The 40,469-nt window shown below is 75.1% G+C and carries 15 protein-coding genes; 13 read left to right on the top strand and 2 right to left on the bottom strand.

Annotated features, from left to right (window positions below; all coding sequences use genetic code 11):
• Positions 1–120: 120 nt before the first annotated feature.
• Complete coding sequence (locus tag ABZ805_RS22380) at positions 121–1,488, bottom strand: helix-turn-helix transcriptional regulator (protein WP_358443516.1); 1,368 nt, start codon at positions 1,486–1,488, stop codon at positions 121–123.
• Between the two features lie 217 nt (positions 1,489–1,705).
• Here ABZ805_RS22380 and ABZ805_RS22375 point away from each other — a divergent pair, with 217 nt between their 5' ends.
• The 11 genes from ABZ805_RS22375 (at position 1,706) to ABZ805_RS22325 (ending at position 19,302) form a co-directional block, all read left to right on the top strand.
• On the top strand, positions 1,706–2,467 hold the full coding sequence (locus ABZ805_RS22375) for a DeoR/GlpR family DNA-binding transcription regulator (RefSeq protein WP_358443513.1): 762 nt from the start codon (positions 1,706–1,708) through the stop codon (positions 2,465–2,467).
• Between the two features lie 87 nt (positions 2,468–2,554).
• A complete protein-coding gene (locus tag ABZ805_RS22370) occupies positions 2,555–5,368 on the top strand; it encodes an AAA family ATPase (protein ID WP_358443510.1) in 2,814 nt (937 codons plus the stop codon).
• A 320-nt stretch (positions 5,369–5,688) separates the two neighbouring features.
• Positions 5,689–8,364: an AAA family ATPase gene (locus ABZ805_RS22365; RefSeq protein ID WP_358443507.1), complete on the top strand. Its 2,676-nt coding sequence runs from the start codon at positions 5,689–5,691 to the stop codon at positions 8,362–8,364.
• 10 nt (positions 8,365–8,374) lie between these two features.
• Positions 8,375–11,203, top strand: a complete 2,829-nt coding sequence (locus ABZ805_RS22360; RefSeq protein ID WP_358443505.1) for an AAA family ATPase — start codon at positions 8,375–8,377, stop codon at positions 11,201–11,203.
• 423 nt (positions 11,204–11,626) lie between these two features.
• A complete protein-coding gene (locus tag ABZ805_RS22355) occupies positions 11,627–12,313 on the top strand; it encodes a helix-turn-helix transcriptional regulator (protein ID WP_358443503.1) in 687 nt (228 codons plus the stop codon).
• Positions 12,314–12,529: 216 nt separating this feature from the next.
• Positions 12,530–13,471: a 1-phosphofructokinase family hexose kinase gene (locus ABZ805_RS22350; RefSeq protein WP_358443500.1), complete on the top strand. Its 942-nt coding sequence runs from the start codon at positions 12,530–12,532 to the stop codon at positions 13,469–13,471.
• Positions 13,472–13,533: 62 nt separating this feature from the next.
• Complete coding sequence (locus tag ABZ805_RS22345) at positions 13,534–14,619, top strand: PTS transporter subunit EIIC (protein ID WP_358443497.1); 1,086 nt, start codon at positions 13,534–13,536, stop codon at positions 14,617–14,619.
• Complete coding sequence (locus ABZ805_RS22340; protein ID WP_358443494.1) at positions 14,616–15,074, top strand: hypothetical protein; 459 nt, start codon at positions 14,616–14,618, stop codon at positions 15,072–15,074. Before ABZ805_RS22345 ends, ABZ805_RS22340 begins: the two co-directional genes overlap by 4 nt.
• Entirely contained in the window at positions 15,067–15,549 is a 483-nt protein-coding gene (locus ABZ805_RS22335) for a PTS sugar transporter subunit IIA (RefSeq protein ID WP_358443518.1), read from the top strand. The genes ABZ805_RS22340 and ABZ805_RS22335 overlap by 8 nt, the downstream gene beginning before the upstream one ends.
• Positions 15,546–16,586, top strand: a complete 1,041-nt coding sequence (locus tag ABZ805_RS22330; protein ID WP_358443491.1) for a zinc-dependent dehydrogenase — start codon at positions 15,546–15,548, stop codon at positions 16,584–16,586. The genes ABZ805_RS22335 and ABZ805_RS22330 overlap by 4 nt, the downstream gene beginning before the upstream one ends.
• 55 nt (positions 16,587–16,641) lie before the next feature.
• On the top strand, positions 16,642–19,302 hold the full coding sequence (locus ABZ805_RS22325; RefSeq protein ID WP_358443489.1) for a LuxR C-terminal-related transcriptional regulator: 2,661 nt from the start codon (positions 16,642–16,644) through the stop codon (positions 19,300–19,302).
• 200 nt (positions 19,303–19,502) lie between these two features.
• Here ABZ805_RS22325 and ABZ805_RS22320 read toward each other — a convergent pair whose 3' ends face one another.
• Positions 19,503–20,246, bottom strand: a complete 744-nt coding sequence (locus ABZ805_RS22320; RefSeq protein WP_358443486.1) for an alpha/beta fold hydrolase — start codon at positions 20,244–20,246, stop codon at positions 19,503–19,505.
• 315 nt (positions 20,247–20,561) lie between these two features.
• Between ABZ805_RS22320 and ABZ805_RS22315 the strand changes: the two genes are divergently transcribed.
• Together ABZ805_RS22315 and ABZ805_RS22310 are read left to right on the top strand one after the other, a co-directional pair.
• Positions 20,562–21,593: a GDP-mannose 4,6-dehydratase gene (locus tag ABZ805_RS22315; protein ID WP_358443484.1), complete on the top strand. Its 1,032-nt coding sequence runs from the start codon at positions 20,562–20,564 to the stop codon at positions 21,591–21,593.
• A gap of 105 nt (positions 21,594–21,698) precedes the next feature.
• A partial coding sequence (locus tag ABZ805_RS22310; RefSeq protein ID WP_358443481.1) for a type I polyketide synthase occupies positions 21,699–40,469 on the top strand: 18,771 nt, incomplete at its 3' end.

The following is a 40,469-nucleotide window of genomic DNA, read 5'->3' as shown; positions in this document are numbered from 1 at the left end:
AGCGGCTCCCTCGCGAGGACAGCGTTTTCGCATGTGGCGGAGCCACCTGTGAAAACGATCCCGCAGCGAGGGAACCGCTGAGGTTCCGCCACCCGACCACGACGCAACGGGCGTGGGGATTCACCGAGGAACCGGTCTAGGGGCTATTACTCCGTCTATGCCCAGTGCCAGCTCCTCCGCGCTGTCCCGCCACGAATTGCGCGACACCGCCAGCTCCCCGCAGCGGCGTCGCAGGCCCGCGAGCCTGCCGCGCAGCCGAGCGCTGCGCACCCCGCCCGCGAGCAGCACCGCGCGCCGCCCGTGCCGCACCGCCGACGCGTGGTCGCCGAGCGCGAGCTTCGCCTCCGCCAGGCTCGCCAGCTCGAACAACGCGGACCGCACCTCGCCGGGCGCGCGGGCCGCCACCGCGCGGGACAGGTGCAGCGCCGCGGATTCGTGCTCACCCATCGCCAGCTGCACCGAGCCGGTCATGCCCAGCACGTCCGCCTCCCCGAACCACCGGAACATCGGGTAGTCGGCCTCGATCTCGGCGGCCGCGTGCAGCGCGCGCCCCTGGTCGAGCATCCGGCGCACCGAACCGGGGCGTTCGGCGTGCGCCGCGGCCCACGCGGAGTTCAGCTGCAGCACCGAACTCACCAGCGGTGAGGACTCGGCGCGGATCGATCCCAGCTGGAACAGCTTCAACGCCGAGTTCGGGTCGCCGAAGTCCAGTTCGGCGCGGCCCGCCGCGTACAGCGTCCGCGCGATCGCCAGCGGATCCGCTCCGTCCCGCCCGAAGTCGAGCGCGCGACCGTAGTGCGCATTCCCGCTGGCGAGCAGCCCGTTCTCCACCGCGGTCCAGCCGGCGGTGGCGTGCAGCTTGCACAGCGCGCCCAGCAGGTCGGTGCGCACCGCCTCGCTCATCGAGGCCTCCAGCATCCGCTCCGCGCGCCGTGCGGCGGCCGCGACCGTGCCGTACTGGCCGACGCCGCCGTAGCGCTGGTCTATCTGCCGCAGCGAGCTCATCAGCACGTCGAGCGCCGCGACGTCGGAGCTGCCGACCCGGCCGGGCGGGGTGGGGGGCAGGTCGGCGAACCGGCTCAGCTCTGCGGCGAACAGGTCGGCGGAACCGGCGATGTCGGTCTCCGCGCCGAGCACCAGGGAACCCGCGTAGGACAGGAAGCGGCGGCGCTTCGCCTTCTCGTCCTCTTCGACGGGCTGACCGGCGCCGTCGGTGGCCGGGTCCGGTTCCCCGGCCATGCCCATCCAGCCGCGCGGTATCCCGAGACCGGTGGCGATCCGGGCGAGCAGTTCGTAGCTGCGCACGGCCCGGCCGTTGAGCACGTCGCTGACCTCGCTCTGCGCCTGCCCGGTGAGCTGGGCGATGCGGCTCTGCGAGACGCCGTGCTCGCGCAGCACCCGGTAGACCGTGCCGATGTCGCGCACCGCCAGGGCGTCGCGGACCTCCGCGCTCCGCCAGACCGCCGGCGGAATGTCCTCTGTTGACACCTCGCCACCGTATACTGAAAGTGATCAATTGAGTGCGGAGAGTGAAAAGATCACCGGATCGGAGCGGCGCCGGGCGACAACCGGCCGCCATTGCGCCGAATGCCAATCGAAGCCACACGAAACGTCAAGAAACAACATTGCGCCATTGTGCCGCCGTGATCGTCGCCGGTAGCCTCGCCGAACAGGGGGACTTCACGGGGCGGGAAGTGAGACGCGGATGTACGCCGAAGAACGGCACTGGGCGATCCTGGAACTGGCCAGGCAAGAAGGCCGGGTCGACGTGGCGGCACTCGCATCCCGCTTCGACATGACCACGGAGACGGTGCGCCGCGACCTGACCGTCCTGGAACGCCGCGGCGTGCTGCGCCGGGTGCACGGCGGCGCCATCCCGGTGGAACGGCTGGGCTTCGAACCGAACGTGCCCGCCAGGGACTCGGTCATGACCGCCGAGAAGAACCGCATCGCGAAAGCGGCGCTGGAACTGGTGCCGGAGGAGGGCGCGATCCTGCTCGACGCCGGCACCACGGTCGCGCGGATGGCGAACATCCTGCCCGTGGACCGAGAACTGACCGTGGTCACGCACTCGCCGACGACGGCGCTCACCCTGTCCGGCCGCGGCAACATCACCCTGATGCTGGTCGGCGGCAGGCTGCGCGGCCGCACGCTGGCGGCGGTGGACGGCTGGGCGCTGCACGCGCTCGGCGACATCTACGTGGACGTGGCGTTCATGGCGACCAACGGCTTGTCCCTGGAACGCGGCCTCACCACGCCGGATTCGGCGGAGTCGATGGTGAAGCGGGCGGCGATCTCGGCGGCCCGGCGCACCATCGTGCTCGCCGACCACACCAAGATCGGCAACGACCACTTCGCCCGGTTCGGCGAGCTGGCGGACGTGGACACGCTGATCACCGACGACGGCATCGACGAGCAAGTGGCGGAGGAGATCCGGCGCGCGGGACCCCGCGTCGAGGCGGTCTGATCCACCGGCCGCGCGACCCCGGCGGGGCCGCGGCAGCACAGCATTCCCGCATTCCGTCCGCCTGGGGGCAGACCGGAAGGAGCCCGCATGCCGGTTGACCGAGGCGTGCAGACCAGACCACCGGAGCGGCTGGTCGGCCGCGAGGCCGAACTCGCGCGGATCGCCGACGCGGCCCGCGCCGCGGCGGGCGGCTCGGGCCGCGCCGTCGTGCTGCGCGGGCCCGCCGGGATCGGCAAGACCGAGGTGCTGCGCACCGCGCTCGCCGAGCTCGACGGCCGCGCCACCCGCACCTTGTTCGCGCACTGCCCGGAAACCGGCAGCGGTGCCTACGCCGCGGTGCGCGCGCTGCTGGCGCCGGTGCCCGATCCCGAGCCGACCGGCAGCGCCCGCCTCGCGCTGCCCGCGCTGTCCCCGGAGCACGACGGGAACGGCGCGGCGAGCGATACCTACGCGGTGCTGCACGGGCTGCACTGGCTGGTCGCCGACCTCACCGCCGACGGGCTGCTGGTGCTGGCCGTCGACGACGTGCAGTGGTGCGACGAGAACTCGTTGCGGTTCCTGGCCTTCCTGCTGCGCCGCGCGGAGGAGCTGCCGCTGCTGGTGCTGCTGACCCAGCGCGTCGACGGGACCGCGCCGGGCGAGGCGCTCGGCGAGATCGCGGCGATGCCGTGGTGCGAGACCGCGGATCTGCCCGCGCTGGACGAGGACTCGGTGGCCGAGCTCCTCGACACCGCCCTGCCCGCGCCGCGCGCCGCCGAGTTCGCCGCCCGCTGCACGCAGGTCACCGGCGGCAACCCGTTCCTGCTCGGCCGGGTGCTGCGCCGGTTGCGGGAGGCGCCCGCCGCGGACGACGGGGCGGAACGGCTCGACGAGCTGCACCGCACCGTGGTGCTGCGCTCGCTGCTGGACCGGTTGTCCGACCGCGCGGTGGCGGTGGCCCGCGCGGTCGCGGCGCTGCCCGGTGAACGGCTGGAGCTGATCGCGGCGCTGGCGGGCATCCACCAGCGGATGGCCGCGGGCGCGCTGCGCGAGCTGCGCGACCACGACCTGGTGCTGACCGGTGGCGGCACCCGGTTCGTGCACGACTTCGTCCGGCAGGCGGTGCTGGACCGGACCCCGCCCGCCGAGCTGGAACGGCTCCGGGAGCGGGCCGCGATGCTGCTCAACGACGCGGGCCGGCCCGCGGAACAGGTCGCGGTGCTGCTGCTGCAGCTGCCCGGGGCGCCGAAGTCGTGGATGGCGGGGGTGCTGCGCGACGCCGCGCACCGGGCCGAGCAGCGCGGGGCGCCCGGCATGGCCGCGCGCTGCCTGGAACGGGTGCTGGTGGTGCAGGGCTCCGACGTGTCCGTGCTGGTGCACGCCGCGCGGGTGGCGGCCCCGGCGGCCGGGCTGCGGTACCTGGAGCGGGCGTTGGAACTCGTCGACGATCCGCGGGCGCGCATCCCGATCGCGGTGCAGTACGGGGTGGCGTCGCTGTCGGCGCAGAACTCGACGCGCGCGTTCGAGGTGATCTCGGCGGCGCTGGACGAGCTGGACGCCGCGCTGGGGCCGGAGCCCGGCGACGCCGACCGGACGTTGCGCACGCTGGCCGAGTCGGTGCTGCTGGTCTCCGGCTTGGACGAGAAGTCGACGCTGCCGCGGGTCGGAGCCCGGTTCCGCGACGTGCGGCCGCCCGCGGGCGACACCGCGGAGGAGCGCCAGCTGCTGGGGATGCTGGCCTCGCTGGGCACGTTGCTGAACCGGCCCGCCGCGGAGGTCGCGGCGCAGGCCCGGCTGGTGCTGCGGATGAACGACGTGGAGGGCAGCGGTTTCGCGCTGCTGGGCGCGGCGTTGCCGCTGTACCTGGCCGACGACAACGAATCCGCGTTGGCGGCGCTGGACATGCTGGTCGAGCACACCCAGCGGGCGGGGCGGGCGTGGCCGTACTGCCTGGCCACCAGCACCCGCGCGCTGGTGCGCCACTGGACGGGAGATCTGGTGGAGGCGCAGGCGGACGCGCAGAGCTGCTACGAGGTGCTGGAGCAGGAGTCCTGGACCGGTTCGATGACGATGCCGCAGATCGCGCTGGCCACTTCGCTGACCAGCCAGGGCGAACCGGAGCGGGCCGAAGCGGTGCTGGCGGAGATCGCCCGCGAGCGCTTCGAGGACTTCGTGCTGGAGTACCACCAGTTCCTGATGGCGCGCGCCCGCGCGCTGGAGGCCGCGGGCGACTCGGACGGCGCGCTGGAGCAGCTGTTCCGCTGCGCGCAGAGCCTGCGGGAGGCAGGCATCGCGAACCCGGTGTTCGCGCCGTGGTGGTTCGACGCGGCCTGCCTGCTCGGCGACCTGGGCCGGACCGAGGAAGGCCTGCGCGCCGCCGAGCACGGTGCGGTGCTGGGCCGGAAGTGGGGAACGCGGCGGGCGCAGGGCATGGCGCTGGCGGCCCGTGGCGCGGTGACGGCGGGCCGCGCGGCGGTGCCGGTGCTGGCGGAGTCGGTGCGGGTGCTGTCGGCGTCGCCCGCGAAGCGGGAGCAGGCGAAGGCGGAGCACCTGCTGGGGCGCGCCCTGCTGCGGGCGGGCGAGCCGGAGGGCGCGCGCGAGCACCTGCGGTCGGCGCTGGACCTGTCCGTGCTGCACCGCGACCACCGGCAGGTGTCGGCGTCCTCGGCGGCGCTGCTGGAGGCGGGCGGCCGGTTGCGGCACGGCACGGATTCCCCGGTGCACGCGCTGACCGGCAGCGAGCGGCGGGTGGTGGTGCGGGCCGCAGCGGGGGCGACGAACCGGGAGATCGCGGAGTCGTTGTTCCTCACGGTCCGGACGGTGGAGCTGCACTTGACCAGCGCCTACCGGAAGCTCGGCGTGCGGGGGCGCGCGGAGCTGCCGGACGCGCTCGCGGTGGACCCGGAACGTCCGGTTCCCTGATATTCCGATCCCGCTCCGCGGGAAGGTCGGCAGTGCCCTTTTCCTGAATCGATTGCTGCCGGGACGATCAGCCCGATCGTGTCGGCTCGTGTGGGAATGATTTGCTTTGCTTGCGAGAGAATACGGATTCTCACCCCATTGGGTGATACGCTGAGTGTTGATTCGGCCCTGCTTCAACTTTTCGAGTCATGGGAGGTTCGTGTGGGCGATCTCCCTCCTGCCGTGGTGAATGCGGTATCGCGCGGCGGTGCTGCGCGGATTCGAGAAGGGGCGGCGCCACCAGCGGCGATGACGGTGCGTGACGCCTCGTGGGCCGGTCGATGCCTGCGCTTTGCTCCGAATGCTTTTCATGTTCGTCCGATTCAGGTCCCGCCCCTTCCGCGACTCGGAATCGGTGCGGCCGAACCGTTCGGAGCGTGCTGATGGTCGCCGTCCACGACGCCCCCGGTCGAAGTTCCGCCGTACTGCGAAAGCACGAGCTCGTCGGACGCGATGCGGAGTTGCGCGTGCTCGGCGGACTCGTCGCCGATCTCGCCCGCGGCCGTTCCGGACTGCTCACCATCAGCGGCGCCCCCGGGGCCGGGCGCAGCGCCCTGCTGGAGGCGATGCTCGCCGACGCGCGGGCCGCCGGGCTCAACACCGCCACCGCGCAGAGCTCACCGCTGGAGACCGACGTCCCCTACAGCACCGCAGCCCAGCAGATGGCCCTGCTCTGCCCGCCCGAGCAGCTCACCCGGATCAGCTCCGCGTGGGCCGAGGGTGCCGCCACCAACGCGCCCATCCCGTTCCTGCGCAAGAAGGTCCTGGACGTGGCGGCGCAGCGGCCGCTGCTGCTCGCCGTCGACGACCACCAGTGGATCGACCCGTGGTCGCTGGCCTGGTCCCACGCCGTGGTCCGGCACCTGGACCGGGCGCCCGTCCTCATGGTGCGGACCGTGCGCGACACCGCCCCCGAGACCGACGGCGGCGCCCGCTGGGACGAGACGGTGCCCGTGCCGCCGCAGCGGGTTCGGCTCGGCCCGTTGGCCACCCCGGACGTCGCCGAGCTGCTGTCCCGGTACGGGCCCGCCGACCGGGACTTCGCCGAGGCCGCCACCACCGCGACCGCGGGCAACCCCGCGGTGCTGCGGCTCGTGCTGGAGGAGTTCCGCCGCACCGGGTTCGGCTTCGAATCCCGCCACGTCCCCCGGCTGCGGGCGCACGCCGCCGATGCCGTCGCGCACCTGGTGGCGCGCACGCTGCGCGGATTGCCCGCCGACCGGGTGGAGCTGCTGCGCGCGATCACCTTCTGCGGCGGGGAATTCGACTTCGAACTGGCCTGCGCGCTCGCCGGGCTGCACGGCCACGCGGCGGCCCGGGCGCGCACCGAGCTGCGGCACCTCGGGCTCATCTGCGAGTCCACCGCGGACGGAGTGCCACGGGTCTCCAGCCCCGCCGTGGCCACCGGGGTGCTCGCCGAGATGGAACCGGCCGACCGCGAAGAACTGCACGGCCGCGCCGCCGAGATCGGCCACCGCGCCGCCGTCGAACCCTGCGCCGTCGCCGACGTGCTGCTCGACGCCCCGCAGATGCGCCGCCGCTGGGTGGTGGAAACGCTCGTCGAAGCCGCCGAGCAGCACCGCAAGGAAGGCAGGCACGAGCGGGCCGCTGAACTGTTGCACCGCGCCCTGCGCGAACCCGTGCCCGGCGACTGCAGGCAACGACTGCTGACCCGGCTCGCCGCGATCGAAGTGGTGCACGCCCCCGCCGCCAGCGACGGCAGGCTGCGCCAGGTGCTCACCGACGCGGTCGGCACCGGTGACATCGCACTGCTCGTCCGGGCCGCCGACCTGCTGATCTCCCGCGGTGACGCGGAATCCACCCGCCGCGAGCTGGCCGCCGTCTGCGCCCGGGTGCGCAGCACGGCGCTGGACGCGCTCGGCCTGCTGTCCGACGAACTCTGCGCGCCCTCCCCGGAACCACCGGCCGTCCGGTTGCCGTCGCCGCCGGAGGAGGCCGCCGATCCGGCGCAGGCGGGCGTGCTGGCCTGGCGCTACGCCCGGCTCGGCCGCCGCCCGGACCTGGTGCGCACCCTCGCCCGGGAGGCGCTCGCCGATCGCGACCAGGACCTGCCGCTGGTCACCCGGATCTCGGCCTGCCATGCGCTGGCCTGCCGGGACGACGCCGCCGAAGCCGCGGGCGGGCTCACCGCGGTGATCTTCGACGCGGAGCGCCGCGGGTCGCGCGCGGCCGCCGCGTACGCGCTGGTGCAGCGAGCGGTGCTCGCCGCCAAGGACGACCGCTGCCCCGCCGCGGGCGCCGACCTGGCCGCGGCGGTGCGGACGCTGCCGCTGCACTGCTGGCATCCGGCGCTGCTGCCGCACTACCTGGCCGCGCGGATCGGCGCGCTGCTGCGGCTGGAGGACGTCGACGGCGCCGAGCAGGTCGCCGCGACCGAGCTGCCGATGGGCGCGGAACGCGGCATGGGCTTCGCCTACCTGCTGCACGCCCGCGGTGAACTGCGCCTGGCGACGGGAGATCCGGCGACCGCGCTCGGCTACTTCCAGGAGTGCGGCCGGATGCTGCGCGCCAAGGAATGGCTGAACCCGGCGGTGCTGTCCTGGCGGATGCCGGCCGCCATCGCACAAGGCCGCCTCGGGGAGGCCCGGGCCGCGACCCGCCTGATCGGCGAGGAGCTCGAACTGGCCGAGCGCTGGGGGATGCCCGGGCTGCTGGAACCGGTGCACCGCAAGGCGTTGTCCGCGCTCGCGCTGGCCGGTTCGGGTCCGGCCGGGCCCGGCGCCGCAGGCATCCCGCGGATGGGGGCGGTGCTGCCCGCCGCGCTGTCGGTGCCGGAGCGGAGGGCAGCGAGCCTCGCCGCCCGCGGACTGTCCAACAAGGACATCGCGCAGGAATTGGGAGTCACGGTGCGGACCGTGGAACTCCGGCTCACCAAGTCCTACCGCAAGCTCGGCATCGACGGCCGCGCGCAACTGCCTGCCGACCTGGCCGAGTGAGGCCCGCCGGATGCTCGTCGAACGCGAGTGGGAACTCGCCGTGCTGGAGTCCGCCGTCCGCCAGGTCGGCCGCGGGACCGGATCGCTCGTGCTCATCAGCGGGGTACCGGGCAGCGGCCGCAGCGCACTGCTGAGCCGGCTTCGGGCGCTGGCCGCCGCGAGCGGTGCCCGGGTGCTCGGCGCGGGCGGGGCGGCCAGCGAGCGCTCGTTCCGGTTCGGGCTGGTGCGGCGGCTGCTGGACGACCTCACCGCCCCGGCCGACGGCAGGCCGCCCGCCGAGGCGCTGCCGCCCGCGGACGAGGTGGGACCGGATGATCCGGGCGCGGTGCCGGTCGGCGTGCTGCACGCCCTGCACGCGCTGCTGGTGGGGGCGAGCGCGCGGTGCCCGCTGGTGCTCGCCGTGGACGACCTCCGCTGGGCCGACGAGGCCTCGCTGCGCTGCCTCGCCTACCTCATCGGGCGGGTGCGGGGGATGCGGGTGCTGGTCGCGGTGGTGCTGGACCCGGATTCCGGGCGGGACCGCGGCGCGCTCGTCCGCGAGATCACCGCGGCCGCCGGGCACCGGGTGCGCCCCGGCCGGTTGTCGGTGGCGGGCACCACCGAGCTGGTCCGGGAGCGGATGTGCGCCGAACCCGGGGCGGACGCCGACCCGGACGGGTTCGCCGCGGTGTGCCACGAGCTGACCGGCGGGCACCCGGGCGACCTGGTGAGCCTGCTGGACCAGGCCGTCGCGCAGGAGCTGCGGCCGGTGCCCGCGTCGGTGCCGATGCTGCGCGCGCTGGCCGAGGGCGATCGCAGGCGGCGGCTGGTGCGGGCCCTGTCCGGCGCGGAGTTCGCCGCCGACGTCGCCCGCGCCGTCGTCGTCCTCGGCGAGCACGCGGACCCGACGCTGGTGCGGCGGCTGTCCGGGCTCACGCCGAGCCGCTACGAGCGGGCGCTGCGCGCGCTGGAACCGTGGTTCCAGGTCCGCCCGGACCGGATCGAGGTGGCGGTGCCCGGCGAACGCGGCGACCTCGCCGCGGAACTGCTGGTGGACGACGTGATCGCCGCGGTCGAGGAGTCCACCGCCGAGCAGGACAGCACCCGGCTGCACCTGCGGGCGGCGGCCCTGCTGCACGGCCACGGCTATCCGCCGGAACCGGTGGGGGACCAGCTGCTGCTGGTGAACTCGACGCTGTCCAGCTGGGGCGTGCAGCGGTTGCGGGAAGCCGCGCACGCCGTGCAGCCGCGCTCCCCGGAGGTCGCGGCCCGCTACCTGCGGCGCGCCCTGCTGGACCTGGAGTCCGGCGGCATGGGCCGGGCGCGGCTGCTCGCCGAACTCGGCTCGGTGGAGCTGGCCTTCGACCTGCCCGCCGCGGTGCGCCACATCGGCCAGTCGGTGCCGCAGCTGCGCGAGCCGCGCGACCGCGCCCGCGTGCTGGGGCGGCTGCCGCTGACCGTGACCGGAGCGGACCCGCAGGTCGCCGAGCTGATCCGCACCGTCGCCGTCGAGCACGGTCCGCCGGACGAGCAGGACGGCACCGACCGGGAACTGGCGCTGCGCCTGGAGGCGCGGACCCGCTACCTGGCGCTGGAGGACCCGTCCGCGCACGCCGAGGTGCCGGGCCGGATGGCCGAGCTCGACGCCCGCAGGCACGCTCCCGGGCCCGCCGAGCGGGAACTGCGGGTGGTGCTGCTGGCCTCGATGGCGCTGACCGGATCACCACGGGCGTCCGAAGTGGCGGCGATGGCGCGGGAACTGCTGGCGCAGGAACCGGCGAACGTCACCTCGGAGACGCACTCGGTGCTGCGCTACCTGCCGTCGATCCTGCTGGCCGCGGGCGCCGCGGAAGGGCTGGACTCGTGGCTGGCGCTGGCCGCCGACCACGCCCGCAGGCAGCGCGCCACCGCGGCGGAGGCGCTGGTCGCCGCCCAGCACAGCCTGGTGCACCTGGACTGCGGCCAGCTCGGGCAGGCCCGGCGCAGCGCGCTGACCGCTCTGGACCTGGTGGACCCGGACACGCCGGAATCGATGGCCGCGCCGGTGTTCGCGATGGGCGCGGTGGCCCGGAGGCTGCGGGACCGGGAGCTGGGGGAGCGGGTGCTGCTGCTGCCGCACTCCCCGGACGATCTGCAGGTGGTGGCGCTGCGGCGGCTGGTGCAGAGCAGCCTCGCGCTGGAGGACGGCGATCCGGTGGCGGCACTGACGCACCTGCTGGACTGCGGCAGGCGCCTGGAGCAGGCCGGCTGGTTCGGCCCGGCGGCCTGCTCGTGGCGGCCCACGGCGGCGCTGCTGCGGCACCGGCTGGGCGACGTCCGCGGCGCCGTGGAACTCGCCGAGGAGGAGCACCAGCGCGCCCGCGACTGGGGTGCGCCGACCCCGCTGGGCCGGGCGCTGCGGGTGCGGGCGGTGGTGACCGGCGGTGGCCGCCGGGTGGAGCTGCTGCGCGAGGCCGTGCAGGTGCTGCGGTCGGCGGCGGACCGGCTGGAGCTGGCGGGCGCGCTGGCGGCGCTCGGCGAAGCGCTGCGCGACCGGGACCGGGCGGAGTCGGAACTGGTGCTCGCCGAGAGCGCCCGGCTCGCCGCCCGCAGCGGCGCCCCGGCGACCGCGACCGCCGCGGGCGGTGCGGGCGCACTGCGCGGGAACAACGCCCCGGAATCGGGAGCGGCGTTGACGCGCGCCGAAGAAGCGGTCGCCGAATCGGCGGCGCTGGGCCGCACGAATCAGGAGATCGCGGACGAGCTCCGGGTGAGCAGGAGAGCCGTCGAAAAGCACCTCACCGCCGCCTACCGGAAATTGGGGATCGACGGCAGAGCGGCTCTCGCGGATTCCATTCTGCCGCGCGGCGCGGGTGGCTGAACCCATCGGACTCAGCCCGGGCCCGACCTGAGTTCGCTCTGGGTGATCACGGCGGTCACCCATGGTCGCGGACCGCGACCTGCGGAAGCGCGGAATGTGGTGGGGGATTCACGCGATGTTGGTTCGTGTCCGTCCCTGTGGCGGCCGTTGGGGGTTCGGGCCGTACCCGAACCCACCCCCGCGATGTGGTTCGGTGCGGTCGTGCGGGTGCATCGTGCCTGGTGGGGGCGCACCGAACCGAATTGGGCCGAACCGAACCGAACCAGCGGGCGGCTTGACCGCAGGCTTAAGGACGGCCTTGCCCCGCTGTTGACTTGCTTGGTTTTGAATCCATAGCCTTGTGGTGCAGTTGAATTCCGGTAACAGCTCCTTCCGATGACGGATCTGCGTTTCTCGTGAGCCAGAGAGGAATGGTCGATTTCGATGACATCCAGCGGCACCATGCGAGCGCGGCCCACGCCTGCCGGAGCGGTCGAAGAATCCGGTGAAGATTATCGGGACATCTACAGATCGCTGTTCGAACAATCCGGCATGTGCATGGCGAACCTCGATTCGAGCATGCGGGTGCTGGAGGCGAACAAGTACTTCTTCAAGCAGTTCGGGCGGGGCGCCGCCGACGTGCGGGGACGCAGCTTCTACGACTTCCTGCACCCCAGCGTGCGCGGGAAGTTCCAGTACCAGTTCGCGCGCCTCACCGAGGGCCGCAACCCGCGGTTCGTGGAGCACGCGGTCGCCGTCGGCGCGAAGGATGCGCTGTTCGGCGGGGAGCTGACCGGCATCGCGGTGCCCGGCCGCTCCGGTCGGGTGGAAGGCGTCATGGTCGTGCTGCAGCCGGACGAGGGGCAGCGGGCCGCGATGGTCGGCGGCAAGGAGAAGCTGCTCAGCGAGGTCGACGCCCGCATCCTCGAAGGTGTCGCGGCCGGGGAGTCCACCGTGCAGCTGGCCGCGAAGCTCTACCTCAGCCGGGGCGGCGTCGAATACCACGTGACGACGCTGCTGCGGAAGCTCAAGGTCACCAACCGTCCCGCCCTGGTCTCGAAGGGCTACTCGATGGGCATCCTCGGCGTGGGCCAGTGGCCGCCGCGAGTGCTGCCCGAGTACGTGAAGTGAGCGGCGGCCCTCCGCCGGGGTGATCACCCGGTGGCGGTCCTCGCCCGTTCCGGCCGATCGGCCCACGTGGCGGAGATCTTCCGGGAAAACCTTGAATTCGCCGTGCGATGGTTGCCAGCGGGGCAACCCCCGTGCAAGATCGATTTTCCTCCGGTGCCCGGCTCCGAGCGGAGCCGCCGCCCCGGTGACCGCCAGGACCAGGGGAGGGCTGTGCGCGTGATCGTCACCGTCACGGCGAACCCCAGCCTCGACCGCACCGTGCAGGTGCGCAAGCTGGTGCGCGGCGGCCTGAACCGCGCCTCCTCGATCCGGGTCGACCCGGGCGGCAAGGGCATCAACGTGGCCCGCGCGCTCGCCCTGCACGGCGCCGACGTCCGCGCGGTCGTCGCGGCGGGCGGCATCGAAGGCCAGCAGCTCGTGGCGCTCCTGTCCGGTCTGAGCATCGACGTGGTGCGGGTGCCCGCGGTGGGCCCGGTCCGCATCAACATGAGCGTCGTCGAACCCGACGCCACCGTCACCAAGTTCAACGAGCCCGGCGCGCTGCTCGACGCGGGCGACGCCCGCGCCCTGTGCGAAGCGGTGCTGCGCAACGCCGACGGCGCGAACTGGGTCGTGATCGCGGGCAGCCTGCCGCCGGGCGTGAGCAGCGCCTACTACGCGAGCCTGATCCGGATGATCGGCTCGCTGGGCGTGCCGGTGGTGGTCGACACGAGCGGGCCCGCGCTGCGCGAGGCGGTGCAGGCCCGGCCGGCGTTGGTGAAGCCCAATCTCCGGGAACTGGAGGAGACGGTAGGTCACTCGATTACAACGATCGGTGGCGTCGCGGAGGCCGCCGACGAGCTGCTCGAACTCGGAGCGGACACCGTGCTGGCCAGCCTCGGAGCCGACGGAGCCCTGCTGCGCGGGCACGATGGCTGCGGCTACGCCGAGGCGCCGGTGACGGCGCAGAACGCCGTCGGCGCGGGCGACGCTTTACTCGCCGGATATCTTTCCGAAGGCTGCGGAGGTCTGCCCGCCCTGGTCACCGCGGTGGCCTGGGGTGCGGCAGCGGCCTCGCTGCCGGGTAGCGCCATGCCACAACCGCACGACCTGCGCCCGGACCTGGTGCGCGTCGAGTCCCGGGTGCCCTGGGACCGGCGGCTGCACCGGGACCCCTGACGCGGGGAGGCGGTCGGCGAGGCAGAGGGACAACGGCGTCGGCGAGGTACGGAGTGACAACCATGTCAGGGACGGCCACGGAGGATTCGAGAGCTCAGGCGCAGCGCGCCCGCGTCGTGGTGCAGCGGTTCGGCGGGCAGCTGGCCGGCATGGTCATGCCCAACATCGGCGCGTTCATCGCCTGGGGCCTGATCAGCGCGCTGTTCATCCCGGAGGGCTGGTGGCCCAACGCCCAGCTGGCGCAGCTGAAAGAACCGATGATCACGCTGCTGCTGCCGGTGCTGATCGGCTACACCGGCGGCAGGCAGGTGCACGGGCAGCGGGGCGCGGTCGTCGGCGCGGTCGCCACCATCGGCATCGCGATCGGCGCCGAGGTGCCGATGTTCCTGGGCGCGATGATCGTGGGTCCGCTCGCGGGCTGGGTGCTGAGACGCTTCGACCGCTCGGTGGGCAAACGGGTACCTCCGGCGTTCAAGATGCTGGTGGACAACTTCGCGGCCGGCATCATCGGCGGGATCTTCGCGGTGGCCGGGTTGCTGGCCATCGGCCCGGCCATCGAGAGCGTGACCATCGCCCTCGGGCACGGCGTGCAGGCGCTGCTGGACCTGCACCTGCTGCCGCTGGTGGCGATCATCGTGGAACCGGCGAAGGTGCTGTTCCTCAACAACGCCGTGAACCACGGGGTGCTCGGGCCGCTGGGCGTGTCCGAGGCGCTGGACCACGGCAAGGCCATCGAGTTCCTGGTCGAGCCGAACCCGGGGCCGGGCTTCGGGGTGCTGCTGGCGATCAGCGTGTTCGGCCCGCCCGCGATGCGCGCGACCGCGCCCGGTGCGCTGGTCATCCAGTTCCTCGGCGGCATCCACGAGATCTACTTCCCGTACGTGCTGGCGGCGCCGCGGCTGCTGCTGGCCACGATCTCCGGCAGCGCGGCGGGGCTGTTCGTCTTCAGCATCACCGGTGCGGGCCTGGTCGCGACGCCGTCGCCGGGCAGCGTGGTCGCGCTGCTGGCGGTGACCCCGAAGGGCGGGTACTTCGGCGTGGTCGCCGGGATCGCCGCGTCGGCGGTGGTGGCGTTCGTGGTCGCCTCGCTGGTGCTGAAGCTGTGGCGACGACCCGACGAGGTCGCGACCGGTGGAGCGGTCCGATGAGCCGGGGGTCGGCTGCCTCCCGCTGGTGGCGCGCGATCGGGTTCGCCCAGCGCCGGGTGCTCGGGTCGCACGACGAACTTCGGGAGGAACCGGTGCCGCCGAGCGAGGTGGAGAGCGCGCGGCAGGTCGGAGAGGAGCGCTCGATGGGCACGATCAACGGGTCGGCGGTGCGCAAGGTCGTCATCGCCTGCGACGCGGGCATGGGCAGCAGCGCCATGGTCGCCGCTCAGCTGGCGGGCAGGCTCAAGCCCTACGACGTGAAGGTCTCGCACGCCTCGGTCACCGAGATCCCGGCGGACGCGGATCTGGTGCTGTGCCAGGAAACGCTGCTGGAGCGGGCGCGCCGGGAGGACACCGGTTCCGCGGTGATCCTCGGCTTCCGCAGCTTCCTCGGCGACCCGGTGTTCGACGAGGTGGAGCAGGCGATCCGGGAAGGTGAACCCCTTGGTGGTTGAGGCGGGCCCGCCCAGACCGCTGGCGGTGCGGCTCGGCCGCGCCGCCGCGGGGTTCGCGGACGCCATCGACCAGTGCGGCCGCCTGCTGGTGGAGACCGGCGCGGTCGAGGAGCCCTACATCGCCGCCATGCACGAGCGGGAGCGGTCGCTGACCACCCACCTCGGCGAGGGCGTCGCGATCCCGCACGGCACCACCGAGTCCCGCCGCTTCGTGCGGCGCAGCGCGCTGGTGGTGGTGCAGTTCCCCGACGGGGTGCGGTGGAGCGACGGCGGTGCGGTGAGCCTGTGCGTGGCGATCGCCGCCGGTGCGCGGCGCGCCGACGGCTCGCCGGATGCGGCGGGCGCGCAGCACCTGGGCGTGCTGTCGGCCCTGGCCACGGTCCTGATGGATCCGGCGCGCGCGCGGGAGCTGCGCGAAGCACCGGACGAGGCGACGGTCGATCGGCTGTTGCGGTCCGTTGAGGAGGACAGGTGAAGGTCGCACGTTTCTACGCGCCAGGTGACATCCGCATCGAGCAAGCCCCGGAACCGGAACCAGGTCCGGGCGAGTTGAAGCTGCGGGTCCGCAACTGCTCCACCTGCGGAACCGACCTGAAGATCATGCGGCACGGGCACCACCACATCGACCCGCCGCGGGTCATCGGCCACGAGATCGCCGGGGAGGTGGTGGGGATCGGCGACGGCGCCCGCGGTTTCGCCGAGGGCGACCGGGTGCAGGTGATCGCGGCGATCCCCTGCGGCGAGTGCGGTTACTGCAAGCGCGGCAGGCAGACGGTGTGCCCGAACCAGCGCTCGATGGGCTACCACTTCGACGGTGGATTCGCCGAGTTCCTCACCGTCCCGGAGCAGGTGCTGCGGGTGGACGGCGTGAACCGGCTGCCCGGTGAGGTCGACTTCGCGGCCGCCTCCGTCGCCGAACCGCTCGCCTGCGTCCTCAACGGCCAGGAGCTCGCCGGAGTCGGCCCGGGCGACGTGGTGGTGGTCGTCGGGTCCGGGCCGATCGGCTGCCTGCACACCCGGCTGGCGCGGGCGCGCGGCGCGGCCGCGGTGTACCTGGTGGAGCTCAACGCCGCCCGGCTGGAGCAGGCGGCGGAGCTGGTGCACCCGGACGCCGCGATCCTCGCCTCCGCCACCGATCCGGTCGCCGAGGTGCTGCGGCTCACCGGGGGCGTCGGAGCCGACGTGGTGATCACCGCGGCCGCGTCCGGCGAAGCGCAGGAACAGGCGCTGCGGATGGCCGCGCGCGGCGGCCGGATCAGTTTTTTCGGTGGTTTGCCCAAGGATTCGCCGATCATCGACTGCGATTCGAACGCGGTGCACTACCGTGAGTTGACCATCGTCGGTGCCAACGGCTCCACCCCGGAGCACAACCGGCGGGCGCTGCGGCTGATCGCCTCCGGCGAGGTTCCGGTGCACGACCTGATCACCCACCGGTTGCCGCTGGACGGAGTGCTGGAAGCGATCCGCACGGTCAGCACGGGCACCGCGATCAAGGTGACCATCGAGCAGTGACGGTGCCGGGTCCCGCAGCGCTGCGCGGACCCGGGGCGAAGTGGAGGAATACCGCGTGGTGCTGCGGGAACGGGAGAACGAGACCGAGCTGCTGAGCGCCGCGCTGGACCGGGCGAGCGGGGGGCGCGGCGCGCTGCTCGCGTTCTCCGGCCCGTTCGGCATCGGCCGCTCCGCGATGCTGGCGGCGGCCGCCGCCGCGGCCAGGAGCCGAGGCGCCCGGGTGCTGCGGGCGCTGGCGACCACCGCGGAGCGCGACATCCCGTTCGGCGTGCTGAGCCAGTTCTCCTGCTGCGCCACCGATTCCGAGACCGGACCCGACTTCGGCACGATGCGCGGCGGGCTGCTCGCCGCGCCCGGTCCGGTTCTGCTGGCGGTGGACGACCTGCAGCGCGCCGACGTGGAATCGCTGCGCTGGCTGGACCGGTTGTGCGCCGCCGTCGCCGATTCCGGAGTGCTGGTGGTCGTCGCGCACCGGGAGGGCGAGCAGGCCGCCGATCCGGAGACGTTCCAGCGGTTGCTGGGGCGGGCGGCGCAGCGCCGCGAGCTCCGGCCGCTCAGCGAGGACGGGGTGGCCGCCGTGGTGCGCGACGTGTTCGGCGTGCCGGGGGAGGCGCGGTTCGCCGTCGCCTGCCACCGCATGTCGCACGGCAGGCCGTTCCTGCTCAACGCGATCGCGCACGGATTGCGCGACAGCGGACGGCATCCCGACGAGTCCACTGTGGATTCCGTCCGGTCGCTGCGGCCCTCGGTGGTCGCCGAACGGGCCGGGGCGGTGCTGCGCCCGCAGCCCGAACCGGTGCTGGCCGCGGCGCGCGCGGTGGCGCTGCTGGACGCGGCTGAACCGGAGCAGCTCGCCGACCTGGCCGGGCTCGCACCCGCCGAGTGCACCGGGGCGCTCGCCGGGCTCACCTCGCTCGGCGTCCTCGTCGAACCGGACCGGCCACGCTTCGCGCACCCGGTGATCCGCGAAGTCGTGGAGAACACCCTGGAACCGGCGGAACTCGCCGAATGGCACCGCCGCGCGGCCCGGCTGCTGCAGCAGGGCGATCGGCCCGCCGAAGCGGTCGCCGAACACCTGCTGGCCTCCGACGCCACCCAGGGCGAGTGGACCACCGGCGTGCTGCACGCCGCGGGCCGGCGCGCCCTGGACCGCGGCGACGTCGCCACCGCCATCCGGTGCCTGCGCCGCGCCCTGCTCGCCTGCCCCACCGCGGGCGCCGAGCGGTCCGTGCTGCTCGCCGACCTGGCCGAAGCGGAGCGCTCCGGCGCGCCCGTCGCCTCGATGCGGCACCTGTCGCAGGCGCTGCCCAAGTTCGACTCGGACCGGCGGCGGGCCGCGGCGCTCGCCGAGGTGCCGCTGATGCTGCTGCCGGTGGCACCGCTGTCGCTGGTCGCCGAGCTGGAGGACTTCCGGGCGCGCGACGAGCTGGAACCCGCGGTGCTGCGGGCCATCGACACCCGCATCCGCCTCGCGCGGCTCTGCGACGCGGCCTGGTGCGCCGACACCCGCGCCCTGTTCGACGCGCTGGTCCCCGGCGAGCGGGTCGAACCCGAGCGGATCTCGGTGCTGCTGTACTCGGCGGCGCTCACCGGCGGCGACGTCGAATCGGTGCTGCCGTGGGCGAAGCTGGCCGTGGCCGGGGAGCACGGGCCGGAGGCCGCGCTCGGTTCGGTGTCGCTGGCGGCGCGGACCCTGGCGGCCTGCGACGAGGTGCGGGACGCGGAGCAGTGGCTGGCCGCGGTGACCGCCTCGCTCGGCGCGCGCGGCGACCGGACCGCGGAACGCCTCATCGTCGACGCGGAACGCGCGGTCACCCTCGTCCGCGCCTGCCGCTACCCGGACGCGGTGGCGCTGGCGGAGAGCGTGCTGCGCCGGTGCGAACTCGGGTTGATCCCGGTGGTGGAGCGCTGCTTCGAGGCGCTGTCGATCGCCGTGCTCGACTCGGCGGACACCGGTGCGGCGGCGCGGGCGCTGGAGCGCTACCGGGAGTGGGACCACGCGGTGCTGCCGTGGGTGCGGGAGCTGCGCGACGCGGCCCTCGCCGTCAGCGAGCGGGACACCGTCCGCGCCCTCGAACACCTGCTGGAGTGCGGGCGGGAACGGGACCGGCTCGGCTGGGCCAACCCGTGCCTGCTGCCGTGGCGCGGCTGGGCGGCGCTGCTGTACCACCGGGTGCAGCGCCCGGACCCCGCCGCGCGGCTGATCGCCGACGAGTACCGGCGGGCGGTGGCCTGGGGCGCATCCAGCGGAGTCGGCCGCGCGCTGCGGGTGTGGGGCGCGATCACCGACGGCGACCCGGGCGTGGACCTGCTCCGCCGGGCGGTGGAGGCGCTGGACGGGCGCGGACCGGCGGGCACCCTGGAACTGGCCAAGGCGCACCTGATGCTGGGGCGCAGGCTGCTCGGCACCGATCGGGCCGAGGCCGCGGCCCGGCTGAACGAGGGCGACGAACTCGCCGCCGCCTGCGGGGTGCCGCGGTTGCGCGCGGCGGAGGAGATCGCCGCCGAAGGCGGTGGGGCGCAGGCGGAATTGACCCGCGCCGAACTGCGCATCGCCCGGCTGGTGGCGGGTGGGCTCGGCAACCAGCAGGTCGCCACCGAACTCGGGGTCAGCTCGCGGGCCGTCGAGAAGCACCTCACCAAGGTCTACCGCAAGCTCGGCGTCACCGGCAGAGCAGGACTCACCGACCTCGCCGACTCCCTGGACCCGGCATAGATCATGCCGTCTTCCTGTCAGCGGCGAAGCCGCTGAGCCGCCGACCACGCACGCCACCGGCACCGCCGCGGGTTCTCAGCTGGTTCCTCGCGAGGACAGCGATTTCGCATGTGGCGGAGCCACCTGTGAAATCGATCCCGCAGCGAGGAACCAGCTGAGGTTCCGCCACCTGCTCCGCCCCGCGACAAGTGCCGAGAGGTTCAACGGGTGAGTTCGTCGGCGAGTTCGGCGTTGACGCGGGTGGCGTGTTCGACGAGGTAGAAGTGGCCGCCGCGGAAGCTGCGGAGGCGGAACGCGCCGGAGGTGTGCTCCTTCCAGCGCAGCGATTCATCCACAGTGGACTTCGGATCGGCATCGCCGATGAGCACCGAGATCGGGCAGGACACCACCACGTCCGGCCGCGCCGGGTAGGTCTCCACCGCCCGGTAGTCGTTGCGGATCGCGGGCAGCGACATGCGCACCACGTCCTCGTCGTCCAGCGCGGACTCCGCCCCGTTCAACCCGCGCACGTCCGCCAGCAGGCCCTCGTCGTCCAGCAGGTGCACCCGCTCGTCCCGCACCGTGCCCGGGGCGCGCCGACCCGAGACGACCAGCGAGCGCGGCGGCCGGCCCGCGCCGCGCTCCAGCCGGTGCGCCACCTCGAAGCCGAGCAGCGCGCCCATGCTGTGCCCGAAGAACACCGTCGGCAGCTCCGGTTCGGCCGCCAGCACCGCGGTGATCGCCTCCGCGTACTCGTCGATGCTGCCGGGCAGCGGTTCGCGGTGCCGGTCCTGCCTGCCCGGGTATTGCAGCACGACGACGTCGGCGCCGGGGGAGTGCGCGGCCGAGACCGGCCGGTAGAAGCTGGCCGAGCCGCCCGCGTGCGGGAAGCACACCAGGCGGACCGCCGCCTCCGGTGCGGGGTGGTAGCGGCGCAGCCACTTGCCGGGGTCGAGATCGGTCACGACTTCTCCTCCGAGCGCTGGATTTCCGCGGCGGGCGTCGCCCGCACCGCCCAGTACAGCACCGGGTGGCGCGGGGAACCCCTAGTCCGCATCCCGGTCCGGCAGCGAGAACTCGTCGAATCCCTAGGGTGTACCGCTTTCCTTTGACACCGCGGATGAGCGGCTGCCAGCGTCGGAGCCGGCCCGATCCGGGGGCTCCCGGCAGGTGCCGTCCCGACCTGTGCCGGTGCCCGGTGCGCCACCGCGCGCGTTCCCGCCGCCGTCCACGCGGTCGGCACGGGTGCTGTCGGCATCGTGTGGTGGAAGGGGAAGCACATGTCCAGGCGAGCGCTGATCACCGGGATCACCGGGCAGGACGGTTCCTACCTGGCCGAGCACCTGCTCGCGCAGGGCTACCAGGTGTGGGGCCTGATCAGGGGGCAGGCGAACCCGCGCAAGTCCCGGCTGAGCAGGCTGGCCGCCGATCTGTCCTTCGTGGACGGTGACCTGATGGACCAGGGCAGCCTGGTCTCGGCGGTGGACCTGGTGCAGCCGCACGAGGTCTACAACCTGGGCGCCATCTCGTTCGTGCCGATGTCCTGGCAGCAGGCGGAACTCGTCACCGAGGTGAACGGGATGGGCGTGCTGCGGATGCTGGAGGCGATCCGCATCGTCAGCGGCCTGCACGGTTCCGGCGGTTCCGGCGGGGAGCGCATCCGGTTCTACCAGGCGTCGTCCTCCGAGATGTTCGGCAAGGTCGCCGAGACGCCGCAGAGCGAGCACACCACCTTCCACCCGCGCAGCCCGTACGGCGTCGCCAAGACCTACGGGCACTACATCACGCAGAACTACCGCGAGTCCTACGGCGTGTGGGGCGTGTCCGGCATCCTGTTCAACCACGAATCTCCGCGCCGCGGCGCCGAATTCGTCACCCGCAAGATCTCGCTGGCCGTCGCGCAGATCAAGCTCGGCTTGCAGGACAAGCTCTACCTCGGCAACCTGGACGCGGTGCGGGACTGGGGTTTCGCCGGGGACTACGTGCGCGCGATGCACCTGATGCTGCAGCAGGACGAGCCGTCCGACTACGTGGTCGGCACCGGCCGGATGCACTCGGTGCGGGACGCGGTGCGCATCGCGTTCGACGCGGCGGGCCTGCACTGGGAGGACCACGTCGAGATCGACCCGACGCTGGTGCGCCCCGCCGAGGTCGAGACGCTGTGCGCCGATTCCGGGCGGGCGCGCCGGGAACTGGGCTGGGAACCGAGCGTCGACTTCACCGAGCTGATGACGATGATGGTGGAAGCCGACCTCCGGCAGGCCTCCCGCGAACGCGACTACGCCGAGGTGCTCTCCGCGTCCAGCTGGTGACGCTCTCCGGGCGGACGGTGGCCGTTCGCCCTTCCAGGACTGGGGAATTCCCGGGCAGGGCCTGACGAGACTGGGCTCCGTCCGGTCGACGCAGGCGGGGTGGAGATGGACAACGAGCAGAAGCTCCGGGACTACCTGAAGCGGGCGAGCGCCGATCTGAAGCGCTCCCGGGCGCGCGTGCAGGAGCTGGAGGACGCCGCCAGGGAGCCCATCGCCATCGTCGGCATGAGCTGCCGCTACCCCGGGGACGTGACCGGTCCCGAGGACCTGTGGCGGCTGGTCGCCGAGGGCCGCGACGGCATCACCGGGTTCCCCGCCGATCGGGGCTGGGAGCTCGCGGACGCCGACACGGCCACCCGCTCCGGCGGATTCCTGCACGACGCGGCCGAGTTCGACGCGGACTTCTTCGGCATCTCCCCGCGCGAGGCGCTGGCGATGGACCCGCAGCAGCGGGTGCTGCTGGAGACCACCTGGGAGGCGTTCGAGCACGCCGGCGTCGATCCGGCGGCGGTGCGGGGCAGCCGCACCGGTGTGTTCATGGGCGCGATGGCGCAGGACTACCGGGTCGGTGCGGCCGACGACGTGGACGGGTTCCGGCTCACCGGCAACAGCGGCAGCGTGCTCTCCGGCAGGCTCGCCTACACCTTCGGCGCCGTGGGGCCCGCGGTCACGGTGGACACGGCCTGCTCGTCCTCGCTGGTGGCGCTGCACCTGGCGGCGCACTCGCTGCGGGCCGGGGAGTGCTCGCTGGCGCTGGCGGGCGGGGTCACCGTGATGTCCGGCCCGGCGACGTTCCTGGAGTTCTCCCGGCAGGGCGGGCTGTCCGCGGACGGCCGCTGCCGCTCGTTCGCCGATGCGGCGGACGGGACCGGCTGGGGCGAGGGCGTCGGCGTGCTGGTCCTGGAGCGGCTCTCCGACGCGCGGCGCAACGGGCACGAGGTGCTCGCGGTGGTGCGCGGCAGCGCGGTGAACCAGGACGGCGCCTCCAACGGGCTGACCGCGCCGAACGGGCCGTCGCAGCAGCGCGTCATCCAGCAGGCGCTGGTGAACGCGCGGCTCACTCCGTCCGAAGTGGACGTCGTGGAGGCGCACGGCACCGGGACCGTGCTCGGCGACCCGGTCGAGGCGCAGGCGCTGCTGGCGACCTACGGGCAGGACCGGGAGGCGCCGCTGTGGCTGGGTTCGATCAAGTCGAACCTCGGGCACACCCAGGCCGCGGCCGGCGTCGCCGGGGTCATCAAGGTGGTGCAGGCGATGCGGCACGGCCTGCTGCCGCGGACCCTGCACGTGGACGAGCCGTCGACGCACGTCGACTGGAACGCCGGGCAGGTGCGGCTGCTCACCGACGCCGCGCCCTGGCCGGTGGCGGACCGGCCGCGCCGGGCGGGCGTGTCCTCGTTCGGCATCAGCGGCACCAACGCGCACACCATCATCGAGCAGGCGCCCGAACCGGAGCCGGTGGCCGAGCCGGTGCAGCCCGGGGCGGTGCCGGTGGTGCTGTCGGGCAAGACCGCGGCGGCGCTGCGCGACCAGGCCGCCCGGCTGCTCTCCACTGTGGACTCCGAGGGGCCGCGGCCGCTGGACGTCGGCCGCTCCACCGCCAACCGCGGCGGCCTGGAGCACCGCGCCGTGCTCACCGCGACCGATCCGGACGAGCTGCGCGCGGGGCTGCGCGCCCTCGCGGCGGACGAGGAGGCCCCGGCACTCGTGCGCGGTTCCTCCCGCGTCGCGGGCAAGACGGCGTTCCTGTTCACCGGGCAGGGCGGCCAGCGGCTCGGCGCGGGTCGCGAGCTGCACGCGCGGTTCCCGGTGTTCGCCACCGCCTTCGACGAGGTGCTCGCCGCCCTCGACGAGCACCTGGACCGGCCGCTGCGCGAGGTGCTGTTCGCCGAACCGGGCAGCGCCGAGGCCGCGCTGCTGGACGAGACCGGATACGCGCAGCCCGCCCTGTTCGCCGTCGAGGTGGCGCTGCACCGGCTCGCCGAATCCTGGGGGCTGCGGCCCGACCACCTCGCCGGGCACTCCGTCGGGGAGATCGCCGCCGCGCACGTGGCCGGGGTGTTCACCCTCGACGACGCGGCCGCGCTGGTGTGCGCCCGCGGCCGGTTGATGGGGGCGTTGCCGTCGGGTGGCGCGATGATCTCGGTGCAGGCGGCGGAGGACGAGGTCCTGCCGTTGTTGACGGCGCGGGTGTCGCTGGCGGCGGTCAACGGGCCGGAGTCGCTGGTGGTCTCCGGGGACGCCGCCGAGGCGGAGGCGGTCGCGGCGCACTTCGCGGAGCTGGGTCGTCGTACCAAGCGGTTGCCGGTGAGCCACGCGTTCCACTCGCCGCTGATGGAGCCGATGCTCGCCGAGTTCCGCACCGTCGTCGCCGCGCTCTCGCCGCGGGAACCGCTGCTGCCGCTGGTGTCCACCGCCACCGGCGAACCCGCCACCGCCCGCGAACTCGCCTCGCCGGAGCACTGGGTGGAGCACGTGCGCCGCCCAGTGCGGTTCGGCGCCGCCGTCCGCCGCCTCGGCGAGCTCGGGGTGCGGGTGTTCGCCGAGCTCGGCCCGGATGCGGTGCTCAGCGCGCTCGTCCCGGCGAACTTCGACCACGAAGCCCTGGCCGTCCCGCTGCTGCGCGGTGACCGGCCCGAGACCACCGCCGTCGCGCAGGCGCTGGCGGCGCTGCACGCGCACGGCGTCTCCCCGGACTGGCCGGAGTTCTTCGCGGGCACCGGTGCGCGCCGCGTCGCGCTGCCCGGCTACCCGTTCCAGCGCCGCCGGTTCTGGCCGAAGAGCACCGGTGACGGCGACGTGCGCGCGGCAGGGCTCGGGGCCGCGCACCACCCGCTGCTGGCGGCCGCGGTCTCGCTGGCCAACTCGGACGGGGTACTGCTCACCGGCCGGTTGTCGGTGCGCTCGCACCCGTGGCTGGCCGAGCACGCGGTCGGCGGCGAGATCCTGCTGCCCGGCACCGCGTTCGTCGAGCTGGCGCTGCGCGCCGGGGACGAAGCGGGCTGCGACCGGGTGCGGGAGCTGACGCTGGCCGCCCCGCTGGTGCTGCCCGAGCAGGGCGCGGTGCAGGTGCAGGTGTGGCTCGGCGGGCCCGACGACACCGGGAGCCGGGAGCTCAGCCTCTACTCCCGCCCCGACGGCGCCGAGGAGCAGCCGTGGACGCGGCACGCCACCGGTGTGCTCGACACCGCGCGCGGCACCCCCGCCGACCTCGGCGGGGACTGGCCGCCCGCCGGAGCGCGGTCCGTGGACCTGGACGGACGCTACGAGCGGTTCGCGGCCGCCGGGCTCGACTACGGACCGGCGTTCCGCGGCCTGCGCGCGGCCTGGCGGCGCGGTGACGAGGTGTTCGCCGAGGTGGAGCTGCCCGCGGCGGCCGCCGCGGAAGCCGAGTCGTTCGGGCTGCACCCGGCGCTGCTGGACGCGGCGCTGCACGCCGCCGGGGCCGGGCTCGACGAGACCGGCGGGCCGGGCCTGCCGTTCTCCTGGGAAGGCGTCTCGCTGCACGCCACCGGCGCCACCGCCGCCCGGGTGCGGCTGGCGCCCGCCGGACCGGACGCGGTCGCGGTGTCCGTGGCCGACCCGGCCGGGGAACCGGTGGCCGAGGTCGAGTCGCTGGTGCTGCGCCCGTTCGGCGCCCGCACTCCCACCGCGGCCCGGGACGCGCTGTTCCGGCTGGACTGGACCCCGATCACCACCACCGCCGAGCCGGGCCCGGTGGCGGTGCTCCCGGCCATCGGCGAGGTGCCCTGGGACGCGCCCCCGCCCGGCGCGGTCGAGGTCGCCGACCTGGACGCGGTGCCCGCGGACGCCGAGGTCGTCGTGCTGCCGGTCGGTTCGACCACGGCGGCGCCGGACGAGGTGCACGCGTGCACCGCGCGGGTGCTCGCCCACGCCCAGCGCGCCCTCGCCGCCGACACCTCGGCCCGGCTCGTCGTCGTCACCCGCGGCGCCCGCGACGGCGCCGACCTGGCCGCCGCCGCGGCGTGGGGCCTGATCCGCACCGCGCAGGCCGAACACCCCGGCCGATTCGGGCTGGTCGACCTGGACACCACCGCCGCCGGGGCGCAGCTGCCCGCGGCGCTCGCGCTCGCCGAGGAACCCCAGCTGTCCATCGTGGACGGACGGCTGCGCGCGGCGCGGCTGGCCCGCGCCCCGATCGCCGCGGCCGACGCCCGCACCGACACCGCCGCACCGGAGCGCGACCCGGACGGCACCGTGCTCATCACCGGCGGCACCGGCGGGCTCGGCGCCCTGTTCGCCCGCCACCTCGTCGTCGAACACGGGGTGCGGCACCTGCTGCTGACCAGCCGCCGCGGACCGGACGCCGAGGGCGTCGACCGGCTCGCCGCCGACCTCGCCGAGCACGGCGCCGAGGTGCGCGTCGCCGCCTGCGATGCCGCCGACCGGGACGCGCTCGCCGCGCTGCTGGCCGAGATCCCCGCCGCGCACCCGCTGACCTCGGTGCTGCACGCCGCCGGAGTCCTCGACGACGCGCTGCTCGACGCGCTCACCCCGGAACGGCTGGCGGCCGTGCTGCGGCCGAAGGTCGACGCCGCCTGGAACCTGCACGAGCTGACCAGGGACCACGAGCTCGCCGAGTTCACCACCTTCTCCTCGCTCGCCGGAGTCGTCGGCGCCGCGGGGCAGGCGAACTACTCGGCCGCCAACGCCTACCTGGACGGGCTCGCCGCGCACCGCCGCGCCGCCGGGCTCCCGGCGACCTCGCTGGCCTGGGGCCCGTGGGCCTCGACCGGCGGCATGACCGGGGAGCTGACCGAGGCCGAACTGCGCCGCCTCACCGCCACCGGCACCCCGCCGCTGGAACCCGAGCAGGGGACCGCGCTGTTCGACGCGGCCACCGCCACCGGGGAAGCGGTGCTCGCACCGGTCCGGCTGGACCTGCCGGTGCTGCGCTCCCGGGGCGAGATCCCCGCCTTCCTGCGCGGCCTGATCCGCACCCCCGCCCGCCGGGCCGCCACCGGTTCCGCCGAATCGGCCGGGCTCGCCCGGCGGCTCGGCGCGCTGGGCGGCGCCGACCGGGCCGCTGCGGTGCTGGAGCTGGTGCGGACCCAGGTCGCGGCCGTGCTCGGGCACGCCGCGGCGTCCGATGTGGACCCGGACCGCGCGTTCCAGGAACTCGGGTTCGACTCGCTGACCGCCGTGGAGCTGCGCAACCGGCTGGCCACCGCCACCGGGCTGCGCACCGCCGCGACCGCCGTGTTCGACCACCCGACGGCGCGGGCACTCGCCGCGCACGTGCGCGGCGAGCTGCTCGGCGACGCGGACGCCGACACCGGGGAGGCCGACGCGGTCGCGGTGTCCGGCGATCCGATCGCGATCGTCGGCATGGCCTGCCGCTACCCGGGCGGGGTCACCTCGCCCGACGAGTTGTGGCGGCTGGTGGCCGAGGGCACCGACGCGATCACCGGGTTCCCGGTGGATCGCGGCTGGGACCTGGACGCGCTCTACGACCCGGACCCGGACCGCACCGGCACCTCCTACGCCCGCTCCGGTGGATTCCTGCACGACGCCGCCGAATTCGACCCGGGCTTCTTCGGGATGAGCCCGCGCGAAGCGATCTCCACCGACCCGCAGCAGCGGCTGCTGCTGGAGACCTCCTGGTCCGCGATCGAACAGGCCGGGATCGACCCGGCCGCGCTGCGCGGTAGCCGGACCGGCGTGTTCGCCGGGGTGATGTACAACGACTACGGCGCGGTGCTCGCCGGCGGTGACTTCGAAGGGCACCAGGGCAGCGGCACCTCGCCGAGCGTCGCCTCCGGGCGGGTGTCCTACGCGCTCGGTCTCGAAGGCCCGGCGGTCACCGTGGACACCGCCTGCTCGTCCTCGCTGGTCGCGATGCACTGGGCGATGCAGGCGCTGCGCGCCGGGGAGTGCTCGCTGGCGCTCGCGGGCGGCGTGACGGTGATGTCGACCCCGGCGGCGCTGATCGAGTTCTCCCGGCAGCGCGGCCTGTCCCCGGACGGGCGGTGCAAGGCGTTCTCCGCCGACGCGGACGGCGTCGGCTGGGCCGAGGGCGTCGGGATCGTCGTGCTGGAGCGGCTCTCCGACGCGCGGCGCAACGGGCACGAGGTGCTCGCGGTGGTGCGCGGCAGCGCCGTCAACCAGGACGGGGCGTCCAACGGGCTCACCGCGCCCAACGGTCCCTCGCAGCAGCGGGTGATCCGGCAGGCCCTCGCCGCCGCCGATCTGTCCACTTCGGACGTCGATGCGGTGGAGGCGCACGGCACCGGAACCGCGCTCGGCGACCCGATCGAAGCCCAGGCGCTGCTCGCGACCTACGGGCAGGACCGGGAAACCCCGCTGCGGCTGGGCTCGATCAAGTCGAACCTCGGGCACACCCAGGCCGCCGCCGGGGTCGCCGGAGTGATCAAGATGGTGCAGGCCATGCGGCACGGCGTGCTGCCCCGCACCCTGCACGCCGAGACGCCGTCCACCCACGTGGACTGGGCGGACGGCGCGGTGGAACTGCTCACCGCCGACACCCCGTGGCCCGAGACCGGGCGGCCCCGCCGCGCCGCCGTGTCCGCGTTCGGCATCAGCGGCACCAACGCGCACCTCGTCCTCGAACACCCCGGGGCCGGTGAGGTCCCCGCGGCGCCCGCCGAGGCCCTGTCGCCTGCCGAGACCCTGGAGCCCGCCGAGGCCCTGGAGCCCGCCGGTACCGCGGCGTCCGTGGGCGGCACCGAGGTCGCGGTGGCCTGGCCGCTGGCCGGGAAGACCCGTGCCGCGCTGCGCTCCCAAGCCGCCCGGCTCGCCACCTTCCTCGACGCCCACCCCGGCCACCGGCCGGCCGACGTCGCGCATTCGCTGGTCACCACCCGCACCGCGTTCCCGCAGCGCGCCGCCGTGCTCGGCACCGGCCGCGCGGGGCTGCTCGACTCGCTGCGCGCCCTCGCCGCCGACCGGCCCGATCCCGGCATCGTCACCGGCGAAACCGGCGAACCGGGCGGGCTCACCGCGCTGTTCACCGGTCAGGGCAGCCAGCGCCCGGGGATGGGCGCGGAGCTGCACGCGCGGTACCCGGAGTTCGCCGCCGCGCTCGACGAGGTGCTCGCGCACTTCGACCCGGCGGTGCGCGCCGCGCTGCTCGCGGTCCGCGACACCGGAGGGCCGGGCGCCGCCGACCTCGATGCCGCCACCGAGCCGGACAGATCCGACCTGGCCGACGCCGCCGGTCTGGCCGACGCCGCCGGTCCGGCCGACGCGGCCGACCTGGACGACACCGGCTACGCGCAGCCCGCGCTGTTCGCGCTCGAAGTGGCGCTGTACCGGCTCGTCGAAGCGCGCGGCGCGGTGCCCGACCGGCTCGCCGGGCACTCCATCGGCGAGCTCGCCGCCGCCCACGTCGCCGGGGTGCTGTCGCTGCCCGACGCGTGCGCGCTGGTCGCCGCCCGCGCCCGGCTGATGGCCGCGCTGCCCCGGGGTGGGGCGATGATCTCGTTGCGCGCCACCGAGGACGAGGTCGCGCCGCTGCTCACCGAGCGGATCTCGATCGCCGCCGTGAACGGCCCGGCCTCCGTGGTGATCTCCGGCGACGAGGCCGAAGCCGTGGCGGTCGCCGAGCGGTTCGCCGACCGCGGCACCAAGCGGCTCAGCGTCAGCCACGCGTTCCACTCGCCGCTGGTCGACCCGATGCTCGACGAGTTCCGGCAGGTCGCCGAAGGGCTCGACTACCGGGCCCCGCGGATCCCGCTGATCTCCGGCGTCACCGGTGCGCTCGCCGGGGACGAGGTGCGCACCCCCGAGTACTGGGTGCGGCACGCCCGCGCCACCGTCCGGTTCGCCGACGCGCTGCGCACCGCCGCCGAGGCGGGCACCCGCACCTACCTGGAGCTGGGCCCGGACGGCGTGCTGTCCGCGATGGCGCAGGACGTGCTCGGCGACGACGCCGCGTTCGTGCCCGCGCTGCGCGCCGACCGCGCCGAGGACCTGTCGGTGACCACCGCGCTGGCCCGGCTGCACGTCCGCGGCGCGCCGGTCGACCTCGCCGCCGCGCACCCCGGCGCGCGCCGCGTCGCGCTGCCCACCTACGCGTTCCAGCACGAGCGGTACTGGCCGGAGATCACCTCCGCCGCGCCCGCCACCGACCCGGCCGACGAGCGGCTGTGGACCGCGGTGGACCGGGGCGCGGGCGAGGAGCTCGCCGACCTGCTCGGGCTGGCCGACTCGCAGCACGCCGCGCTGTACTCGCTGCTGCCCGCGCTCGCGTCCTGGCGGCAGCGCAGGCACGAGCGGGAACTGCTGGACTCCTGGCGCTACCGGGTGGACTGGCATCCGCTGAGCACGCCCGCGCCGGCGGTGCTCACCGGTGGCTGGCTGCTCGTCGGCACCGCGGAGACCGGCACCGGCCCGGTCGCGGCCGCGTTGCGCGCGCACGGCGCGGAAGTCCGGGAACTGCTGCTGGATTCCGACGCGGACCGGGCCGGCATCGCCGCCAGCCTCGACGAACCGGCGATCAGCGGCGTGGTGTCGGTGCTGGCCGCCGACGAGCGGCCGCATCCGGCGCACCCGGCGCTGAGCACCGGACTCGTGCTCAACGCGGCCCTCGCGCAGGCCCTCGGCGACGCAGAGCTCGACGCTCCACTGTGGATGATCACGTCGGGTGCGGTGTCCATCGGCGCCGACGACCCGATCGAGAGCCCGGTCCAGGCCGCCACCTGGGGGCTCGGCCGCGTCGTCGCCCTGGAACACCCGCAGCGCTGGGGCGGTCTCGTCGACCTGCCCGCCGAACCGGACCGGCAGGCCGGGGCCCGGCTCGCCCGCGTGCTCGGCGGGCTCGACGGCGAGGACCAGGTCGCGGTGCGCCCCGCCGGGCTCGCCGGGCGCAGGCTGCTGCACCACCCGATCCCCGCCGCGGGTACCGGGTTCACCGCGCGCGGCACCGTGCTCATCACCGGTGGCACCGGTGCGCTCGGCGCCCGCATCGCTCGCTCGCTCGCCGAAGCCGGGGCGGCGCGGCTGGTGCTCACCGGACGTCGCGGACCCGACGCGCCGGGCGCCGCCGAACTCGCCGACCAGCTGCGCGGGCTCGGTGCCGAGGTGCGCATCGCGGCCTGCGACGTGACCGACCGGGACGCGCTCGCCGCACTGCTCGCCGACCTGCCCGAGCTCACCGGCGTGGTGCACGCCGCCGGAACCGGGCAGGCCGCCCCGCTGCAGGACACCGCGCCCGCCGAGTTCGCCGCCGTCGCCGCCGCGAAGGCCGCCGGGGCCGTGCACCTCGACGAGCTGCTCGGCGACCGCGAGCTCGACTTCTTCCTGCTGCTGTCGTCCATCGCCGGAACCTGGGGCAGCGGCGGGCAGAGCGCCTACGCGGCGGCGAACGCGCAGCTCGACGCCCTCGCCGAGCACCGCCGCGCCCGCGGCCTGCCCGCCACCGCGCTCGCCTTCGGACCGTGGGCGGACGCGGGCATGGCCACCGACGAGGCCGTCGCCGAACAGCTGCGCCGCAGCGGGCTCGGCATGCTCGACCCGGACACCGCCGTCGCCGAGGTGCACCGCGCGCTCGCCCGCGACGACACCGCCGCCACCATCGCCGACGTCGACTGGGCCCGCTACCACCCGATCTTCACCGCGGCCCGGCCCAGCCCGCTGCTGTCCGAGCTGCCCGAGGTCCGCGCGCTCGGGCGGGCGGGCGCCGAGCAGGCCGAACCGGACGGGGCGCTGGCCGCGCGGCTGCGCGGACTCGACGGCGACGCCCAGCGGGACCTGCTGCTGGACCTGGTGCGCACCGAATCCGCCGCCGTGCTCGGCCACTCCGGCGCCGAATCGGTGCCGCTGCGCCGCGCGTTCCGCGAACTCGGCTTCGACTCGCTCACCGCCGTCGAACTCCGCACCCGGCTCGCCGCCGCGACCGGGCTCGCGCTGCCCAGCACCCTCGCCTTCGACCACCCCAGCGCCGAGACGCTGGCCGAGCACCTGCGCGCCGAACTCCTCGGCACCGGTGCGAGCACCACCACCGCGGCCGCGACCGGCGACACCGGGGAACCGATCGCCATCATCGGCATGGCCTGCCGGTTCCCCGGCGGCGCGGACACGCCCGAGCGGTTCTGGGAACTGCTCGCCGACGGGGTCGACGCCATCACCGACTTCCCCGCCGACCGCGGCTGGAACGCCGACCGGCTCTACGACCCGGACCCGGACCGCGCCGGGACCACCTACTCCACGCAGGGCGGATTCCTGCACGACGCGGGTGAATTCGACCCGGCGTTCTTCGGGATCTCCCCGCGCGAAGCGCTCGCGATGGACCCGCAGCAGCGGCTGCTGCTGGAGACCTCGTGGGAATCCTTCGAACGCGCGGGCATCGACCCCGGCGCGCTGCGCGGCAGCCGCACCGGCACCTACATCGGCTCCAGCTTCCAGGACTACGGCAGCGGCTCCGCCGACGGCTCCGAAGGCCACGCCGTCACCGGCACCAGCCCCAGCGTGCTGTCCGGGCGGCTGTCCTACCTGTTCGGGCTGGAAGGCCCCGCCGTCACCGTGGACACCGCCTGCTCCTCCTCGCTGGTCGCGCTGCACCTGGCCTGCCAGTCGCTGCGCACCGGGGAGAGCGATCTCGCGCTGGCCGGCGGCGCCACCGTGATGGCCGACCCGGCCGCATTCGTCGCGTTCAGCCGCCAGCGCGCGCTGGCCCGCGACGGGCGCTGCAAGGCGTTCGCCGACGGCGCCGACGGCATGGCGCTGTCCGAAGGCGTCGGCGTGCTGCTGGTCGAACGGCTCTCCGATGCGCAGCGCCGGGGCCACCCGGTGCTGGCCGTCGTCCGCGGCAGCGCGGTCAACCAGGACGGCGCCTCCAACGGGCTCAGCGCGCCGAACGGGCCCGCGCAGCAGCGCGTCATCCAGCAGGCCCTCGCCAACGCCGATCTGTCCACATCGGACATCCAGGTGGTGGAGGCGCACGGCACCGGCACCGCCCTCGGCGATCCCATCGAAGCCCAGGCGCTGCAACGCACCTACGGCCGCGATCGCGACCCGGCCGCGCCGCTGCTGCTCGGCTCCGCCAAGTCCAACCTCGGGCACGCCCAATCCGCGGCGGGCGTCGTCGGCGTGATCAAGGTGGTGCTGGCGATGCGGCACGGCCTGCTGCCGCGCACCCTGCACGCCGACCGGCCCTCGACGCACGTCGACTGGACCGCGGGCGGCGTGGAACTGCTGCACGCCAACACCGGCTGGCCGGAGACCGGCGGACCGCGCCGCGCCGCGGTGTCCTCCTTCGGCATCAGCGGCACCAACGCGCACGCCGTCCTGGAGCACGAACCCGCGGCCGACCCGGCGCCCGTCGTCGAACCGGCACCGGCCGGACCGGTGCCGTGGGTGCTGTCCGCCCGCACCGAACCGGCGCTGCGCGCCCAGGCCGCCCGCCTCGCCGCCCCGGATTCGCCCGCCGCCGAGCACCCCGCCGCCGACGTCGCGCACTCGCTGCTCGGCAGCCGCGCCCGGTTCGAGCACCGCGCCGTCCTCGTCGGCGACGACCCCGCCGCGCTGCGGACCGCGCTCGCCGAGTTCGCCGACGGGCGGCCCGCCACCGGGCTCGTGCAGGGCACCGCCACCGCCACCGGGCGCACCGTGTTCGTGTTCCCCGGCCAGGGCTCGCAGTGGGCCGGGATGGGCGCCCGGCTGCTCGACGAATCGCCCGTGTTCGCCGCCCGGATCGCCGACTGCGCCGCCGCGCTCGCCCCGCACGTCGACTGGTCGCTGCTCGACGTGCTGCGCGGAGCACCGGACGCGCCCTCGCTGGACCGGGTCGACGTGGTGCAACCCGCGTCGTTCGCCGTGATGGTGTCGCTCGCCGCGCTGTGGCGGCACCACGGGGTGCGGCCGGACGCGGTGCTCGGCCACTCCCAGGGCGAGATCGCCGCCGCCTGCGTCTCCGGGGCGCTCGGCCTGGACGACGCGGCGCGGGTGGTCGCGCTGCGCAGCCGCGCCATCGCCGCCGGGCTCGCCGGGGCGGGCGGCATGTTGTCCGTCGCGCTCGGCGCCGACCAGGTGCGCGAACGCCTCGGTGACGGGGTGTCGATCGCCGCGATCAACGGGCCGGGCTCCACCGTCGTCTCCGGCGACCCGGACGCGCTGGACGCGCTGCACGAGCGCCTCACCGCCGAGGAGGTCCGGGCCCGCCGGGTCGCCGTCGACTACGCCTCGCACTCCGCGCACGTCGAAGCCATCGAAGCGGAACTGCTCGACGTGCTCGCCCCGATCCGCCCCGCCACGTCCGAGGTCCCGTTCTTCTCCACCGTCACCGGGGACTGGCTGGACACCACCGGGATGGACGCGGCGTACTGGTACCGGAACCTGCGCGGCACCGTCGGCTTCGAACCGGCCGTGCGCGCCCTCGCCGAGCAGGGCCACGGCGTGTTCGTCGAGATCAGCCCGCACCCGGTGCTCACCGCCGCCGTGCAGGAGACCGCCGAGCAGGCCGCGGCGACCGTGCTCACCGGCGGCACGTTGCGCCGCGAACACGGCGGCCTGGAACGGTTCCTGCTCTCCGCCGGGGAGCTGCTGGCCCGCGGCGTCGAGGTCGACTTCGCGCCGCTGCTCGACGGGGCGCGGCGCGTCGAGCTGCCCACCTACGCGTTCCAGCACGAACACCTGTGGGCGCTGCCCGCCGCCCCGCAGGCCCCCGGCGGCGAGGTCGGGGTCGCCGAGGCCGGGTTCTGGGCCGACGTCGAGCAGCAGGACCTCGCCGCGCTCACCGACCGGCTCGACGTGGACGCCGACTCGCTGGCCGCGGTGCTGCCCGCGCTGTCCAGCTGGCACCGCGGCCGCGCCGAAGCGTCCACAGCGGATTCCTGGCGGTACCGCGCGACGTGGACCCCGTTGCGCGGCGGCGGGAACGTCGAGCTGACCGGGACCTGGCTGGTGTGCGGCACCGGCGGCGCCGACGACGCCGAGGTCGCCGCCGTGCTCACCGCGCACGGCGCCACCGCGCGGCGCGTCGAGCTGGACGACGGGCACCTCGACCGGGAACACCTCGCCGCGCTGCTCGCCGACGCCGCGGCCGAGGCGACCGGCGTCGTCTCCCTGCTGGCGCTGGACGAGACGCCCTGCCCCGAGCACCCCGAGCTCGCCCGCGGCCTCGCGCTGAGCCTGGTGCTCGTGCAGGCCCTCGGCGACGCCGGGATCGACGCCCCGCTGTGGGCGCTGACCCGCGGCGCCGTCGCCACCGGCCGCGCCGACCAGGTCACCCACCCCGCGCAGGCGCAGGTGCACGGCCTCGGCTGGACCACCGCGCTGGAGCACCCGCAGCGCTGGGGCGGCGTCGTCGACCTGCCCGCGGAGCTCGACGAGCGCGCCGGGCAGCGGCTCGCCGCGGTGCTCGCCGGGACGACGGGGGAGGACCAGCTCGCGATCCGCGCCTCCGGCGTGCACGCGCGCCGCATCGTGCCCGCGCCCGTCGGCGACCGCGCGCCCGCGCGCGCCTGGCGGCCGCGCGGCACCACCCTGATCACCGGTGGCACCGGCACCCTCGCCCCGCACCTGGCGCGCTGGCTGGCGCGGCAGGGCGCCGAACACCTGGTGCTCACCAGCAGGCGCGGTGCCGACGCGCCCGGCGCGGCCGATCTCGTCGCCGAACTCGCCGAGCTCGGCACCGACGCCGAGGTGCTGCCCTGCGACCTCGGCGACCGGGAATCGGTGCGCGGCCTGCTGTCCCGGCTCGCCGCCGACGGCCGCACCGTGCGCGCCGTGCTGCACACCGCCGCGTTCATCGGCCTGGAATCCGTCGACGAGGCCACCCCCGCGTCCTTCGCAGATGTTCTGCGGGCCAAGGTCGTCGGCGCGCGGCTGCTGGACGAACTGCTCGACCCGGACCACCCCGACCGGCCCGCCGAGCTCGACGCGTTCGTGCTGTTCTCCTCGACGGCCGGCATGTGGGGCAGCGGGCAGCACGCCGCCTACGTCGCGGGCAACGCCCACCTGGCCGCGCTCGCCGAGCACCGCCGCGCCCGCGGCCTGCCCGCCACCTCCGTGTCCTGGGGGATCTGGGCCGACGACCAGAAGCTCGGCCGCGTCGACCCGGAGGCGATCCGTCGCAGCGGGCTCGTGTTCATGCCGCCGGAGACCGCGCTCACCGGGCTGCGCACCGCCCTGGACCACGACGACACCGCCGTCGCCGTCGCCGACGTGGACTGGGCGCGCTACCACCCGGTGTTCGCCGCCGCCCGGCCCACCGCGCTGTTCGACGAGATCCCCGCCGTGCGCGAGATCCGGCGGCAGCAGGCCGAGCAGACCGGCGCGGGCGGCGAGTTCGCGACCCGGCTGCACGGCCTGCCCGCCGCCGAGCAGCGGCGGCTGCTGCTGGACCTGGTGCGTGCCGAGGCCGCCACCGCGCTCGGGCACACCTCCGCCGACGCGCTCGACGAGCAGCGCGCCTTCCGGGACATCGGCTTCGACTCGGTGACCGCCGTCGACCTGCGCAACCGGATCGCCGCCGCCACCGGGCTCGTGCTGCCCGCCACCATGGTCTTCGACCACCCGAACCCGCGGGCGCTGGTGGAGTTCCTGCGCGCCGAGCTCGCCGGATCCGCCGCGACCGGCGGCCCGGCCGAGGTGCGGCCGGTCGACGACGAACCGATCGCCATCATCGGCATGAGCTGCCGCTACCCGGGCGGTGCGGCCACCCCGGAACAGCTGTGGGACCTGGTGCTGCGCGGCGAGGACGTGATCTCCGGCTTCCCCGCCGACCGCGGCTGGGACGCCGACGGGCTCTACGACCCGGACCCGGACCGGGCGGGCAAGACCTACTCCACGCAGGGCGGATTCCTGCACGACGTGGCCGATTTCGACGCCGAGTTCTTCGGCATCTCGCCGCGCGAGGCGCTCGCGATGGACCCGCAGCAGCGGCTGCTGCTGGAGACCGCGTGGGAGGCGTTCGAGCGGGCCGGTCTCGACCCGGCGGCGCTGCGCGGCAGCAGCACCGGGGCGTTCATCGGCGCCAGCTACCAGGATTACCAGGCGCACACCGCGGACGGTTCCGAAGGCCACCTCATCACCGGGGCGCTGTCCAGCATCCTGTCCGGCCGGTTGTCCTACCTGTTCGGGCTGGAAGGGCCCGCGGTCACGCTGGACACCGCCTGCTCGTCCTCGCTGGTGGCGCTGCACCTGGCGTGCCGGTCGCTGCGCAGCGGGGAGAGCTCGCTGGCGCTGGCCGGCGGCGTCTCGGTGATGTCCACGCCGAACGCGTTCGTCGGGTTCAGCAGGCAGCGCGCGATGGCCGCCGACGGCCGCTGCAAGGCCTACTCGGACGCCGCCGACGGGATGAGCCTCGCCGAGGGCATCGGGCTGGTGCTGGTGGAGCGGCTGTCCGACGCGCGCCGCAACGGGCACGAGGTGCTGGCCGTGGTGCGCGGCTCCGCGATCAACCAGGACGGCGCCTCCAACGGCCTGACCGCGCCGAACGGCCCGGCGCAGCAGCGGGTGATCCGCGCCGCGCTGGCGGACGCGGGACTCGCACCGTCCGATGTGGACTTCGTGGAGGGGCACGGCACCGGCACCGCGCTGGGCGACCCGATCGAGGCGCAGGCGCTGCTGGCGACCTACGGGCAGGAGCGGGAGCACCCGCTGCTGCTGGGCTCGATCAAGTCGAACATCGGGCACGCCCAGATGGCCTCCGGCGTCGCCGGGGTGATCAAGGTGGTGCAGGCGCTGCGGCACGGCCTCGTCCCGCGCACCCTGCACGTCGCCGAACCGTCCTCGCACGTGGACTGGGATTCCGGGGCGATCGAGCTGCCCGTCGACCAGGTCCCGTGGCCCGAGTCCGGCCGGCCGCGCCGAGCCGCGGTGTCCTCGTTCGGGCTCAGCGGCACCAACGCGCACACCGTCCTCGAACAGGCGCCGCCCGTCGAGGTCGAGCCCCGCGAGCCGCGCCGCGGCGTGGTGCCGGTGCTGCTGTCCGGGCGCGGCGAGGCCGCGCTGCGCGCCCAGGCGGACCGGGTGCTGTCCCTCGTGGACGGTGCGGAACCGGTGGACCTGGCGTACTCGCTGGCCACCGGGCGCGGCCGGTTCGAGCAGCGGGCAGCCGTGCTCGCGGCCGACCGGGACGAGCTGCGGCGCGGCCTCACCGCGCTGCGCGACGGCGCACCGGCCGCGAACCTGCTGCGCGGCGCGGATTCCGGGGCGGGGCGCACCGCGTTCCTGTTCACCGGCCAGGGCAGCCAGCGGCCCGGCACCGGTCGCGAGCTGCACGCGCGGTTCCCGGTGTTCGCCGACGCCTTCGACGAGGCGCTGGCCCACTTCGACGCCGTGCTGGACCGGCCGCTGCGCGACATCGCGTTCGCCGAACCCGGCAGCCCGGAGGCGGAGCTGCTGGACCGCACCGCCTACACCCAGCCCGCGCTGTTCGCGCTGGAAGTGGCGCTGCACCGGCTCGTCGAGTCCTGCGGGATCGTGCCGGACCACGTCACCGGGCACTCCGTCGGGGAGATCGTGGCCGCGCACGTGGCCGGGGTGCTGTCGCTGCCGGACGCGTGCGCGCTGGTGGCAGCGCGCGGCCGGTTGATGGAGGCGCTGCCGTCCGGTGGCGCGATGATCTCGGTGCAGGCCGCGGAGGACGAGGTCCTGCCGCTGCTGACGGAACGGGTGTCGCTGGCGGCGATCAACGGACCGGAGTCGCTGGTGGTCTCCGGGGACGCCGCCGAGGCCGAGGCGGTCGCGGCGCACTTCGCCGAGCTCGGCCGCCGCACCAAGCGGTTGCCGGTGAGCCACGCGTTCCACTCGCCGCTGATGGAGCCGATGCTCGCCGAGTTCCGCACCATCGCCGACTCCCTCACCCACCACGCCCCGGCGATCCCGGTCGTGTCCAACCTGACCGGCGAGCCCGCGCGGATCGACGCCGAGCACTGGGTGGCGCACGTGCGGGAGGCGGTGCGCTTCGCCGACGGCGCCCGGTGGCTCGCCGACGCGGGTGTGCGGACCTTCCTGGAGCTCGGCCCGGACGGGGTGCTCACCGCGCTGGCCCGCGAGATCGCCCCCGCCGATGCCGTGCTGCAGCCCCTGCTGCGCCGGGACCGCGACGAGGTGGCCGCGGTCAGCACCGCGCTGGCCCGGCTGCACGTCACCGGCACCCCGGTCGACTGGGCGAGCTGCTTCGCGGGCACCGGTGCCCGCCGGATCGACCTGCCCACCTACCCCTTCCAGCACAAGCGGTACTGGCCCGAACCGGTCGCCGCGCCCGAGGTCGCCGCCGACCCGGTGGACGCCGAGTTCTGGTCCGCCGTCGAGCGCGCCGACACCGGCGCGCTGGGCGAACAGCTGGACCTGGACGCGGACGCGGTGGCCGCGATGGTGCCCGCGCTGGCCGAATGGCGGCGCAAGCGGCGCGAGACCGCCGCCGTCGACGGCTGGCGCTACCGCACCGAGTGGCGCCCGGTCCGCGGCGACGGCGCCGCACCGGACGGGCCGTGGCTGGTGCTCACCGCGCAGGACGCCGACGCCACCGCCACCGCCGAGGTGCTGGGCGCGCTCGGCCCGGACGCGGTGCGCGTCGAAGTGCACCGCGCCGACCGCGCCGAACTGGCCTGGCGCCTGCGCACCGAAGCCGAGGACGCCGGATTCCCGGAGAACGGCGCGGGATTCGCCGGAGTCGTCTCGCTGCTGTCCTGGGACGCCGCACCGCACCCGGACGCGCCCGAGGTGCCCGGCGGGCTGCCGCTGACGACCACCGCGGTGCACGCCCTCGCCGACGCGGGCATTGACGCTCCACTGTGGATCGTGACCCGGGGTGCGGTGCGGATCGGCCGCGCCGACGCGGCCCCCGACCCGGCGCAGGCCGCGCTGGCCGGACTCGGTCGTGTCCTCGCCCTGGAGCAGCCCGCCCGCTGGGGCGGCCTGATCGACCTGCCCGCCGACGGCGCGGGCGCCGACCGGCTCCGCGCCGTGCTCGGCGGATCCGAGGACCAGCTGGCGGTGCGCCCGTCCGGGACGTTCGCCCGCCGCCTGGTGCCCGCGCCCGCGACCGGCGAGGCCGCACCCCGGCCTGGCGCCGGGACCGTGCTCATCACCGGCGGCACCGGCGGGCTCGGCGGGCACGTCGCCCGTTCCTTCGCCGCCGCGGGCGCCGAGCACCTGCTGCTGCTCAGCCGTCGCGGTGCCGACGCGCCCGGCGCCGCCGAGCTGCGCGCCGAACTCGCCGAGCACGGCGCCCGGGTCACCCTCGCCGCCTGCGACGTGGCCGACCGGGACGCGCTGGCCGCCGCCCTCGCCGAGATCCCCGCCGAGCTGCCGCTGCGCACCGTGGTGCACACCGCCGGGGTCGTCGCCGACGGCGTCCTCGACTCGCTCACCCCCGACCGGTTCGCGCAGGTCTGGGGTGCGAAGGTCCGCGCCGCCCAGCACCTCGACGAGCTCACCGCGGACGTCGAGCTCGACGCGTTCGTGCTGTTCTCCTCCACCGCGGGAACCTTCGGCGCCGCGGGCCAGGGCAACTACGCGGCCGCGAACGCCGCCCTGGACGCGCTGGCCGAAGCCCGCCGCGCCGCCGGACGCCCGGCGACCTCGCTCGCCTGGGGCCCGTGGGCCGAAGCGGGCATGGCCGCCGACGCGGACGGCGTGCGGCAGCGGGTGCGCCGCGGCGGGTTCACCCCGATGGAACCGCGCAGCGCGCTCGCCGCCCTGCACCGCGCGCTCGGGCAGCAGGACACCGCGGTCGCCGTCGCCGACATCGACTGGGCGCGGTTCACCGCCGCGTTCCCCGCCGCGCGCGGGTTCGTCGCCGAGATCCCGGCGGTCCGCGAACCGGACCGGCCGGAACCGGCCGCCGCGCCGGACGCGCCGGGGCTGCGGGCCACCCTCGCCGCGCTGCCCGAAGCCGACCGCGCGCCGGCCGTGCTGGACCTGCTGCTCGCCCAGGTCGCCTAC

Origin of the sequence: Saccharopolyspora sp. NPDC047091 (assembly GCF_040643635.1) — a bacterium.
Classification (GTDB): Bacteria; Actinomycetota; Actinomycetes; order Mycobacteriales; family Pseudonocardiaceae; genus Saccharopolyspora_C.
This window is presented reverse-complemented; position numbering and strand designations above follow the sequence as displayed.

What these genes read in the sequence shown, in the direction of transcription:
- ABZ805_RS22355 (WP_358443503.1), top strand. Translation starts at nt 11,627, where the DNA reads ATGACATCCAGCGGCACCATGCGAGCGCGGCCCACGCCTGCCGGAGCG.
- ABZ805_RS22315 (WP_358443484.1), top strand. Translation starts at nt 20,562, where the DNA reads ATGTCCAGGCGAGCGCTGATCACCGGGATCACCGGGCAGGACGGTTCC.
- ABZ805_RS22375 (WP_358443513.1), top strand. Translation starts at nt 1,706, where the DNA reads ATGTACGCCGAAGAACGGCACTGGGCGATCCTGGAACTGGCCAGGCAA.
- ABZ805_RS22360 (WP_358443505.1), top strand. Translation starts at nt 8,375, where the DNA reads ATGCTCGTCGAACGCGAGTGGGAACTCGCCGTGCTGGAGTCCGCCGTC.
- ABZ805_RS22365 (WP_358443507.1), top strand. Translation starts at nt 5,689, where the DNA reads ATGCCTGCGCTTTGCTCCGAATGCTTTTCATGTTCGTCCGATTCAGGT.
- ABZ805_RS22370 (WP_358443510.1), top strand. Translation starts at nt 2,555, where the DNA reads ATGCCGGTTGACCGAGGCGTGCAGACCAGACCACCGGAGCGGCTGGTC.
- ABZ805_RS22345 (WP_358443497.1), top strand. Translation starts at nt 13,534, where the DNA reads ATGTCAGGGACGGCCACGGAGGATTCGAGAGCTCAGGCGCAGCGCGCC.
- ABZ805_RS22340 (WP_358443494.1), top strand. Translation starts at nt 14,616, where the DNA reads ATGAGCCGGGGGTCGGCTGCCTCCCGCTGGTGGCGCGCGATCGGGTTC.